Origin of the sequence: Acrocarpospora phusangensis (assembly GCF_016862995.1) — a bacterium.
Classification (GTDB): domain Bacteria; phylum Actinomycetota; class Actinomycetes; order Streptosporangiales; family Streptosporangiaceae; genus Acrocarpospora; species Acrocarpospora phusangensis.
Genome location: NZ_BOOA01000058.1, coordinates 1 through 56,014, shown reverse-complemented (window position 1 = coordinate 56,014; position 56,014 = coordinate 1). Strand labels below are relative to the sequence as shown.

The 56,014-nt window shown below is 70.5% G+C and carries 32 protein-coding genes and 1 pseudogene; 12 read left to right on the top strand and 21 right to left on the bottom strand.

Features of this window, described 5'->3' with window-relative positions; translation table 11 throughout:
* Nucleotides 1-6,031: non-ribosomal peptide synthetase (locus tag Aph01nite_RS29240; protein WP_204044240.1), on the bottom strand; the 6,031-nt coding region annotated here is incomplete at its 3' end.
* Nucleotides 6,032-6,231: 200 nt separating this feature from the next.
* Here Aph01nite_RS29240 and Aph01nite_RS29235 point away from each other — a divergent pair.
* Nucleotides 6,232-11,727 (top strand): non-ribosomal peptide synthetase/MFS transporter, encoded by a 5,496-nt coding sequence (locus Aph01nite_RS29235; RefSeq protein ID WP_307836810.1) that lies wholly within the window; start codon nucleotides 6,232-6,234, stop codon nucleotides 11,725-11,727.
* On the opposite strand, the gene Aph01nite_RS29230 is transcribed toward Aph01nite_RS29235, so the two are convergent.
* Together Aph01nite_RS29230 and Aph01nite_RS29225 are read right to left on the bottom strand one after the other, a co-directional pair.
* Entirely contained in the window at nucleotides 11,681-12,988 is a 1,308-nt protein-coding gene (locus tag Aph01nite_RS29230) for a sensor histidine kinase (protein ID WP_239162071.1), read from the bottom strand. The two genes, Aph01nite_RS29235 and Aph01nite_RS29230, sit on opposite strands and share 47 nt — an antisense overlap.
* Nucleotides 12,989-13,238: 250 nt before the next feature.
* Nucleotides 13,239-13,802 (bottom strand): toll/interleukin-1 receptor domain-containing protein, encoded by a 564-nt coding sequence (locus tag Aph01nite_RS29225; protein WP_204044238.1) that lies wholly within the window; start codon nucleotides 13,800-13,802, stop codon nucleotides 13,239-13,241.
* Between the two features lie 89 nt (nucleotides 13,803-13,891).
* Between Aph01nite_RS29225 and Aph01nite_RS29220 the strand changes: the two genes are divergently transcribed.
* Complete coding sequence (locus Aph01nite_RS29220) at nucleotides 13,892-18,148, top strand: tetratricopeptide repeat protein (protein WP_204044237.1); 4,257 nt, start codon at nucleotides 13,892-13,894, stop codon at nucleotides 18,146-18,148.
* A gap of 340 nt (nucleotides 18,149-18,488) precedes the next feature.
* Here Aph01nite_RS29220 and Aph01nite_RS42820 read toward each other — a convergent pair whose 3' ends face one another.
* From Aph01nite_RS42820 to pulA, 3 genes and pseudogenes are all read right to left on the bottom strand, one after another.
* Nucleotides 18,489-18,776 (bottom strand): carbohydrate-binding module family 20 domain-containing protein, encoded by a 288-nt coding sequence (locus Aph01nite_RS42820; RefSeq protein ID WP_507762537.1) that lies wholly within the window; start codon nucleotides 18,774-18,776, stop codon nucleotides 18,489-18,491.
* A pseudogene (locus Aph01nite_RS42815) lies at nucleotides 18,777-19,022 on the bottom strand (carbohydrate binding domain-containing protein); the annotation flags it as partial. It lies immediately after the preceding gene.
* 33 nt (nucleotides 19,023-19,055) lie between these two features.
* On the bottom strand, nucleotides 19,056-21,605 hold the full coding sequence (gene pulA / locus Aph01nite_RS29210; protein ID WP_239162070.1) for a pullulanase-type alpha-1,6-glucosidase: 2,550 nt from the start codon (nucleotides 21,603-21,605) through the stop codon (nucleotides 19,056-19,058).
* 301 nt (nucleotides 21,606-21,906) lie between these two features.
* Here pulA and Aph01nite_RS29205 point away from each other — a divergent pair, with 301 nt between their 5' ends.
* A complete protein-coding gene (locus tag Aph01nite_RS29205; protein WP_239162069.1) occupies nucleotides 21,907-22,533 on the top strand; it encodes an ACT domain-containing protein in 627 nt (208 codons plus the stop codon).
* A 5-nt stretch (nucleotides 22,534-22,538) separates the two neighbouring features.
* Here Aph01nite_RS29205 and Aph01nite_RS29200 read toward each other — a convergent pair whose 3' ends face one another.
* Nucleotides 22,539-23,837 carry an ABC transporter ATP-binding protein gene (locus Aph01nite_RS29200; protein WP_204044234.1) on the bottom strand — a complete coding sequence of 433 codons (1,299 nt, stop codon included), beginning with the start codon at nucleotides 23,835-23,837 and terminating at the stop codon, nucleotides 22,539-22,541.
* A 410-nt stretch (nucleotides 23,838-24,247) separates the two neighbouring features.
* Between Aph01nite_RS29200 and Aph01nite_RS29195 the strand changes: the two genes are divergently transcribed.
* Both Aph01nite_RS29195 and Aph01nite_RS29190 read left to right on the top strand, forming a co-directional pair.
* Nucleotides 24,248-25,864: a glycoside hydrolase family 13 protein gene (locus Aph01nite_RS29195; protein WP_204044233.1), complete on the top strand. Its 1,617-nt coding sequence runs from the start codon at nucleotides 24,248-24,250 to the stop codon at nucleotides 25,862-25,864.
* A gap of 10 nt (nucleotides 25,865-25,874) precedes the next feature.
* Nucleotides 25,875-26,897, top strand: coding sequence for a LacI family DNA-binding transcriptional regulator (locus tag Aph01nite_RS29190; RefSeq protein ID WP_204044232.1), 1,023 nt, complete (start codon nucleotides 25,875-25,877; stop codon nucleotides 26,895-26,897).
* Here the strand turns inward: Aph01nite_RS29190 and Aph01nite_RS29185 are convergent, their stop codons facing one another.
* The 4 genes from Aph01nite_RS29185 to edd form a co-directional block, all read right to left on the bottom strand.
* Entirely contained in the window at nucleotides 26,898-27,815 is a 918-nt protein-coding gene (locus tag Aph01nite_RS29185; protein WP_204044231.1) for a tachylectin-related carbohydrate-binding protein, read from the bottom strand.
* Between the two features lie 270 nt (nucleotides 27,816-28,085).
* Entirely contained in the window at nucleotides 28,086-28,730 is a 645-nt protein-coding gene (locus tag Aph01nite_RS29180; protein ID WP_204044230.1) for a bifunctional 4-hydroxy-2-oxoglutarate aldolase/2-dehydro-3-deoxy-phosphogluconate aldolase, read from the bottom strand.
* Nucleotides 28,727-29,686 carry a glucokinase gene (locus tag Aph01nite_RS29175; RefSeq protein ID WP_204044229.1) on the bottom strand — a complete coding sequence of 320 codons (960 nt, stop codon included), beginning with the start codon at nucleotides 29,684-29,686 and terminating at the stop codon, nucleotides 28,727-28,729. The genes Aph01nite_RS29180 and Aph01nite_RS29175 overlap by 4 nt, the downstream gene beginning before the upstream one ends.
* Nucleotides 29,687-31,507 (bottom strand): phosphogluconate dehydratase, encoded by a 1,821-nt coding sequence (gene edd / locus Aph01nite_RS29170; RefSeq protein WP_204044228.1) that lies wholly within the window; start codon nucleotides 31,505-31,507, stop codon nucleotides 29,687-29,689.
* A gap of 129 nt (nucleotides 31,508-31,636) precedes the next feature.
* Between edd and Aph01nite_RS29165 the strand changes: the two genes are divergently transcribed.
* On the top strand, nucleotides 31,637-32,773 hold the full coding sequence (locus tag Aph01nite_RS29165; protein ID WP_204044227.1) for an ROK family transcriptional regulator: 1,137 nt from the start codon (nucleotides 31,637-31,639) through the stop codon (nucleotides 32,771-32,773).
* Here Aph01nite_RS29165 and Aph01nite_RS29160 read toward each other — a convergent pair.
* Nucleotides 32,770-33,504: a hypothetical protein gene (locus tag Aph01nite_RS29160; protein WP_204044226.1), complete on the bottom strand. Its 735-nt coding sequence runs from the start codon at nucleotides 33,502-33,504 to the stop codon at nucleotides 32,770-32,772. The two genes, Aph01nite_RS29165 and Aph01nite_RS29160, sit on opposite strands and share 4 nt — an antisense overlap.
* Nucleotides 33,505-33,647: 143 nt before the next feature.
* Here Aph01nite_RS29160 and Aph01nite_RS29155 point away from each other — a divergent pair, with 143 nt between their 5' ends.
* Complete coding sequence (locus Aph01nite_RS29155; protein ID WP_204044225.1) at nucleotides 33,648-36,383, top strand: helix-turn-helix transcriptional regulator; 2,736 nt, start codon at nucleotides 33,648-33,650, stop codon at nucleotides 36,381-36,383.
* An 81-nt stretch (nucleotides 36,384-36,464) separates the two neighbouring features.
* The gene (locus tag Aph01nite_RS29150) at nucleotides 36,465-37,292 is read left to right on the top strand and encodes an alpha/beta fold hydrolase (protein ID WP_204044224.1); all 828 of its coding nucleotides are present in this window, start codon (nucleotides 36,465-36,467) and stop codon (nucleotides 37,290-37,292) included.
* A gap of 144 nt (nucleotides 37,293-37,436) precedes the next feature.
* On the opposite strand, the gene Aph01nite_RS29145 is transcribed toward Aph01nite_RS29150, so the two are convergent.
* The 3 genes from Aph01nite_RS29145 to Aph01nite_RS29135 all read right to left on the bottom strand — a co-directional run bounded on the left by Aph01nite_RS29145 (nucleotide 37,437) and on the right by Aph01nite_RS29135 (nucleotide 40,559).
* On the bottom strand, nucleotides 37,437-39,017 hold the full coding sequence (locus Aph01nite_RS29145) for a caspase family protein (protein ID WP_204044223.1): 1,581 nt from the start codon (nucleotides 39,015-39,017) through the stop codon (nucleotides 37,437-37,439).
* Nucleotides 39,018-39,151: 134 nt separating this feature from the next.
* Nucleotides 39,152-39,790: a hypothetical protein gene (locus Aph01nite_RS29140; protein ID WP_204044222.1), complete on the bottom strand. Its 639-nt coding sequence runs from the start codon at nucleotides 39,788-39,790 to the stop codon at nucleotides 39,152-39,154.
* A gap of 49 nt (nucleotides 39,791-39,839) precedes the next feature.
* On the bottom strand, nucleotides 39,840-40,559 hold the full coding sequence (locus Aph01nite_RS29135) for a DUF2470 domain-containing protein (protein WP_204044221.1): 720 nt from the start codon (nucleotides 40,557-40,559) through the stop codon (nucleotides 39,840-39,842).
* Between the two features lie 69 nt (nucleotides 40,560-40,628).
* Here Aph01nite_RS29135 and rpsD point away from each other — a divergent pair, with 69 nt between their 5' ends.
* Nucleotides 40,629-41,243 (top strand): 30S ribosomal protein S4, encoded by a 615-nt coding sequence (gene rpsD / locus Aph01nite_RS29130; protein ID WP_204044220.1) that lies wholly within the window; start codon nucleotides 40,629-40,631, stop codon nucleotides 41,241-41,243.
* Here the strand turns inward: rpsD and Aph01nite_RS29125 are convergent.
* The 4 genes from Aph01nite_RS29125 to Aph01nite_RS29110 form a co-directional block, all read right to left on the bottom strand.
* Nucleotides 41,231-41,797, bottom strand: a complete 567-nt coding sequence (locus Aph01nite_RS29125) for a P-loop nucleotide/nucleoside kinase family protein (protein ID WP_204044219.1) — start codon at nucleotides 41,795-41,797, stop codon at nucleotides 41,231-41,233. The two genes, rpsD and Aph01nite_RS29125, sit on opposite strands and share 13 nt — an antisense overlap.
* A complete protein-coding gene (locus Aph01nite_RS29120) occupies nucleotides 41,794-42,033 on the bottom strand; it encodes a hypothetical protein (RefSeq protein ID WP_204044218.1) in 240 nt (79 codons plus the stop codon). Before Aph01nite_RS29120 ends, Aph01nite_RS29125 begins: the two co-directional genes overlap by 4 nt.
* 4 nt (nucleotides 42,034-42,037) lie before the next feature.
* The gene (locus Aph01nite_RS29115; RefSeq protein ID WP_204044217.1) at nucleotides 42,038-43,396 is read right to left on the bottom strand and encodes a S8 family peptidase; all 1,359 of its coding nucleotides are present in this window, start codon (nucleotides 43,394-43,396) and stop codon (nucleotides 42,038-42,040) included.
* 257 nt (nucleotides 43,397-43,653) lie between these two features.
* Nucleotides 43,654-44,928: an ROK family transcriptional regulator gene (locus Aph01nite_RS29110; protein WP_239162068.1), complete on the bottom strand. Its 1,275-nt coding sequence runs from the start codon at nucleotides 44,926-44,928 to the stop codon at nucleotides 43,654-43,656.
* Nucleotides 44,929-45,332: 404 nt separating this feature from the next.
* Between Aph01nite_RS29110 and Aph01nite_RS29105 the strand changes: the two genes are divergently transcribed.
* The gene (locus Aph01nite_RS29105) at nucleotides 45,333-48,545 is read left to right on the top strand and encodes a carbohydrate-binding protein (protein WP_204044215.1); all 3,213 of its coding nucleotides are present in this window, start codon (nucleotides 45,333-45,335) and stop codon (nucleotides 48,543-48,545) included.
* A gap of 10 nt (nucleotides 48,546-48,555) precedes the next feature.
* Nucleotides 48,556-50,643: a ThuA domain-containing protein gene (locus tag Aph01nite_RS29100; RefSeq protein WP_204044214.1), complete on the top strand. Its 2,088-nt coding sequence runs from the start codon at nucleotides 48,556-48,558 to the stop codon at nucleotides 50,641-50,643.
* A gap of 165 nt (nucleotides 50,644-50,808) precedes the next feature.
* Here Aph01nite_RS29100 and Aph01nite_RS29095 read toward each other — a convergent pair whose 3' ends face one another.
* On the bottom strand, nucleotides 50,809-52,476 hold the full coding sequence (locus Aph01nite_RS29095) for an LCP family protein (RefSeq protein ID WP_239162067.1): 1,668 nt from the start codon (nucleotides 52,474-52,476) through the stop codon (nucleotides 50,809-50,811).
* Nucleotides 52,477-52,991: 515 nt separating this feature from the next.
* Nucleotides 52,992-53,942 carry a neutral zinc metallopeptidase gene (locus Aph01nite_RS29090; RefSeq protein ID WP_239162066.1) on the bottom strand — a complete coding sequence of 317 codons (951 nt, stop codon included), beginning with the start codon at nucleotides 53,940-53,942 and terminating at the stop codon, nucleotides 52,992-52,994.
* Between the two features lie 972 nt (nucleotides 53,943-54,914).
* Between Aph01nite_RS29090 and Aph01nite_RS29085 the strand changes: the two genes are divergently transcribed.
* Nucleotides 54,915-55,784 (top strand): LysR family transcriptional regulator, encoded by an 870-nt coding sequence (locus Aph01nite_RS29085; RefSeq protein ID WP_204044211.1) that lies wholly within the window; start codon nucleotides 54,915-54,917, stop codon nucleotides 55,782-55,784.
* Nucleotides 55,785-56,014 lie beyond the last annotated feature (230 nt).

Sequence of the window (56,014 nt, the reverse complement as noted above, 5' to 3'; positions counted from 1 at the left end):
CGGTGGATTGCCCCGTGGGGGATTTCGGGGAGCCACTATCCGGGAGGAGTGGTGTTTCGGGCTCGTGCAGTGGAACCGTGTTGGGTTCCCCATCGGATTGGCCTGTGGGGGATTTCGGGGAGTCGTCGCCCGAGGGTGTCGGGGTTGCGGGCTGGTTCGGCGGGGCCGGGTGCGTTTTGTCGAGGGGTTTCCCGGCTGGGGGGTTCGGGGTGTCTGGGATCAGGTCGGTGGCGGTGGCGATGATGGTTGTCTCGGTGGGGCCGTAGGTGTTGATCAGGCGGATGCGGTCGCCGAAGTGGGAGTGCCAGCGGGCGACTGCGGCGGCCTGGACCTCTTCGCCGCCCAGGATGACCAGGCGGAGGGAGGGTGGCCAGGCGATCTCGTCGATCTGGGCGACGAGGTGGTGCCAGTAGGCCGTCGGCAGGTCGAGGACCGTGACCTGGCGGCCGTTCGGTGTGGCGAGGACGTCGGGGAGGGTGATCGCGCCGTCGGGGAGGAGTTCCAGGGTGGCTCCGGCGGCGAGGGCGGGGAAGATCTCCTCGGCGTGGGTGTCGAAACTCAGCGCGGCGAACTGGACTATCCGGTCGCCTGGGCGGATCTCGTAGGCGGACACCATCCACGCGACCCGGGCCGCCAGCGCGGTGTGGTCGACGAGGACGCCCTTGGGGACTCCGGTGGAGCCCGAGGTGTAGAGCACGTAGGCGACGCCTTCAGCCGGTTCGGCTGCGGCTTCGGCGCGCATGAAGGCGATACGGTCCGGTGGCAAGGCCGGGTCGATGGGCATGTAGGCGGCACCCGACCGCCACGCCCTCAGCAACGCCGCCACACCCTCCGGCGACCGCTCCAGCGACACCTCCCGAATCCCCCCGCCACCACCACCGGAGGCCGCAGAATTCTCGACCGCGTCACCGACCGCGTCCCCGGTGCTTCTCTCGAAGGTGCTTTCGGGGGTGTCTCTGACGGTCTGCCCAGGGATGCCTGGGAGGGTGTTGTCGGTAGTGCCTGTGTTGTTTTCGGTGGCATCCCCGGCGTCTCCCTCGACGGCCCTTTCGAGGCTGCTCCCGACGGCCTGCCCCGCGATGCGTCGGAGGGTGTTGCCGATGGTGCCCACGGCGTTCTTGGTGGCCTCCCCGGCGGTTCCCTGGATGGTGTTCCTCGTTGGGCCTTCGGGGGTGTTCTCGATTATTTGGCCGAGTTCGCGATAGGTGACCTGGCGGTGGCCGCTGCTGATGGCGATCAAGTCTGGATATTTCTGGATCGCGTCGGTGATCAGGTCGAGGACGGGTTGAGGGGAGGGGAGGGGAGGGCCTTCGGAGACGGCGGTGAGGAAGGTTTCGTCGGCGTCGGTCAGGAGGGGGAGGGCGGAGAGGCGGCGGGTCGGGTCGGTAGTGATGGCGAGGAGGAGGCGTTCGAGGCGGGCGGCCATGGCTTCGGCGGTGGCGGGGTCGAAGAGGGCGGTGTCGTACTCGAGTTGGATGAGGAGGTCGGAGCCCTCGTCGTGCCAGGCTTCCAGCATGAGGTCGAATTTGGCCTGGGCGTGGCCGCCTGGGAAGCCTTCGGCGGTGAGGCCGGTGAAGGGGCGGGGTTCCCGGCCGGAGTCCTCGGTGTGCAGGATCGCCATGGTCTGGAAGACCGGGGTCCTGGTCAGGTCGCGTTCCAGTTTGAGGGTGGCGACCAGTTCCTCGAACGGGATGCCCTGGTGGGCGAAGGCGTCCAGCACGCTGGTCCGGGTCGCGGCCAGCAGGTCGGTGAAGCGCGGGTCGCCGGACAGGTCGCCGCGCAGGACCAGGATGTCGGTGAGGTAGCCGACCACGGATTCGAGGGCGAGCGTGTCCCGGCCCGCGTTGGACGTCCCGACCAGGATGTCGTCCCGCCCGCTGTGCCGGGCCAGCAGCACCTGGTAGGCCGCCAGCAACGTCATGAACAGCGTCACCCCGTGCCGCCGGCCCGTCGCGACCAGTGCCGCCGCGTCCGCGGGCCCGAGACGGAACTCCACGGTCGCACCTCGCCCAGCGCTGCCGGCGCTGCGGGGACGGTCGGCGGGCAGATCCAGCGGCGTCGGATCCACCAGCCGCTCCCGCCAGTACGCCAGCGCCTCCGCCGTATCCCGCCCCCGCTGCCACACCGCGACATCCCCGAACTGCAGCGGCACCGGGTCCAGCGCCCGCCCCGAGTACGCGTCGGCCAGCTCATCCAGCAGCAGGTTGAGCGACCACCCGTCCCCAAGGATGTGATGCGCCACCAGGCAGAGCACATGGTCGTCCACGCCCAGCCTGATCAAGGTCACCCGGATCGGCGCCCGCTCCGCCAGCGTGAACGGCGTGTTCACCCGCTCAGCCACCACGCGTTCCGCGTCGATCACCATCAGACCATCGGCCGTCTCCGCATGGATCGGGTCCGCGTCGATCGGCATCAGACCATGGGTCGGCTCCACATGGGTCGGCTCCGCGTCGATCGGCATCAGAGCATCAATCGGTTCCGCATAGGTCGGTTCCGCAGGGATCGGCTTGGCGTCGATCGGCTCTGCATTGAGCGGTTCCCCCAGGATGTATTCGACGGGGAACTCGCCCGGCGGTTCGATCACGACCACCGGTTCCCCGTCCACGTCAGGGAAGCGCGTGCGCAGGCTTTCGTGCCGCCCGGCCACCACGGCGAAGGCGTTCCGGAGTGCGTCCACCCTGAGCGGGCCGCGCAGCCGCCGCACCACCCACATATTGAACGCGGCGTCTGTTTCCGGATAGAGCCGGTTCAGGAACCAGAGCCGCTCCTGGCCGCTCGACAGTGGCGGTGTCATTCCGGCTGGCCTTGGCTCCGGCCCTTCCGGCCCCGTCACCCCGGGGGCCTTCAGCAGTTCCGCCAGCCCGGCGGCGGTCGGCCGGGCGAACACCTCCCGTACCGGAATCCGGACCGGCAGTCGCGCGATCACCATCGTGGCCAGTAGGGAGTGCCCGCCCAGCGCGAAGAAGTCGTCGAACGCCCCGATCTCACCCGGGTCCCGCCCGAGCACCTCCGCGAACACCCCGGCGACCAGACGCTCGGCATCCGTACGCGGCGGCGTTCTGTCCTCCCGTATGACCCGCACCCCCACCGGGAGGGCGGCCCGGTTCACCTTCCCGTTCGGCGTCGTCGGCATCTCATCCAGCACGACGAACTGCCGGGGCACCATGTACCCGGGCAGCACCCGCCCGGCGTGCGCCCGAACCTCGTCGGCGATCGAACCGTCCGTGACGCCCTCGGCCGTGACGCCCTCGGCCGTGATGAAGTCGGCCGTGATGAAGTCGTCTTGGGCGGCCTTGTTCGCGATTGCGCCGTTACGTGCCTGGCGGTCCTGGCCCCCGTCGGCATCCGCGCGAGCGCTGCCGGGTGCGGGCACGATGAAGGCGATCAAGGTGTCGTCGTGGACGGTGACGACGGCTTGGAGTACCGAGGGGTGGGAGTCGAGGACGGATTCGATTTCGCCTAGTTCGATGCGGTGGCCGCGGAGTTTGATCTGGTTGTCGGTACGGCCGAGGAATTCGATGGTCCCGTCAGGACGCCACCGGGCCAGGTCGCCGGTCCGGTAGAGGCGGGCGCCGGCGGGGCCGTACGGGGAGGGGATGAATTTCTCGGCGGTGAGGGCGGGACGGCCGAGGTAGCCGGTGGTGACGCCGTTGCCGCCGAGGACGAGTTCGCCGGGGACGCCGAGGGGGGGCAGGCCGGAGCGGCCGAGGATGTAGGCGGCGGTGCCGGCGACGGGGTGGCCGATGGTGATGTCGTCGGAGTCCACGTCCCAGGTGGAGGAGTAGATGGTGGTCTCGGTCGGGCCGTACCCGTTGATGAGGCGGGTGGTGCGGGCGCGCAGGTCGCGGGCGAGGCCCGGCGGCAGCGGCTCCCCGGCGGTGATCGCGGTGATCTCCGGGAAATCGCCGGTGAGCAGGATGCGCCACCCGGAGGGGGTCGCCTGGACGTGGGTCGCGCCGCTCCGCCGGATGAGGTCGGCCGCGGCCATGCCGTCCCTGGCGTGTTCGGCGGAGGCCGTCACCACCCGTCCGCCGGTGATCAGCGGCAGGTACAGCTCCACGGCGGAGATGTCGAACGCGGTGGACGTCAGCGCCAGCCACGCGTGCTCCGGCGTGGACCCGATCAGGTCGCGCATCGCGAGCAGCAGGTTGGCGAGGGCCGAGTGCGGCACCATCACACCCTTGGGCCGCCCGGTGGACCCGGACGTGTACAGGACATAAGCGGTGTCGTCCGGCCGGGGCAGCCACGAGGAGACGCCCGCGGCAGCTCCACCCGCACGTTGAACATGGTCACCCGGTGCCGGCATTCCGGGTTCGCCCGCGCGGGGCACGAGCTCAGGCCGCTCGGAGGCGGTCCCGAAGGCCATGGCGAGACCGGTCAGCTCGTCGTCGGTGAGCACGAGGTCGGCCCCGGAGTCCCGGAGCACGTAGTCCACCCGCGCCTCCGGATATTCCGGATCGACCGGCAGATAGGCCGCCCCCGCCAGCGTCACCCCGAGGAACGCCACCAGGATCCCGGGCCCGCGCGACACCCGGACCGCGACGAGCGACCCCCGCCCGACGCCCTTGTCCCGCAACCGCTCCGCCAGCCGGGCGGCCCGCCCCGCCAGCTCCGCGTAGGTGACGGCGTCCACGGCCACCGCGTCCGGAGTCGCCGCGGCCTGCGCCAGGAACAGATCGGCCAGCGTCACCGATGGAACCTCGGCGGACGTCCCCCTGCTCAGCAGCCAGTCCCGCTCCTCCGCCGGCAGCATCTCCAGATCGTGTACGCGCGTCTCCGGCGCCGCCACGATCGACCCCGCCAGCACCAGCAACCGTTCCGCCATCCGCCGCGCGGTCGCCTCCGCGAACACGTCCGCGCTGTAGATGAGCGACCCCACCAGCCCCCGGTTCGACGGCCACAGGTCCAGGGAGAGATCGGTCCGCGCCGCCATCCACCCGGGCGTGAACGGCGTCGCCTCCGTCCCGGGCGCCGGGCCCTCCGACACCTCCCCGCTCACCTGCGTGTGCAGCGCGAACATCGTCTGGAACAGCGGCGTCCTGCTCAGGTCCCGCTCGATCTCCAGCGCCCCGAGCAGCCGTTCCAGTGGCACGTCGGCGTGGCCGATGGCCTCGATCACCGTACGCCGGGTCCGCCGGACCGCCTCCAGGAACGTCGGATTCCCGCTCAGATCCGTACGCAGCACCAGTGTTCCGGACAGATGCCCGATCAGGGGCTCGACCTCGGTCCGGTCCCGGCGCGCCACCGGCGAGCCGACGCAGAAGTCGTCCTGCCCGCTGTGCCGGGCCAGCAGCACCTGGTACGCGGTCAGCCACACCATGAACGGCGTGCACCGGTGCTCCCGGGCCAGCTCCGCCACCCCGGCCACCAGCGCGGGATCGACCACGAACTCGACCTCGCCGCCGTCCCCGGTCCGCTGCGGCGGCCGGGGACGGTCGGCGGGCAGCTCCAGCACCGGCGTCCCGGCCAGGGCCTCCGCCCAGCGCCCGAGCCCCGCCTGGCCGGCCGCCCGTTCGGCGCGGGCGTAGTCGCCGTACTGCAGGGGGAGCGGCGGCAGCGGGGGACGTCCGGCGTAGTGGTGGGCGAGTTCGCCGCTGAGCAGGGACGTCGACATGCCGTCGGCGATGATGTGGTGCAGGGTGACGGCGAGGATGTGGTCGTCGGGCGCGAGCCGTACCAGGGTGACGCGGAGTGGGGGAGCGGCGGACAGGTCGAACGGCGCGTTGGCGGCGGCGGAGACGATCCGGCGGGCTTCGTCCACGTTCACGGCGTCGCGTACGGCGATCGCGACCGGGCCGGGCGGGCAGACGAGGGCGACGGGGGTGCCGTCCACCTCGTCGAAGCGGGTGCGCAGCGACTCCTGGCGGGCGGTCACCGCCGCGAAGGCCGCGGCCAGCCGGTCCAGGTCGAGCGGGCCGCGCAGCCGGTCGGCGTGGCAGGTGTTGTAGGAGTGGTCCCGGGGGTCGAGCCGATGCAGGAACCAGAGCCGTTCCTGCCCGTACGAGAGCGGCTGTGCCACAAAGACCGCCAAACTGAAAAGTTTGTTACTGGAAAGTTTGCTTACAGATCTGAAGTCGGCGTCAGTGAACCACGCTGCACGCGAGTGCGACAAGCCCTAGTTTTCCTGCCTTGCCCGTGGTTTGTGGACCGTGTCACACTGGCGATCATCCGCAAACTGTAAAGACTCTTTCCGGTAAGAATCTTTACAGATATCTGTCGTCGGAGGATGTCGTGAGCACACTGTCGGCCGACAAGAGGGCACTGCTGGCGCAACGGCTGCGCCGCCGCCAGGAGATCCGGGCCATCCCGCCCCGCGACCCCTCGGCCGAACTCGTGCTCTCCCCGGCCCAGGAGCGGCTCTGGTTCCTCGAGCAGTACCGGCCGGGCACGACCACGTACACCGTCCCCCTGACCGTACGCGTCGAGGGCGAACTGGACGGCGTGGCGGAGGCGCTCGACGAGATCGTCCGCCGGCACGAGGCGCTCCGGACCCGCTTCACGGCCACCGAGGACGGCGTCCCCGTGGTGACCCTCGACCCCGGCGCGCGGGCCGGGTTCCGCCTCGTCGGCGCGGCCTCGCCCGCCGAGGCCCGGCTCCTGATCGAGGCGGAACTCGCCCGCACCTTCGACCTCGCCACCGGCCCTCTCCTCAGAGCCCTCCTGGTACGGCTCGCGCCCCGCGACCACGTCCTCCTCCTCGCGGCCCACCACCTGGTGACCGACGGCCTCTCCTTCGACGTGATCCTCACGGAACTGCTCGCCCTCTGCCGGGGCGAGACCCCCGCGCCGCCGCCCGTCCAGTACGGCGACTACTCCCTCTGGCAGCGTGACCGGGATCTGACCAGGGAGACCGCGTACTGGCGGGACCGGCTCGCCGGGGTGCCGGTGCTGGAACTGCCTGCCGACCGGCCTCGGCCCGCCGAGATGAGCCACGCGGGAGCGGTGTACGACTTCCCGGTGCCCGTGGCGCTCGGGTCGCTGGCGGTGGGCGGGGTGACGCCGTACATGATCCTGCTGGCGGCGTTCCAGGTGCTGCTGGGGAGGTATTCGGGGCAGGGCGACTTCGCGGTCGCGACCCCGGTGGCCGGTCGCAGCCTGCCGGAGCTCGATCGGGTCGTCGGGATGTTCGTCAACACGCTGGCGATGCGGGCCGATCTCTCGGACGATCCCTCGTTCACGGAGTTCCTGGCGCGGACGCGGTCGCTGGCGCTGGACGCGTACGCGCATCAGGAGCTGCCGTTCGACCGGCTGGTGAGCGAGCTCAACGTGGAACGGGACGTCAGCCGGTCGCCGATCGCGCAGGTGACGCTGGCGTTGCAGAACTTCAGGACCGGGCTGGACGAGCACGGCCTGCGGCTGAGCGCGTTCCCGGTCGAGCCGGGGATCAGCCGGTTCGATCTGTCGCTGTACCTGTACGAGACGGGGGAAGGGTTCACCGGGCAGTTCGCGTACAACACGGACCTGTTCGACGAGACCACCGTCGCCCGGATGTCACGACATTTCACGAATCTTCTGCGGGAGGTCGTGGCTGATCCGGGGAGGCGGCTGTCGGAGCTGGCTCTCGTGGATCCGGCGGAGCGCGCCGAGGTGCTGGGCTTCGCCACGGGACCGGCCACGGTCCCGCTCCCCGCCGGGCCTTGGTCCCCTCCGGAATCCGGGCCTTGGTCCCCTCCGGAATCCGGGCCTTGGTCCCCTCCGGAATCCGGGCCCTTGTCCCTGCCGGAATCCGGGCTTGGTCCGATGCCGGTGCCTTCATCGGGTCCCGCGGAGGATTCGGAATCCCGCGCGGCGCCGGCGGCGCTCCTGCTCCATGAGGTCGTGGCGGGGCCGCCCTCGCGGGTGGCTGTCACGTGTGGCGGCGATTCACTGACCTATGCGGAACTGGGCGAACGGTCCGACGCGCTCGCCGGCCGGCTGGCCGAACTCGGCGCCGGACCGGACGTCCGGATCGGGGTTTGCCTGGAACAGTCGGTCGAGGTGGCCGTCGCCGTGCTGGCCGTGCTCAAGGCCGGCGCCGCCTACGTGCCGCTTGATCCGGCCCAGCCCGCCGCCCGCCTGGCGTACATGATCGAGGACGCCGGCATCCGGATCGCGATCACCACGACACCGCTGCCCGTGGAGCACGCCGTTCCGCCGGACGCGTCCGGATCGGGGGAGATCGTCCCGGCCCGGCCCGGCGACCTGGCCTACGTGATCTACACTTCCGGCACGACCGGACGCCCCAAAGGGGTCGCCGTCCAGCACCGCCAGGTCCTGGAGTACCTCGCCGGGGTGCGCGAGCGGCTGGCCGTGGAGCCCGGCGGGAGCTACGCGCTGCTGCAGTCCCTCTCCTTCGACTTCGGCATCACGGTCTTCTACCTGTCCCTGCTGACCGGCGGCACCCTGCACCTGCTCAACCCCCGGCTCCCCGCCGCCGAGCTGGCCGAGACCCTGCGCGCGACCGACTACCTGAAGATCACCCCCAGCCACCTGGCGTCCCTGCTCCAGGAAGCCGACGTGCTCCCGCGCAAGCTCCTGATCCTCGGCGGTGAGGCTTCCCAGGCCGGCTGGGCGGCCTCGCTCGTCCGCCCCGGCCTGCGCGTGGTCAACCACTACGGCCCGACCGAGGCCACCGTCGGCGTCACCACCCACGAGGTTGCCCCGGCTCCCGGCGATGACGGGATGGGCCTGGCCACCGACGACGGGATTCGTCCGGCCGGTGGGATGCTGCCGGTCGGTCGGCCACTTCCTGGCGCATGCGCGTACATTCTGGACGAACGCGGTGAACCCGCGCCCGTCGGGGTGGTCGGGGAGATCTGCCTCGGCGGCGACCGCCTGGCCCGCGGCTACCTCGGACGGCCGGGCCTCACGGCCGAGAAGTTCGTCCCCGACCCCTACGGCGAACCGGGCGCCCGCCTGTACCGCACGGGCGACCTCGGCCGATGGCTCCCCTCCGGCGACATTCAATTCCTCGGCCGCCGCGACCTCCAGGTCAAGGTCCGCGGCTACCGGGTGGAACTCCCCGAGATCGAAGCCGTCCTCACCGGCCACGACGCCGTCGCCCAGGCCGTCGCCGACTTCCGCCGCGACCGCCTGGTCGCCTACCTGGTCCCCCCAGGAAACCCTGCCGGCTCCGCCGGAAACGCCGTCGCCGATTCCGGGGACCGGCCGTCGTTACGCGGCTACCTGGCCGAGCGGCTGCCCGACTACATGATCCCCGCCCGCTATGTCTGGCTGGACGAACTCCCCCTGAAGGCCCACGGCAAGGTCGACAGGGACCGGCTCCCCGAGCCCTCCGGCGAGCGCGCCGCCGACGAGGAGTACAGCGCCCCCGCCACCCCGCTGGAGCAGGCCATCGCCGACGTCTGGGCGAAGGTCCTCGAACTCGACCGGGTCGGCGCCGAGGACGACTTCTTCGCGCTCGGCGGGCACTCCCTGCTCGCCGCCCAGGTCGTCGCCCGGCTGCGCAAGGTCACCGACCGGCCGGTCACGATCATGGACATCTTCCGGCACCGGACCGTACGCGCCCTCGCCTCCCGCGGCGACGACGGCCCCCGCCGCCTCCTCCACCGGCTCACCCCCGCCGGACCCGCCACCCGCACCCTCGTCTGCGTGCCGTACGGGGGCGGCAGCGCGGCCATCTACCAGCCGCTCGCCGACGCGATGCCCGCCGGGTGGGCGCTGTACTCGGTAGCCGTACCGGGCCAGGAATGGGGGCTCGACGAGGAGACGCGGCCGATCGCCGAGGTCGCCGACGGCTGCGTGCAGGAGATCCTCGCCACCGTGCGCGGCCCGCTCGCCCTGTACGGCCACTGCGGCCTCGGCGTCATGCTCGTCGTCGAGATCGCCCGCCGCCTCGAAGCCGCGGGACGCGCCGTGGACGCCATCCACGTCGGCGGCATCTTCCCGTTCGCCCGCCCGTCCGGCCTCGCCACACCCCTGCGCGACCTGGGCGAACGCCTGCGCAGCGACCGCGTCTGGGCCAACGCCCTCATCGCCGCCGGCCTCGACGTCGAAGAACTCGACGACGACCAGCTCAAGGCCATCATCCGCAACCGCCGCGAGGGCACCCGCGAAGCCGAGACCTACTTCACCCGCCTGTACGCCCACGACACCGCCGACCGCCTCACCGCCCCCATCATCTCCGTCGTCGGCGAACGCGACCCGGCCACCGAGTTCTACCAGGAACGATTCCGCGAGTGGCACCACCTCACCGACGCCGCCGCCCTGGTCGTGCTCGACGAGGCCGGCCACTTCTTCCTCAAGCACCGCGCCGGCGAACTGGCCGAGATCGTCACCGGCGTGCAGCCGGCCATCGCGGACGGCCGCACCGAACCGATCGAACGCGCCCCCGGCCGATCCTGGTGGCTGGCCGGGACGTCCACACCCGGCGACGTCCCGCCGCAGTCCACCCGCCCCAGCCTGAAACGTTTCGGCGTGGTCGCCGCCGGCCAGCTCGTCTCCATCGTCGGATCGGCCCTCACCGAGTTCGCCATCCCGCTCTGGATCTACGTCACCACCGGCTCGCTGGTCAGCTTCGCCCTCTTCTCGGTGATCGCCCTCGTGCCCGGCATGCTCGCCGCCCCCATCGCCGGCGTCATCGCCGACCGGTACGACCGCCGCCGCGTCATGCTCGCCGGAGACGTCGGCGCCGGCGGCACCCAGCTCGCCCTCGGCCTGCTGCTCTGGACCGGCAACCTGGAGATCTGGCACGTCTACCCGCTGCTCGCGCTCCTGTCCGTCGCGCTCACCTTCCAGCGCCTCGCGTACGGCGCCGCCATCCCGCAGCTCGTGCCCAAGCGCTACCTCGGCCACGCCAACGGGGTCGTGCAGATGGTCACCGGCACCGCCCAGCTGATCGTGCCGCTGGTCGCCGTCGGCCTCATGGCCGCCATCGGCCTGGAGGGCATCCTGGTACTGGACGTGATCAGCTACCTGTTCGCGTTCACCTCGGTGCTGCTGGTCCGCTTCCCGAAGACGATGGGCGCGCGCCGCCGCGAATCCCTGCTCACCGAGATGGCCGAAGGCTTCCGCTACACCTGGGGCAACCGCAACTTCCGCGCCATGCTGCTCTTCTTCGCCGCGCTCAACGTCTTCCTGTCCCCGCTGTTCCTGCTGCTCAGCCCCCTCGTCCTCGCCTTCGCCACCCTCGCCGACGTGGGCCGGGTCTCGTTCGCGGGCGGCGCGGGCGTGCTGCTCGGCGGCCTCGTCATGACCGTCTGGGGCGGCCCCCGCCGCCACCGCCTGCGCGGCGTGCTCCTCGCCACCCTCCTGCTGGCCGCCTTCTGCCTGATCGTCGGCGTACGGCAGGACCTGGTCGTGATCGCGGCGGGCGCGTTCGGCATGTCCCTCGCGCTCACCCTCGTCAACGGGATCTACGCCACGATCATCCAGGTCAAGGTCCCGCAGCGTTTCCACGGCCGGGTGATCGCGCTCAACACGCTCATCGCCTGGTCCACGCTGCCGTTCGCGTTCGGCCTCGTCGCCCCGTACGGCAGCGCGCTGTTCGAGCCGCTGCTGGCCGAGGGCGGCGCGCTGGCCGGCAGCGTGGGCGCGCTCATCGGCGTCGGCGCCGGCCGCGGCATCGGCTTCATGTACGTGCTCTTCGCCCTGGCCATCGCGGTGATCGCCGCCGTCTCCCTGCGCGTACGGAGGCTCGCCCGGTTCGACGCCGACGTGCCGGACGCGCCGCCGGACGACCTCATCGGCATCCAGGCCGTGGCGCGCCGGCGAGCGGAAGCCGCATGACGAACCGCACCCCGTGCGGCTCGGACTCGACCTTGACCGTGCCGCCGTGCGCATCCACCACCTCACGGGCGATCGCCAGGCCCAGCCCGGTGCCGCCCTTGCCGCGGCTGCGGGCCGTGTCCAGCCGGGTGAACCGTTCGAAGATGCGCTCCTGGTCGACGCTCGCGATCGGCTGCCCGTCGTTCCGTACGACCAATTCGGCCTCATCGCCGATCCGGCGCACGTCCACCGACACCTGCGTGGCGGCGTGCCGGTCGGCGTTGCTCAGCAGCTCGTCGACGGCCCTGGCCAGCTGCGCGTACACGGCCTCGACCCGGATGTCCGGATGCAGGTCCAGTTTGGCGGGCACCCGGGAGGCCCGGTTCGCGACATGGGCGGCGACCAGGTTGGCCAGGTCCACCTCCTCCCGGGCGGCCGCCTCGCTGGACCCCACCCGGGCCAGGAAGAGCAGGTCGGTGACGATGGCCTCCAGCCGGTCGGTGTCCCGCAGCGCCGCCTCGATCGCGTCCGGCATGTCGTCCGGATGGAGCCGGCCGCTCTCCAGCTGGGCCCTGATGCCCGCGATCGGGGTGCGCAGCTCGTGGGAGGCGTCGGCGGCGAACTGCCGCTGCTGCTGCACCGCCCGCTGGATCCGGTCCAGCGCCCGGTTCGCCGTCCGCGCCAGCCTGGCGATCTCGTCGTCCCCGGCCGGCTCCGGCACCCGCCGGCTCAGATTCCGCTCGGTCAGCTCGGCCAGCTCGGTCCGGATGTCCTCCACCGGCCGCATCGCCCGGCCCGCGATCCGCCATGCCACCCAGCCGATGAACGCGATCAGCAGGGCCAGCTGGATGATGATCGCCGTGGCCAGGACGCGGCTGCGGACCACCGCCGGGGTCTGCTTGCCCGCGTACACCACGGGCGAGTCCGGGGCGGGAGAGGCGCGGATCACGGTCACGTGCATGCACGGGCTGCGCGGCACCGGGCAGGACACCAGCTCCCTGATCCGGGTCTCCGGATCCGGCCACACCGGGCTCAACGCCGGAAGATCCCTCGCCGCGTTGCTGGTCGCCAGAATCCGCCCGCCCGGCGCGACCACCTGAATGAGATCGATCCCGTCATGCGGCGGGATCGGATTGATGATCACCTGTCCGTCCCGGATCCGCGTGGCCACCTGACTGGCCACGTCCCTCGCGTCCTCCCAGATGTTGTCGGCCACCGCCTTGCGGATCGTCACGTCGGCGCCGACTCCGACGGGGATGAGTACCATGGCCGCGACCGCCATCGCGCCGAGTGTCAGGCGCCCGCGAATAGACCGCGCTCGCAACCAGGGGAGGGACATCCCCCGAGGCTACTAACGGAGCGCCCAACATCTGTCCGTGACATCTTCAAGCGACCCCAAATTCCGGATCGCCGGAGCGTGCGTGAGACCCGGCCAGAAACGGCGATCCGGACAAAGTCGATCTTGAAGGTGCCGGGGTGGCATTTCGCTCAGAGCGAGGCCCGTGACCTGGGCCTCCGTACGAGAGTTCCCGTCACGTGGGTTTCCGGAGAGCCTGAGCGAGCTCCCGGACGCGGGATCCGTAGATCGCCGGGCTGACCGACCGGAGGTCGGTGAAGTAGCGGGCGCGGGCGAACTCGGGGACGTCGTCGAGCCGGATGTCTCCGATGAGGACCGGGGCGAATCGCCGGCGGTTCTCGATGGCCCGGCGCATGAGCACGGCGTATTCGTTGGCCACCCACTCGCTGGCCAGCGAGGCGGGGCTGTAGACGACCAGGCCGTGGATGGAATCCCGTAACGCCGCGTCGACCTTGTGGACGATCACGTCGGTGGGGCCCAGGAACAGCCGGTCCATCGCGACCCTGACTCCGTGGCCGCCGAGTTCGCCCGCCAGTTTCTCGACTTCGTCGGTGTCCGCGTGGCTGTAGGAGATGAAGACGTCGTAGTCGTCGCCGTCATTGTGCGGCGTGGGGGCGGCGGAAACGGTCGCGGGAGGCTTTTCCGAAGGCTTGCGGCGAATCTGTAGCCAGGCAAAATACGCGGCCACGATGCCGGCCAGAGTTCCCGCCAGCGCGATGGCCAGTTCCGCCACGTCCATGCCGTTCAGGTTAACTCTCGGGACGATTCCATGGTCGCCGGTCGTGAGAAGTGGTCAACTGTCCGTACATGCCTTGGGCGGGAGATCGTATGAGCGGAGTGGCCGGGGAGCGTTACGACGTCTTCATCGTGCACGCCCAAGCCGACCTGGAGTGGGCCCGCCGGCTTCAGGCGAGCCTGTCCCGGGATGGGTTCCGGGCTGCTCTGGAGCACTATCTCCCTGGTGACGTGGTCATCCGCCGGATCGAGGAGCTCATGCGGGCCTCGGCGGTCTGCGTGTTCGTCTACAGCCGGGCGATCGAAACCGACCCGATGATGGCCGGAAAGTACGAGGCTCTGATCACCGAAGCCGTGTGGGGGCGGCGGCGGTTCATTCCTGCGCTCCTGGAAGACGTGCCACTGGACCCATTCGCCGCCGCCCGGGTCCGCGTCGATTTCCGCGGGCCGGACCAGGAGAAACCGTATCGGGAACTCGTCACGGCTCTCGGGAGATACCGCGACGACGCCGGTACGCCGTTGCCCCGGTATCGCGATCACCGGCTGGAACAGCCACGTCAGGCGATTCTTCAAGTCGCCCGGGAAAAGGTGACCTTAGGCCGCGCATATCATGCGCCTCGCATGCCCGGGCAGGCGTTGAACGACGCGTTGTGGAAACTCGGCCGGGCCAGGAGCGGACGATATTCGACGAAATCGGCCGAGGCGGCCACGGGGAGCACGGTGGACTCACAGCTCCGGGAGGTCGGGAGAATTCTGGGCGACGGCTTCCTCACCGGTCCTGCCGGAGACGCGCTCGCCGCCGAACTGCGGCAGGCGGAGCGGGAGAACAGCACCCTGCGCCTCGGACTCCAGATCGGCGACGAACTCGCCGCACTGCCCTGGGAGACACTCGTCCCGCCCGGCGAGACACGGCCACTCGCCCTGCATCCGAACGTCGAGCTGTATCGCCACCTTCCCGCCACAGCGCCGACGGCGGCGATGGACATTCGCGCACCTTTGCGCATCCTGGCCGTGGTCGCCAGCCCCGAAGGCCCCGGCGGCGGCCCCCTCCTGGACCTCGAAGCGGAACTGAGCCGCATCCTCAACGCGGTCGAAGACGCCCGCCGCCACGCCGCCGCGCACGTCCGCATCCTCAACGAAGGCACCCTCGACGCGATCGAGACCGCCCTCAAGCAGGAACGTTTCCACGTCCTCCACATCTCCTGCCACGCCCGCCCCGGCGTTCTGCTCCTGGAGGACGAGAAGGGCGCCCCCGTCGACGTCTCAGCGGAACGACTCGCTGGCGTGATCCCCCGCGACCGCGGCGTCCCTTTGGTCGTACTGTCCGGCTGCTCGACCGCGCTCAGCGCCCGTGTCAGCGCCCGTGCCAGCGGCAACCGGAGGGGAGACGACAGCGTCGCGGAGGGAGAGGCGGTGCTCGGCGGGCTGGCGCAAGGGCTGTCGGAGAGCGGCGTTCCGGCTGTGCTGGCCATGACCGGGGCTGTCACCGACGTGTACGCGACCATGCTCACCGAAGCGGTCTATCGCGAACTCGCCGTGCGGCCGGCGCCGGACGTGCTGACCGCGCTGTCGGAGGCGCGGCGGGACCTGGAGCAGGCACGCCGTTCCGCGCCCGCCTCCAGCTTGGGGGCCGACCTGGCCGAGTGGGCCACGCCCGCGCTCTTTCTGCGTGGTCCCGTCCTTCCGCTCTACGACACGGACGACGGCGTGGACACGACGGTGACGGCGCCGCCCGCCATCAGACTTGATCCGGGTGTCGTGGTCCGGGCCGTCGGTGACTTCGTCGGGCGTCGTGCGGAGTTGCGTGTCCTGCGGGCGGCGCTCAGCAAGGCGCATCGGAGCGTGGTGGTGCACGGCATCGGCGGCGTCGGCAAGAGCAGCCTCGCGGCTGAGCTGATCGGACGCCTCGGGTCCGACGCCGGGCTCGTTGTTTCGGCCTTCGGCCGTACCAGCCCTGACCAGGTCCTGAGTGCGATCGCCGACAAGCTGCTCGCCGCCACCATGCGGGCCGGCGCGATCGCCGAACCGCTCCGGCACCTCGCCCAGGCCCTCCGCCGTCAGGACTATCCGTGGGCGCTGCGGCTCGACGCCCTTCACCAAGAACTCACGCAAGTCCCCTCGGCGCTCCAGCGTGACATCGGTCTCCCGCCGATCACCTTGCTCCTCGACAACTTCGAGGAGAACCTCGACCCCGCCGACCGATCGTCGCTGGTGGACCGGGAGCTGGCCGCCTTCCTCGCCGCCTGGGCAAGGCTCGCCCCCCGGGTCAGATCGCTGATAACGAGTCGCCATCCTTTCCAGCTGCCCGGCCAAGCGCACGACGCCGTCTACTTCCATCACCTGGGTCCGCTGTCCCTTGCCGAAGCACGGAAGCTGATGTGGCGGCTGGAAGGGCTGGCCGCGCTCGGTCCGCCCGATCAGGAGCGGGCGTGGCTGGATGTGGGGGGTCATCCGCGGACGCTGGAGTATCTGGACGCCTTGCTGCGCGGGGGGCGCGCGCGTTTTCCGGATGTACGGCAGCGGATGGAAGTCCTGCTGGAGCGGCGCGGGATCACCGACCCTGGCGCGTGGTGGAGTCCGGCGGGGGCGGGCCTGGATGTGGCCTTGGCCGAAGCGGTGACCTTGGCCGTGGACGACACCCTGCTGCGGGATCTGCTGGCCCTGGTGGATGAGTTCGCCCGGGCCCTTTTGGTGGGGGTGTCGGTGTTCCGCCGCCCGGTCGACTGGATCGGGATGGCGTGGCCGGTCAGCACCCCGGCACCCCTGGACCCTGAGCGGCTGGAGCGTCTGGAACGGCTCGGGGAGTTGCTGGATCAGGTTCGTGCGAGTGACCCGGGCGCGGGGCTCGAGGATTTGGGGCTGCCGGCCGAAGAGCTCGCTCGGGCGCATGAGGATGTGGCCGCCTACTATGCGCCGCCGATCCAGGTTCCCGAGGGGGTGGCGGAGGCGGTGGCGGTGCTGTCCCGGCTGGGGCTGCTGGTCCCCATGGAGAACGGCGACATCGAATGGGGAGGCGGCCGGACATACGGAGGTGAGTGGGGCGGGGACGGGCCGGCTGGTCTGTTCCTGGTCCACCGGTGGACGGCGGCAGGTCTGACTTCGGTGCACGTATCGGCTCCGGAGCAGGTGCGGGCGGCGCATCGGGCGGCCGCCGCGTACTGGATGTGGCGGGTCGCCACCGACGCGGAGGCCGCCGGGCAGGATCTGATCGCGATGATCGAGGCCCGTTTCCATTTCCACGCGGCCGGTCAGCGGGAGGAGGCCGCCGGCGCGACGGATTGGATCTGTGAGCGGTTGCATCAGGCCGGGGCCTGGGGCTGGGAGCAGCAGCTTTATGCCGAGGCGATGTCCTGGTTCCCGCCGGGCAGCCAGCAGCACGCGGCCAGCCTGCACCAACTCGGCATCATCGCCCGGGAGCGCGGAGACTATGAGCAGGCGCTGGACTGGTACCGGCAATCCCTGAGCATCGACGAGGAACTCGGCAACCGCGCCGGTGTGGCCACCAGCTACCACGAACTCGGCGCCGTCGCCCAGTTGCGTGGAGATTATGAGCAGGCGCTGGACTGGTACCGGCAGTCTCTGAGCATCAAAGAGGAAGTCGGCAACCGCGCCGGGATGGCCACCACCTACCATGCGCTCGGCATCATCGCCCGGCTGCGTGGAGACTATGAGCAGGCGCTGGACTGGCACCGGCAAGGTTTGCATATCGACGAGGAACTCGGCGACCGCACCGGCGTGGCCGCCACCTACCACTCACTCGGAATCATCGCCCAGGAACAGGAGGATCACGAGCAGGCGCTGGACTGGCACCGGCAAGGTCTGCACATCTACGAGGAACTCGGCAATCGCGTCGGCATGGCCGCCAGTTACCACTCGCTCGGCGTGATCGCCCAGGAACAGGGAGACTATGAGCGGGCGCTGAAATGGTACCGGCAGTCGCTCGCCATCAAAGAAGAACTCGGCAACCGCGCCGGCATCGCTGCCAGCTACCATCAATTCGGCATCATCGCCCAACTGGGACAGGACTATGAGCGGGCGCGCGAGTGGTACCGCCAATCTCTGACCATTCACGAGGAACTCGGCGACCGTGACGGCATGGCCGCCGGCTACGGCCAACTGGGGGCCTTTCACACCCAGGCAGGCGACCCGGCCGAGGGCCTCGCGTACTCGGTCCGCAGTCTGCTGATCTACGCGGAACTCGAGTCACCCCACACCGCTTTCGCACTGGGCTGGCTGGCCCGCCAGCGAGAGGTCCTCGGGGAAACCGACTTCCAGCGGCTGCTCGCCCACCACACGCCCGCGGACCTGATCGAAGAAATCAACCAAGCACTCGATGATCAACAAGAATGATCACCGACGGCTCGGACCTTCGAGCTTCATTTACGAAGCAGTTGCCAGACAATTCTCCGGCGACCGATTTGCCGGTGCTTCTAGAGATATGCGCCCAAACAATGGCTCCGTCGAGCCGAAGCCCGTGATGGCGCCTGATCACAGTCCGAGCACCGGCTCGAAGGGTGTCCGACCACCGGCTCAAAGGTGTCCGAGCGCCAGCTCAAAGGCGTCCGAGCGCCAGCTCAAATGGGGCGGCCGAGCGCCAGCCTAAGAGCGTCCGAGCGCCAGCTCGAATGGGGCGGCCGAGCGCCAGCTCAAAAAGGGTGGATGGGTGGGAGAACCACCTGGACCAGCGGCGTCAGCGCCAGGTGTCGGTTCGATTCACCTGCGGACCAAGAAGGGCACTGAAGGTGCGATTGGCTCCGGGTTCCCAGGTCACAGTGCCGTCACTGTTCTTCCTGAGGTACTTGTATTCGACTGTGGCTCCGGCGGGAAGGGTGAGGGTAGCCGACCAGGTCGGGTAGGCCGCCGCCGAGAGCGGGACCGCGTTGGCGGGGTTCCAGGCTCCGAGAGCGACCAGATTGCCGACCAGGAAGACGTTCTGTCCCCAGGTCGTGGCGACTGTGGCGCTGAATCTGGCGGACACCGTTCCATTGGATGCGTCGGGGTAGCCGGCCGTCAGGGTTTCGCCACCGCTGTCGTCCCAGGTTCCCGAACCGTTGTCGGACGCGGCCCGGGGGCCGGCCGCCGCTGCGAGGTCGATGGTCGTCTTCTTCCATCTGGTGCGGGCGGTCTCGTCCATGGCGACCCCGGGTACAGCCGTCCATGAGCCGCCCGACGGCTGATAGTGGATGTTCGCCGTGGTCCACGAGGTGGCGTACACGATGGTAGCGGTGTCGCCCCCGGTAGGGAGGGGAGAGGGGCATCAGGCCGGCCGCACGAATACCGCCACGGTCCGGGCGGGAACGGTGAACGTGCCGGTCGCTCCGTCGAAGGTTGACTGTCTGACGATCGGATCGGTGGAGGCGGCCTGGACGGGGTGGAGGGTCACGGTGGCTTCCGCGAGCGCGGCGACGGTCTGCCGGGCGGTCTGGGAGGTCGCGTTGAAGATGACAGTGATCGACTTCCAGCGGGGGTCGATGCCGGTGGCGTCCAGGTGCATGGTGATGACGCCGGGGACCCTCGTGGCGGGGAAGGTCAGGCGGTTCTGGATCTCGGAGAGGGAGCCGAGACCGAACACCGGGGACGAGGTGCGGACTCTGAGGAGGTCGCCGAAGCGGTCTCGGGCGGTGTTGATGGCTGCGCAGTCCGGCTTGAGGGCCGGGTCGGCCAGTAGCGGGCGGGCGTAGGGCCATTTGCTTTCGTTGTCCCGCCTGGGTGGGAGGCCCGCGCCGAAGCCGTTGCCCTGGGCGCAGTCCCAGAGCAGGCGGTTGAACCAGTCGCCGGAGTCGTAGGAGTTGCGGTCCAGTGACTTGGAGCGCAGGCGTTCGGTGCCCGCGTGCAGGAACGCGGTGCTCTGGGAGAGCATGACCGTGGCCAGCGAAAGCGCCTGCATTCTGACCCGGTCGGCCATCGGAGTGTCCCGGGGCAGTTTGTACGCGAGCGCGTCGTAGAGGGTCTCGTTGTCGTGCGCGTCCACGTAATTGACCGTCTCGCCTGGCGAATCGGCGTAGCCGGCGGGGGAACCGTTGTAAGAGATCTCCGAGCCTTTCTCGCCGGAAGGAAGCACGTAGTCCTTCAGGTTGCCGGTCAGCCCGAGCATGATCAGTTCTTCGCCGTCGGCCAGGCGAGCGCCAGGAGTGTCGGCCAGGCCGGAGCCGAAGCCGCGGATGCCGGGGTCGGCGTCGAAGGGCCCCCCGCCGCGTACGGCGTCGCGCAGGCGATCGTTGAACGTGCCGATCCCCGTCCCGGCCAGATTGCCCTGGGTGGCCTGGACGAATCGGGCATCGCAGGCGACCTCCCCGAAGTTCCAGCCCTCGCCGTACAGGAGAATGGTTTTCCCGTCGACGCCGTCCCTGGCCAGGGTCAACGCGTCCAGAGCCTGGCGCACCGCGAGCATGCCGGCCTTCGGATGGTGGCCCATCAGGTCGAAACGGAAACCGTCGATCTTGTACGCCTTCGCCCACGTCACGACCGAGTCCACGACGAGCCTGCCCATCATGGCGTGCTCGGGCGCGGTGTTCGCGCAGCAGGTGGAGTCGGCCACCGTGCCGTCGGCCAGCAGCCGGTGGTAGTAGCCCGGTACGACCCGGTCGAGCACGCTGCCCTCGCCCTGCCCGGCGGCGTGGGTGTGGTTGTACACCACATCCATGATCACCCGAAGTCCGGCCTTGTTGAGCGCCCGCACCATCGCCCGGAACTCCCGGATCCGGGCAGATCCCTCCGGATCGGTGGCGTAGGAGCCTTCCGGGACGGCGTAGTGCAGCGGGTCGTACCCCCAGTTGAAGGAGTCCGTGGCGGCGGTCGCGGCGACGCCTGCCTGCTGCTCCTCGGAGTCGGCGGGCATCGTCGCGAAGTCGTACGCCGGCTCAGCGCGGTCGGACCGCCGTTCGGGCACGGTGGCGAAGTCGAACACGGGCAGCAGGTGCACGTGGGTGAGGCCGTCGGCGGCGAGCCCGCGCAGCGCCTCCATGCCGGCGCCGTCGCCGGTGAACGCCTTGTACGTGCCGCGTTCCGCGGCGGGCACGCTGGAGTCCGAGGCGGAGAAGTCGCGGACGTGGAGTTCGTAGATGATCGCCCTGTCCTGGCGTACGGCGGCGGGTTTGGCCAGCTTGTCCCAGCCGGGCGGTTTGAGTGCCGAGGCATTCAGCCGGACCAGGTGGCTGCGCCGGCCACCGGCGGAGACCGACAGACTGTAAGGGTCGGGGACCTCGTTGGTCACCAGGACGCCGCCCGCGACGACCGTCACCAGGTAGGTGTAGTAGCGGCCGTACCAGGTGGGCGGGCCGGTGACCGACCAGACGCCGGTCGAGTCGTCGCGCCGCATCGGCAGGACGCGGTCGTTCAGCCTGAGTTCGACCTTCCGCGCAGTCGGGGCCCACACCGAGAGCCTCGGCAGCACGCGCCCGGCTGGGCCCAACTCGCTGGACAAAGCCGCTGCGTAGACGTCGTCCAGCACGCCGGGGAACTGCACGCCGGTCGCGGCCAGCAGTCCGCCGGACAGGTCCCACTCAGCCGCCACCAGTTGTGATCGCAGCGCGTCCTTGACGAGGCCGGCGTCCCTGGGGTCCACGATCAGCGCGCTGTAGTCCCTCAGATGCGGCCATGCAGCCCGCTGGGCGTCGGTGAGCGCGCCCGGCGAAAGCCGGATCAGGTGGATGTCGCCGGTCAGATCCCCAGTGTCGTCATACGCGATGTCCGCCTTGGGGGAGTACACGAGGGCATACCTCGACGAGGGGGACGTCTCTCCCCGCCAGGCCACCGTCGCGCGGTCGAGCCAGTGCGCGGTGGACTTGCTCAGATCCAGTGACAGCACGAATCCCCTCCCGCGACAGGATTCCCTCGTACGGTACGGCCGACCCCCGGCACCCCCCGATGGACCCCGTGCGATAATCCGGATAAATCGGATAAACAGGCGGATTATGGCCCGGTGGGCACAGGGTGACTCAGAAACCACTCCAGGCGCAGTCGAAGCGAACCGGACCCCGAGTGCATAGCCGCTTTATGCTGGACATCTCCCTGGAACACCGCCGAAACGCGGCTGCGGCACTGTGGGGGTGGCCAACGCACATCGCTGTGGGCCCTCTCGCTCACGTGATGCGGATGTGGAAGGAGAGGTGATCGACGTGCTGTTGCGGCTACGGGTGTCCCTGCCGGACCGGCCTGGCGTGCTCGGCCAGGTCGCGCGCGCGTTCGGCGTGATGGGCGCGGACATCCTCCAGGTCACCGTCCTGGAACGGGAATCCGGCCGGGCCGTCGACGACTTCACCGTCTCCTGGTCGGCCATCTTCAGCGCCGCCGAGCTGAGCGACCGCATCTCGGTCGTGCCCGGCGTACGGGTGGAGGCGGCGTGGCCGACCCGGGAGGTGCCCGGCGCGAACCCCGACTACGACCTGCTCGGCCATATCGCGACCGACCCGGGCCGAGCGGTGATCACCCTGGTGGACGCGGTGCCCGACCTGGTCAGCGCCGAGTGGGCGGTGGCGCTGGACGCGGCCACCGGCGACGTGATGCACGGCAGCTGGCAGGCGCCGGAGGAGGTGCCCGCCGCGAAGTTCACCGCGCTGCGGCCGACCGTGCACACCGAGGGCGCCCTGCATCTGGCCAGTGTGCCGGTCGAGGACGTGCACCTGGTGGTGGCGCGCCGCGACGGGCCCGCGTTCCACAAGGCGGAACTGGACCGTGTCGCCCGGCTGGTCGACGTGGTCGCGCTGCTCGCCCACGCCGGGGCGCAGCGGGCGTGACGGGATTACCGGCGGGGCGGGTCGATCCGCGCGCCGGACTGGGTGAAGAGCATCAGGCGGGAGACGTCCACCGCGACGCGGGCGTGCTCGCCGGCCTTCCAGAACGGGCGGGAGCCGAGGCGGACGATCAGGTCGGCCCGGCGGTGCGAGCCGCTGCCGAGCGCGGCGGCGGTGCCCGGCGCGGCCTCGGCCTGCGCGAACTCCTCGCCGGGGCCGAGCAGGCGGCGCATCATCGACCGCGCCTTCCCGACGCCGTTCCCGTTCCCGTTGGCGTGCCCGTTGCGGATCCGCGGGTCCGGCGGCTCCGGTACGGCCATAGCCGGAATGCCCGCCTCCACGTACGCCAGCCATTCGTGCCCGTGGTATTCCAGCGTCCGTACGCGGCCCATGAAGCAGGGGCCGTCCATCTTCTCGGGCATGGGCGCGAGGCCGTCCGGACGGATGCCGACGATGATCTGGCTGCCGGTGTGCTGTGACACAGCGTAAGCACGTGGATCGGTCCAGGGCATGGTGATCTGGTGCGTACCGAAATCCAGGAGTATGAACTGGTTCTGGGGTGTACGGACCGTAGCACCCAGCAGGTTGAGCTGCTGGGAGCTGAGGAAGGCGGCCGTGAACGCGGTGGCCGGGTCGTTGTAGACCTGGGCCGGGGTGCCGACGTCCTGCAGCACGCCCCGGTTCATGATGGCGATCCGGTCGGCCAGGGTGAGCGCCTCGACCTGGTCGTGCGTGACGTAGATGGTGGTGACGCCGAGGGCGCGCACCAGGGACGAGATCTCCATGCGTAATTCGGTGCGCATGCCCGCGTCCAGGTTGGACAGGGGCTCGTCCATCAGGAACAGGGACGGCTGGCGCACGATCGCCCGGCCCATCGCGACGCGCTGGCGCTGGCCGCCGGAGAGCGTTCCAGGCCGCCGGTCCAGGGTCTCGTCGATGTGCAGGGCCTTCGACAGTTCGACCACACGTTCCCGTACCACGGCCGGGTCCGCTTTGGCGATCTCCAGCGGGAAGGAGAGATTCCCGCGGACTGTGCGGTGCGGATACAAGGCGCCGTTCTGGAAGACCATCGCCACGTCCCGGTCGCGGGGGGCCAGATGGTTGGCGATCTTGCCGCCCAGCCAGAGGTCGCCGGCGGTGATCTCCTCAAGCCCGGCGACCATTCGCAAAAGTGTTGATTTGCCACATCCGGAAGGGCCGAGCAGGACCAGGAGCTCACCGTCTTCGGCTCGCAAGTTCATGCGATCGACCGCCAGGTATCCCCCGGGGTACACCTTGGTCACGTTGTCGAGGACGACCGTGCTCATGCCTGCTCCTCGCCTGGCGCCACGGATGTGCTCGTGCACTGTACGCGGGCCGTATTGCCTCGCGAGCGGCGCTCGATCATGGAAACTCGTTCCTCCCGGGCGCGCATGCCCGGATCCCGCCATGTCAGTTGTGATTGATGAGGTAGTACATCGTGTCGGCACGGTCCATGTCCATACATGCCATGAAAAATAGGGAACGCACCGGTTACTCACGTGTTGCGTGGTCTTGACAAGACTTTATGGACTCAACAGGCCTTTGATTGCTCCCGGCCAAAAAGACCCATCCATCATCCAGTGATGGGATGTCCCAATGTCACAGTGTCGCATCGTCACCTTGGCAGGGTTTGCGGCAAGTTTCTGTAAGGTCTTTCATGATGGAAAATGACCTTCGCGATTTCGGGGACCCGTATATGAGCGCACTCTCGCCTGACGTCCTGGCCGCCGGACCGGCCTCCGCGACCCGCTGGTGGCGGGACGCCGTGATCTACCAGGTGTACGTGCGGAGCTTCGCCGACGGCAACGGCGACGGCGTCGGCGACCTGCTCGGCGTGCGGAGCCGGCTGCGCTACCTGGCCGACCTCGGCGTGGACGCCGTCTGGCTGACCCCCTTCTACCCGTCCCCGATGGCCGACTTCGGGTACGACGTGGCCGACTACCGCGGCGTCGACCCCGTCTTCGGCACGCTGGAGGACGCCAGGGCCCTGATCGAGGACGCGCACCGGCTGGGATTGCGGATCATCGTGGACGTGGTGCCCAACCACACCTCGGACCGGCACGGCTGGTTCGCGGAGGCCGTGCAGGCGGGGCCGGGGTCGGCGGCGCGGGAGCGGTACATCTTCAGGGACGGGAAGGGGGACGCGCCGCCGAACGACTGGGAGTCGATCTTCGGAGGACCGGCCTGGACGCGGCTGCCGGACGGGCAGTGGTATCTGCACCTGTTCGCCCCGGAGCAGCCGGACCTCAACTGGGAGCACCCCGAGGTGCACGCCGAGTTCGCCGGCGTGCTCCGGTTCTGGCTGGACCTGGGCGTGGACGGGTTCCGGATCGACGTCGCGCACGGCATGGTCAAGGCCGAAGGGCTGCCCGACGTGGGCTACACCGGGCAGGCCAGGATGATCGGCACCCAGGTCGTGCCGTACTTCGACCAGGACGGGGTGCACGAGATCCACCGGGCCTGGCGGCGCATCCTGGACTCCTACCCGGGCGAGCGGATCGGCGTCGCCGAGGCGTGGGCGCCGACGCAGCGGCGGCTGGCCGACTACGTCCGCCCCGACGAACTGCACCAGGCGTTCAACTTCCACTTCCTGACCACTCCGTGGGAGGCGGGCCGGTTCCGGCAGGTCATCCAGGAGTCGCTGGAGACCTCCGCGCTGGTCGGCGCCCCGGCCACCTGGGTGCTCTCCAACCACGACGTCAAACGCCACGTCACCCGGTACGGCGGCGGCGCGGCCGGTCTCGCCAGGGCCAGGGCGGCGGCCCTGCTGATGCTGGCGCTGCCCGGCTCCAGCTACGTCTACCAGGGCGAGGAGCTCGGGCTGCCGGAGGTGCTCGACCTGCCGGAGGAGGCGCTGTGCGACCCGCAGCGGCTGCGCGACGCCGAGAGCGGCCGGGACGGCTGCCGTGTCCCGATCCCGTGGAGCCCCACCGAGGAGCCGCCGTTCGGCTTCTCCCCGCCGGGCATCACCGCGACCTGGCTGCCGGTGCCGCGGGACTGGCGCGACCTGTCCGTGGAGGCCCAGCTCGCCGATCCCGGCTCGACCCTCAGTCTGTACACGCGGGCGCTGGCCGTACGGAAGGCGCACCCGGCGCTCGGCGACGGGGACCTTTCCTGGAATCCGGCTCCGGACGGCGTTCTGGCCTTTGACCGGGGTGATTCGTTTAGGTGCCTGACGAATCTGACGAATGCCTGGATTGAGGTGAATCGTCCGGGCGAGTTGCTGCTCGCGAGCGCAGATCCGGCTATTTCCGGAAATGTTGTAAGGCTGGCTCCTGATTCGGCCACGTGGTGGACCGTGGAGCATGTCTAAAGTAACCGTCATGAACAACGCGCGGCTCTCCGACATCGCGGCCCAGGCAGGCGTCAGCGAAGCCACGGTGAGCCGTGTGCTCAACGGCAAGGCGGGGGTGTCGGCCGCCACCCGCCAGGCCGTGCTCACCGCGCTGGACCTGATGGGCTACGAACGGCCCCAGCGGCTGCGGCAGCGCAGCAACGGGCTGATCGGGCTGGTCACCCCGGAGCTCGACAACCCCATCTTCCCGGCGTTCGCGCAGGCCATCGAGAAGGCGCTCACCCAGCACGGGTACACGCCGATCCTGTGCACGCAGCTGCCCGGCGGCGCGCCCGAGGACGAGTTCACCGAGCTGCTGATCGACCGCGGCGTCAGCGGCATCGTCTTCGTCTCCGGGCTGCACGCCGACGTCACGGCCCGGATGGATCGTTACACCCGGCTGACCGACCGCGGCCTGCCGATCGTCCTGGTGGACGGCTACAACGAGAACATCCCGGCGCCGTTCATCTCGCCGGACGACCGGCTGGCCACCCGGCTGGCCGTGCAGCACCTGGTGGACCTCGGCCACGAGCGCATCGGCCTGGCCCTCGGCCAGCGCAGGTTCGTGCCGGTGATCAGGAAGATCGACGGGTTCCGGCAGGTGATGGCGCAGCTGCTCGGGGTCACCGACACCGCCGAGCTGGTCCAGCACTCGCTGTTCACCGTGGAGGGCGGGCAGGCCGCCGCCGGGGCGCTGTTCGACCGGGGCTGCACGGGTGTCTTCTGCGCCAGCGACCTGATGGCGCTCGGCGCGGTCCGGGCCGCCCGCGAGCGCGGCCTGTCGGTGCCCGGCGACGTCTCGGTGGTCGGGTTCGACGACTCGCCGCTGATCCCGTTCACCGACCCGCCGCTGACCACCGTGCGCAAGCCGATCGGCGCGATGGCCTCGGCCGCCGTGGAGACCCTGCTGGACGTGATCTCCGGCACGGCCGCCAAGAACCTGGAGCTGATGTTCCAGCCGGAGCTCGTGGTGCGGGGCTCCACGGGGTCGGGTCCGCTGGTCAACCGCTGATCAGCGGGTCATTCCCGTCGCGGGGAACTGCGGGCCGCCGCCTCGCCAGCCGGAGCCGCCGCGTTTGTACACCTGCGGGATGTCGTACCGGTACCAGCGCAGGGCGTAGTCCTGGTCGAGGGCGTAGACGACGCCGTTGAGCGAGGTCACGTCCAGGAAGCCGGACCAGCCCGTGGCGTTGGGGGCCAGGTGGTCGCCCTCCCAGGAGGATCCGCCGAGGGTGCTGTTCAGGTGCCGGAACCAGCGCAGGTCGCCCGCCGCGGTGACGGCGAACACGACGCCGTGACCGGTGGCGACCAGGCGGTCGTACCCGCGCATGCCGGTCTTCACGAGCGTGCAGTCGGGGCTGGTCCACTCGGCGCCGCCGAGATGCCGGAACCAGCAGATCCCGCCGTCCTCCCGCAGGCCGTAGAAGACGTCGTACGCCCCGGTGAAGCTCTTGAACTCCGGCAGTCCGGCTTTCACGAATTTGCCGTCGTCCGGATCCATTTCCTGGGATAAATCGTCGAAAAGGAACATTCGTCCTTCGGCGTCCACCGCGTACAGAGTGCCCGGGTTTCCGGAGACGAGCCAGACGTAACGTTGCCAGCCTTCGCCCACTTTCACCCCGGGCGGGGTGCTCCAGCGTTTTTCGCCGTTCTCATATCCGGTGTGCTGGAAACGGCGGAGCACGCCGTCCCGGTCCACCGCGAAGATCGTCCCGCGGCCGGTGTAGAGGATCTTCCGCTGGTCCTGGAAAAGCCCCGGCGGACGGGCCTGGTCCGTGCCGGAGGCGGACTGCAGGAAGGCGGGGATCCCGACGAGCAGAGGCGCCAGGACCGATCCGCAGGCCCAGAAGATGACCCTCCGTCTGCCGGATGCCGGAGCAGGGTTCGCCGCGGGAGGGGATCGGCGCTTCCGGCGTTTCTGTACTGGCATTCTCGCCTCGCTCGACGACGGCTTCGAAGCCAATGAAAGCCGAACACCGTGCGCCGCGCTGGCCGGAAAGGCAATTATTGATGATTGCGGGCTTCGCGAGAATTCGCCGGGAAATGAGGGGGCCCGTGACTTTTCCGGTTAGGAGTCACGGGCCCGATACCCATGATCGTGTTTCCGGGTTTCGGACACGAACATGGCCGCCGGCCCAGCCGAGGGAGGATGGCGTGGGCCGACGAGGTCTGGGGTGCTATGGGGTCGTTTTCTACGGTGTCATGAACGTCTGAGCGCCGAGGCTTCCCCCGCGAGCTTCTCGATCCGGGCATAGTCGCCGGTCGCGAGCGCGTCGGCCGGGGTCAGCCAGGTGCCGCCGACGCATCCTACGTTAGGAAGCCGGAGATAGTCGCACGCGGTCTCCAGCCTGATCCCGCCGGTCGGGCAGAACCGCGCCCCCGGCAGCGGCCCGGAGAGCGCCTTCAGGTACGGCACCCCGCCCGCGGGCTCGGCCGGGAAGAACTTCATCTCCCGCAGCCCCCGCTCGTACAGGCCGAGCACCTCCGACGCGGTCGCGACGCCCGGCAGGAACGGCACGCCCGTCCCGGCCATCGCGTCGATCAGCGACGGCGTCGACCCGGGGGAGACCAGGAACCGGGAACCCGCCTCGACCGCCCGCGCCGCGTCGCCCGGGGACAGGATCGTGCCCGCGCCGATCACCGCGTCCGGGACCTCGGCGGCGATCCGCCGGATCGACTCCAGCGCCGCCTCGGTGCGCAGGGTCACCTCGATGACCGGGAGGCCGCCCGCCACCAGCGCGTGCGCCAGAGGCACCGCGGTCTCGGCGTCCTCGATCACGACGACCGGGATGACGGGGGCGATGTCGAGAATGCTGTCCGGAATGCTGCCAGAAGTGCCGTTCATACGAGCTCCACGCTACCGGCCCGCTGGGCGAGCCACGCCGTCGCCCCCGTCAGTGCGGGCTGCTCGGCCACGATCAGCGAGGTCGCGATCGGGCCCAGGTAGTCGATCAGCGCCGGGCTGGTCTGCTCGAACCGGGCCCGGAACTCGCTGTCCCTGATCCGTCCCACGATCCTCGGCAGCACGCCGCCGCCCAGGTAGACGCCGCCGCGCGCGCCCAGCGTCAGCGCCACGTTCCCGGCGAACCCGCCCAGCAGGGCCAGGAACACCTCGACCGTCTCCACCGACAGCGCGTCCTCCGAGGCCACGATCTCCGAGGCCGTCTTGCGTCCCGTCTTGATGCCCCGCACCAGCGAGAGCCCCCGGTGGAGCCGCGGCAGCCCCGACCCGGACAGCAGGTGCTCCGCGTCCACGTACGGCAGGCCGTCCGCGCGCAGCGCCCGTACGACCTCGAACTCCAGGTCGGTGACGCACGGGACGGACACGTGCCCGCCCTCGCCCGGCACCGGCACCCAGCCGGAGCCGGCCGGGACCAGGCCGGCCACGCCGAGCCCCGTCCCCGGGCCGAGCACGGCCTTGACCATGCCCGCGGTCGGGGCGGGCCCGCCGAGCGGGGTGAGGTCGTCGCCGGCCAGATGCGGCAGCGAGACCGCCAGGGCCTCGAAGTCGTTCAGCAGTTCGACGTGCGGGATGCCCAGTTCGGCGACCGAGCCGGTCCAGCCCGCGTTGGTGAGGCGATAGGTGTCTCCTTTCACCGGTCCGGCGATCGCCAGGCACGCGGCCCCCGGCCGAACTCCGCCCGCATGGTCTGCGAGATAGGCGGCTACGGCATCGGCTAGGCCTTGTCGCTCGGCGACGTTCAGGACGGCCACCGATTCCGGCTGAGCGCCGGACTGGGTGACGATTCCGAAACGTGCGTTGGTGCCGCCGATGTCGGCGACGAGCCAGGGGTAGCTCACTTAGGACCCTCCGAAGATGCTGGCACCGCGTTCCGCGGGTCCAACCGTACGACGGAAGGCGGCAAAAAGCTCGCGCCCGGTTCCCACCCATTTGTCAGTCGAGGGCGGGGAACCTGCCGGAGCGCGCCCGGACAGATCGGTCAGCACGTCGAGAGTGCCGGTGACCGAGTCGAGACGGATGGGGTCACCGTCACGCAGGAGGGCCAGCGCGCCGCCGTCGGCGGCCTCGGGGGAGAGGTGGATCGCGGCCGGGACCTTGCCCGACGCGCCCGACATGCGGCCGTCGGTGACGATCGCGACCCGCTGCCCCCGGTCCAGCAGGACGGCCAGCGGCGGTGTGAGCTTGTGCAACTCCGGCATGCCGTTGGCGCTCGGGCCCTGGTAGCGGACGACCGCCACGAAGTCCTGGCCGTCCAGCTCGCCCCGCTCGAACGCGCCGAGCAGGTCCCGCTGGTCGTCGAAGACCTTCGCCGGGGCCTCGATGACGAGGTGCTCCGGCTTGACCGCCGACACCTTGCTCACCGCGCGTCCCAGATTGCCCGAGACCATGTGAATCCCCCCGTCGGGGGAGAAAGGTTCACTCGCGGGGCGAAGCACGTCTAGATCGCTGCTGCCCTCGGTCCGCTCGGTCCAGACGACCTGGCCTTCCTTCAGCTCGGGCGCGGCCCGGTAGGCGTCCAGGCCGCGGCCGGCCACGGTCAGCACGTCGTTCCAGAGCAGCCCCGCGTCCAGCAGCGTGCCGACGAACACGGCCATGCCGCCGGCCGCCTGGAAGTGGTTCACGTCGGCCTGCCCGTTCGGGTACATGCGCGCCACCGACGGCACGACCTTCGACAGGTCGGCCATGTCGTCCCAGGTGAGCTCGATCCCGGCGGCCGACGCCACCGCCACCAGGTGCATCGTGTGGTTGGTGGAGCCGCCGGAGGCCAGCAGCGCGACGACCGCGTTCACGATCGCCTTCTCGTCCACGACGTGCCCGATCGGCGTGTACTCGCCGCCGTGCGGGGTCAGCTCCACGATCCGCTTCCCGGCGGCCTCGGTGAGCGCCCGGCGCAGTTCGGTGCGCGGGTTGACGAACGTCGCGCCCGGCAGGTGCAGGCCCATGACCTCCACCAGCACCTGGTTGGAGTTGGCCGTGCCGTAGAACGTGCAGGTCCCCGGCGAGTGGTACGACGCCGCCTCCGCGTCCAGCATCTCGGCTCTGGAGATCTTGCCCTCGGCGAAGTTCTGCCGCGCCCGCGCCTTGATCTTGTTGGGCAGGCCGGAGGTCATCGGCCCGGCGGGCACGAACATGGCGGGCAGGTGCCCGAACCGGAGCGCTCCGGCGAGCAGCCCCGGCACGATCTTGTCGCAGACGCCGAGCAGCAGCGTGGCGTCGAACATGTCGTGCGACAGCGCGATGGCGGTGGACATGGCGATCACGTCGCGGCTGTAGAGCGACAGCTCCATGCCGGCCCGGCCCTGCGTGACCCCGTCGCACATGGCCGGCACGCCGCCCGCCACCTGCGCCACCCCGCCCGCCGCGCGGACGGCCCGCTTCAGCTCCTGCGGGTACGTCTCGTACGGCTGGTGCGCGGAGAGCATGTCGTTGTACGAGGTCACGATGGCGACGCCCGGCCGTACGGCGGCCCGCAGGGCGGGCTTGTCGCCCTCGGCGGCGGCGAAACCGTGCGCGAGGTTGGCGCAGGGCAGCCTGCCTCGCGCGGAGCCCGCGCTCCGGAGTTCGGCCGCGGCCTGGTCGACGAGGGCCAGGTACGCGGCGCGGCTCGCGCGGCTGCGACTCCTGATCCGCTCGGTGACCTCTTGGACGATCGGGTGCATCGGGGCTCCTGACATATGCGACAGGAGGGACAGTAGCGCGAAGTTATGTGTCCTTTCAAGCGAAGTTTTGTAACTCTGAATGAAAAAGTCGTTGAACTTTGGTTCGTTGATGTGCTTAGCTTCGGCGTGATGACACGTCTAGCCACGACCGGCGAGGTCCTCCAGCTCATCCGGAGCGGGGAGGCGGTGACCCGTGCCGACATCGGCCGGGTGACCGGCCTGTCCCGTCCCGCCGTCGTGCACCGGGTCACCGAGCTGCTCCAGCGCGGGCTCGTCGCCGAGGACGCGGAAGGGCCGTCCACCGGGGGGCGTCCGCCGGTGCGGCTGCGGTTCAACGCGCGCGGGGGGTTCGTGCCGGTGGCGTCGCTGGGCGCGAGCCGTACCCAGATCGCGGTCTGTGACCTGTCCGGGGCGATTCTGGACCGGACGGAAGTGGTCATCGACGTCGAGGAAGGCCCGGGGGTGGTGCTTCCGCTCGTCATGGACACCTGGGACAAGCTGCTCAACGGGCGCGCGCCGGTCGTGGGCATCGGCCTGGGCGTGCCCGCCACCGTCGAGTTCGCGGCCGGGCGCACCGAGTCGGCCCGGGTCATGGCCGGCTGGACCGGCGTGGAGATCCCGCCGCTGATCGCGGCCCGCTATCCCGTGCCCGTCCTGGTCGACAACGACGTCAACGTGATCGCCATGGGCGAGCACCGCGTCGCGTACGCCACCGAGCTCGACGATCTGCTGTTCGTGAAGGTCTCCACCCGGATCGGCGCCGGCGTCATCTCCGGCGGCTCCATCCTGCGCGGCGCCCTCGGCGCGGCCGGCGAGATCGGCCACATCCCCGTCCGCGACGGCGGCGGCGTGCTCTGCCGGTGCGGCAACATCGACTGCGTCGACTCCGTCGCCAGCGGCACGGCCATCCTCCGCGACCTGCGCGCCAACGGCCGCGACGTGCACAGCCTCGCCGACGTCACCGCCCTCGTCCGCGCCGGCGACGCCCAGACCATGGCCGTCGTCCGCCAGGCCGGCCGCTGGCTGGGCGAAGTCATCTCCGGCGCCGTCAACCTCCTCAACCCGTCCGTCGTCGTCCTCGGCGGCGACGTCGCCGAGGTCTTCCAGCCCCTCGTCTCCGGCGTCCGCGAAGTCGTCTACCGCCGCTCCACCCAGCTCGCCACCCGCACCCTCCGCATCGAACGCAGCCGCCTGGGCCCCGCCGCCGGTCTGACCGGCTCCGCCCTCCTCGTCACCGACCGCATCCTCGCCCCGGAGGCCATCTAGAGGCTGTCGCCGAAGAGCGGGTTCTCAACGGATCGCAGCTGGGCGGCGATCGCGAGCGACTCCGCCGAGGCGTCCGGGCCCGGATGGTGGATCCACCAGCCGGGGCCCCAGCGGAGCACCTTGCCGTAGAGGGTGAGGATCATGCCGTCCTCGAAGTCGTCGGCGGGGACGCGGACAAGGCGGATGAGCGGGTCGTCGTCGGACGTGAACCGGTACGCGCCGTTGTCGTAATACCTGGCGGTCGATTCCCAGGAGTCGAAGCTCGCCCACCCGCCCGACGCGGAGGCGTAGCAGAGGATGCGGCGGTCCACCACCATGCTGGGCGGGCCGTAGCGGGATTCGACCTCGCTGCGGCGCACGTCCTTGCTCTCGAACCGTCCGGGGATGTCGGCGAGGAGAGCCTGCCATTCGGATGCGCCGAGTTCGCGGTCGACTTCGAGGTAGCCGAGGCGGTGGAACTGCTCGCCGTAGACGGTGGCCACCTCGCCCGTGCATCGGTTCTCGCGCCCGAAGATCGCGGCGAAGGGGCCATGGACTCCGTACTTGCCGTACCGGCGGGAGAGCAGGTGCCTGATCGCTTCGAGTTCGTCGTCGCGCTCGTCGGCGAAACAGAGGTCCGCGAGGAGGTTCCCGGCGACGGATTCCATCTCCGGGCCGCTCCTGGCCATCATCCCGGACCGGGTCATCAGGTGGTGGGCGGCCTCCAGCCAGCGCCGGCGCAACTCGTCCATTGATCGCACGGGATGACACTATTGGGCTGTCGCGCTGTCAGGCCGTGGCCCGGGTGGCGGGGATACGATCGTTTCGGGGCTTTCGGGGGTGATCCCCGGGATGTTCATCTCCACCGGAAGGATCTGAGCTTAATGTCGTCTTCGTGATCGGGGATTCGGGGCTCTTCGGGCGTGATGACGAGCGGCGACGGCTGGGGGTGCTGCTCGGCTACGCGCGCAACGGCCGCGGCGGATCGATTCTGATCACGGGGGAGCCGGGGATCGGCAAGACGGCGTTGCTCGAATCCGTCACGGCCGCCGCGACCGGCTTCTCGACGCTGCGGCTGGACGGGTTCGAGTCGGAGATGACGCTTCCCTTCGCGGCCATCCAGCGGCTGACCATCCCGCTGAGCGCGTACCTGCCCGCCCTGACCGAGCGCCAGCAGCAGGCCATCCAGGTCGCCTCGGGCCTCGCCGAGGGCCCGCCGCCCGATCGTTTCCTGGTGGGACTGGGCGTGCTCGGGCTGCTCACCGCCGCCGCGGGCGGGACGCCGGTCGTGTGCGCCGTGGACGACGCGCACCTGCTGGATCAGGAGAGCCTGGACGTCATGGCCTTCGTGGCCCGGCGGCTCGCCGTCGAACCGGTCGCGATGCTGTTCGCCGCCCGCGACGAGGAAGGGTTCGCCGCGCGCATGGGCGGCGTGCCCGAACTCGTGCTCGCCGGGCTCGGCCAGGAGTCCGCCACCGCCCTGCTCAGGCGCTCGCTCGCCGCCCCCATCGACCCGGCCTCGGCCGCCGCGATCGCCCGGGCCACGGGAGGCAACCCGCTCGCCCTCATCGACCTCGCCGAGGACCTGTCCACACGGAAGATCGGCGGGCTCGGCCTCGGCGACGACCCCATCCCGGTCGGCCGCCGCCTGGAGGCCCACTACGCCCAGCGCGTACGGCAGGCGGACGCCCCGGTCCAGCAGTGGGTGCTCCTGGCCGCCGCCGACACCACCGGCAACCTCGACCTCATCACCGCGGCGGCCCGATCGCTGGACCTCGGGGACGACGTCGTCGACCGGGCCGAGACCGCCATGCTGGTGGAACTGCGCGACACGGTCAGGTTCCGCCACCCGCTGGTGCGCTCCGCGATCTACAACGCCTCCTCCGGCGGCGACCGCAGGCGGGCGCACCGGGCCCTGGCCGCCGCCGCGGACCGGCTCGGCATGATCGAGCTGGAGGCCTGGCACGCCGCGAAGGCCACGCTGGGCACGGACGCGCCCGTGGCCGACCGGCTGGAGCACGCCGCGGACCTCGCCGCCCGCCGGGGCGGTTTCGCGTCCCGGGCGAGCATCCTCACCCGGGCCGCGGAGCTGACCCCGCCCGGCCGGGTCAAGGACTCGCGCCTGGTGGGCGCGGCCGAGGCCGCGCTCGCGATGGGCGCCGTCCAGGTCGCCCACGAACTGCTCGAACGGATCGACGAGGACGCCGCCGACCGCGTCAACCGCGGGCGCGTGATCGTCGTCCGCTGCGGGGTCGGCATGTTCAAGGCGGACCCGGAGCTGCTGCTGCCCGCGGCGGCCGAACTCGTCCGCGCCGCCGACGAGTTCCGCGGCCTCGACACCGAGCGCGAACAGCGCACCCTCCTCAAAGCCTACGAGTGCTGCATGACCGCCGACCGGCTCACCCGGGGCGTGACGCGGCACGACCTGGGCCGGCGCATCGCGGCCTCGTCGTCGGGCGGCGGACTGGACGCGACCATCCTGGCCGGACTCGGGGCCCTCATCCTGCGGCCGTACGCGGAGGCCGTGCCCCGGGCCAGGGCGGCGTTCGAGGCGATCCTGGAGCTGCCGGACCGCGAGATGATGCACATGGGCACGGCGATCGCGGCGCTGGGCACCTTCCTGTGGGACGATGCCGGGCGCAGGGCCGGCCTCGCCAGGGCCGCCGCGGCGGCCCGTGACGCCGGAGCGCTCCAGGCGCTCGACTCGCTGCTGTGGATCATCTCGCTCGCCGAGCTGACCGGCGGCACCGTACGGCGGGCCGAAGACTCGATGGAGGAGGTCCGGGCGGTACGGCTCGCGATGGGCTACGACGCGGAGAACGTGATCAACGCCGCCCTGATGGCCTGGACCGGCGCGCCGCGCCATCTCGTGCTGGCCATCGCGGACGGGGCGAACGCGGTCGGTTTCGGGGGCGTCGGCGCCTCCGCGAGCGCGGCCGTCGGCCTCCGCGACCTCGCCGAGGGCAACTACCGCGACGCCTACGACCGCCTCAAGCCGCTCATCCGGGACCCGTTCCTCCAGGTGACGCCCACCCAGTACGCCGACTTCGCGGAGGCCGCGGTCCGGAGCGGGCACGCCCGGGAGGCCGAGCCGTACGCCGACTCGCTGGTGGACCTGGCGGCGGCGAACGGCTCCCTGTGGTGCCGTGGGGTCGCCGCCCGCGCCCAGGCGCTGACCAGCGCTGACTCGGTGGCGGAAGCGCACTTCGCCGCAGCGGTGGAGACACTCCGGCGGACCGGCGCGGAGATCGAGCTCGCCCGCGCCCATCTGCTCTACGGCGAGTGGCTGCGCCGGACGCGACGCCGCCGGGACGCGGGCGAGCAGCTCCAGCTGGCGATCCACCATTTCGAACGCAGCGGCGCCGGGATGTTCCTGCCGCGGACCCGCGCCGAACTGGAGGCCGCCGGATTGAAACCGGCCGCCCGCAACGCCACCGGCGCGCCCGATCTGACCACGCAGGAGCTGACCGTCGCCCGGATGGCGGCGACCGGGCACACGAACCCGGAGATCGCGGCCAACCTCTTCATCAGCGCCAACACGGTCGACTACCACCTGCGCAAGGTGTTCCAGAAGTTCGGCATCTCCTCACGCCGCCAGCTGGCCGACAAGCTGAGGGCGGAGGACGACTGAGCGACCACGCGATTCACGTGGTCCGCCGGACCGGCGCCGGGAGCAGGCTCGACCCACTCGATCGAGCCGAAGGAGGCCACGGTGCCCTACGTCACCGCCGATGACGGTGCCCGGATCTTCTACAAGGACTGGGGGAACGACGACGGTTCCCCGGTGCTGCTCAGCCACGGCTGGCCGCTCAACTCCGACGCCTGGGAGGCGGCCGCCCTCTTCCTGGCGCGGCACGGGCACCGCGCCGTCGCCCACGACCGGCGTGGCCACGGCCGCTCGTCCCAGACCTGGCACGGCAACGAGATGGACACCTACGCCGACGACCTGGCCTGCCTGATCGACCACCTCGACCTGCGGGACCTCACCCTGGTCGGGCACTCGACCGGCGGCGGCGAGGTCGTCCGCTACCTCGGCCGGTACGGCAGCGGCCGGGTCGCCAGGCTCGTCCTCGTGAGCGCCGTGCCGCCGCTGATGCTGCGGACCGGCGACAACCCCGAGGGCCTGCCGATCGAGGTCTTCGACGGGATCCGGGCGGGCGAGGCCGCGAACCGGTCCCAGCTCTACCGCGATCTGGCCGACGGCCCGTTCTTCGGGCACAACCGCGGGCAGGGCGTCGCCCAGGGCTTCCGGGACGCGTTCTGGGCGCAGGGCATGGCGTGCGGGCACCGGGGGGCGTACGAGTGCGTCGCGGCGTTCTCGGCCACCGACTTCCGGCCGGACCTGGCCAGGATCGACGTCCCCACCCTGGTCATCCACGGCGACGACGACCAGATCGTGCCGTTCGAGGTCGGCGGGAAACGTTCGGCCGCGATGATCGGCGGCGCCGTCCTGAAGGTCTACGAGGGCAGCGGCCACGCCCTCCCCGACACCGACCGCGCCCGCCTCCACGCCGACCTCCTCGAATTCGTCGACGCCTGACGCTTCCCGGCGCACGGGACACGCGCCGCCGGACGGGCCGGCGCGTGTTCCGGTCCGGGCGCCGTCCGGAACTCCGTGGAACGCCCTACGGCTAAACCGAGACGAACCGGGGCGAACAGATGAAGAAGTGTATTGAGCGGCGGGTCAGGGCATGTGGTGCCGGAACGCGGTGAGGATGCGGTCGTGCCGGCCGCGCAGGGGATCGAATCCGTTCAGGACGAGAGCCTGCAGATCCGCGTTCCACAACTGCGCCTCCCGGGACTCCGGGGATGGAGGGCCGCCGGACAGCCGTACGACGAGGGACAGGCTCGACCCCACCAGGCTGAGATCGACATCGCGGACGCCACTCCAAGGGATGGTGATCCAGCCGCTCCGAATCGTGACCGCCGTCACTCCCTTCGCGTCGACGATGAGCCGGGGCAGGCCGCGGACGTACTCCGCCAGGCCGTTCCACCCGTTCGCCGACATTCCGATCAGCCACATCGGAACGAGGAGATGGGTGAAATGGAAGGAGTACTGGTCCAGCCCCCCGGTCTGCAGGCCCACGATGAGCGCTCCGGCGATGATGACCGCGATGAGCGCGCCGCCCGCGAGCGCCGCGGCGCCGCCGGCCAGGCGCGACCGGTAGGCGGGACGGAACCCGGCCGGCGCGGCGGGACGCCAGGCGGCGCCGTACGCGAGCATCGCCGCACCGCAGCCGATCATGATCACGGAGGCGAACGTCCAGATGGCTGTCGCGAGCGTGTTCTCCGATTCCGGCGATCCCGGGACGATGGAACGCCAGAACTGGACCGACTCGAAGACCCCGAAGGCCGCGCCCAGGCCGCCGGTGACCAGGCCCGCACCGATCCAGCTTTCGTATTTGCCCGCGGCGGCCGCGTTATCCGGAGCCCTCTGGTGGTACTCGACGACAGGTGGCACGGACCGTCGCGGAGGAAGCGGGAGCCGGCCATGTGCCGAAGGCGGGCCGGTACGGCCGGAGGCCGCGTTGCGGGTGAAGGCGAAGCCGTGGGCGGTGTCCGTGCCGCGCTGATTCGGCGCGGGCAGTTCGCGGGCGCGCAGGCGGCGGCGGAGATCCAGGTACAGGCCGCCCAGCGTGAGCGGGTCGCCCTGGCCGGGGATGCCGGTCCGGATGAGGTCGACCAGTTCGCCGGTGAAGGAGGTGCAGGCGTGCGACTGCTCCCCGGGAGGCGGGACGTGAGCGGCCAGATCGCTGGCGGTCAGGGTGTAGACGCCCCGGATGTCCGTGTGGTCGGCCACGACGTCGGCTTCGCCGGCGAGGGTCTCGATGGCGCGGCCGGAGTAGCAGCAGTCCAGGATGGCGGCTTTGACCTGGGCCGGGCTGTCGTGGAAGGCCGCACGCACCCGGGCGTACTCGACACCGGTGAGGTCGGGGGCTTCGGCGTCGGTGTCGGCGACGGTCAGGCAGAGTTCACCGCCGGGGGTGATGGCGCCGTGCCCGACGTAGTACAGGAGCAGCACGCCGGTGGTGTCCTGGGCCAGCCGCCGGATCCGTACGGCCACGGCCCGGCTGTCGGACGGATCGGCCAGGACGGTGACCTGGTCGGCGGGCCAGCCGCACAACCGCGGATCGGTCAGCACCGCCTCCAGTTGCCTGAGGCTGTTGGCCGCGGCGGGGATGTCCGGTAAGTGCCGATCCTGGTAGGTGGAGACGCCGATCAGGATCGCGTGCGACCCGGGTAGCCCGGCCGGGTCAACGGTCATCGCCGGCGATCCGTGGTTCGGCATCCATACCGTCTCCCATCGGGCAGGCGCGCGCCCTTGCCCGCCGGGCGCGATGTCAACGGCACGGGCCCCGGCGGCCCCCCTGAATTCTCTCAGGAATCGTCTGGTTCGTCTTATGCGCTCCGCGTGGAATCAGGCCAGTAGGGAATCGAGTGCTGGGCGGCGGACACGATGGCTGTGCCGTCCACATCGGTGAGGGTCAGGTTGATACCGCTCGCGGGCCATTCCACGGCGAGTTCGAAGGTTTCGGGGGGTGGTAGCGGCCAGAGCCATAGGCCCATGGTGATGAGGCCCACGTCGTCGCCGCTGCGCATCGAGGAACCGCCCAGCAGCCAGGAAAGCCGGGGGCCCGGCGGGGGGTCCTGGGGGAGGTCCGCTCTGTCGAAACGCTGGCCGACGGTGGTGGTCTTGGTGCCGTCGGCGAAGCGGGTGCCGAAACGCAGGAGGTTGTCCGGCAGGTGATCGGCGGTCACGCCGGTGACCATATGGGGATACACGGACAGCATGAGCGCCTGGAAGTCGCCGGGGGAGAGGGTTCGCCGCCTCATGACGAGGTCCACGTTCATCAGGCAGCCGGTGCTGAACGCCTGGATCGCCGGCAGGGCGATGGCGATGTCCGGGGTGCGGGCCAGTATGAGACCGCCGGCGATCACCGCGCCCATTTCCTCGGCCGGCGGGGCGTACCAGGAGGGAAGGCCTGGTTTGGGTGGGCGTGCCGATTCTTCCTGTGCCGGTGGGGGCTCGAAGAACATGATTCAACCCTATGGAAATATCCGATCGCCGCGCGGCCTCCTCAGCTGACTAGTGCGCGCAGACGAGGCACGCCAGCGCCTGCTCCAGTTCCGTGGCGGAGGTGACGGGGTCCGGCCAGGGGAGGCGGATCAGGTGGTCCGGGGCGGTGCGGACGGTGGCGCCGAAGCGGTCGAGTTCCCAGAGCCAGGCGTGCGGGGCGGGCCCGCCGAGGAGTTTGGCTACGGCCAGGACGAGCTGGGCGCGGTGGGCGGAGTTGACGTGATGGAGCATGCGTTCCGCGGCGTCGAGGAGGGGGTGGGGGGTGGCGGCCAGGTACTCCTCGGCGTCGAGGACGCCGGATTCCTGCCCGGTCAGGTAGACGACCTGGGCGACGTCGACGCGGATGAGCCGGGGGCCGCGGGATTCGAGGGCGGCGAAGAGGTCTTCGTCGGGGCAGCGCTCGGCGATGGCGATCGCGGCGGCGCGGAGGTCTTCGCCGGGGACGGGCTGGGCCCAGCCGCGCACTTTGAGCATGCCGCGAGCGCGGTCGGTTGCGTCGATGGTTCTGGTGGCCACCAGGTCGACGGTGACGACGATCTCGTCGGCCAGGTCGTACAGGGGTTCGCCGGGTTTGACGAGGAGGACGGGGCGTCCCTGGGCGTCGACGCCGCCGCGTACGGCCGAGGCGGGCAGGACCGAACCCGGCACCGAGACGTGCGTGGGGGCCGCGCCCGCGGCGAGGGTGCGGACGCGTTCCGGGATGGGGGCTGCCGTGACCGGGTGCTGCATGACGCTCCTTCAGCGGTGCTAAGGTTAGTCTTACCTAACTAAGGCTTACCTAACCACAAAGGAGTGAGCGTGCGCTACACCGGTCCCAAGGTGCGGCTGTCCCGGCGGGCGGGAGTCCCGCTGACCCGGAAGGCGGTGAAGTACTTCGAGCAGCGGCCGTACCCGCCCGGTGAGCACGGGCGCAAGACCAACCGCAGGAACACGGGCGACTACGGCGTGCGGCTGCTGGAGAAGCAGAAGCTGCGCTGGTACTACGACGTCTCGGAACGCCAGCTGCGGCGGTACTGGGATCTCGCGCTGCGCCGCCCCGGCCGGTCGGGCGAGGAACTCGTGTCGATCCTGGAGACCCGGCTCGCGTCCCTGGTGCTGCGGGCGGGCCTCGCCCCGTCGATCTACGCCGCCCGGCAGTACGTCAACCACGGCCACATCACCGTGGACGGCCGCAAGGTGGACATCCCCAGCTACCTGGTCAAGCCGGGCCAGACCATCGGCGTACGCGCCAGGTCCCGTCCGATGCAGCCGTTCGTGGCCGCCGCCGAGGGCGTCTACGCGGACGACCGCATCGCGGCCTACCTGTCGGTGGACCACCAGAACCTCACCGCCACGCTGCTGACCCGCCCGGTCCGCGAGCAGATCGCCGTCCCCGTGGACGAGCAGCTGGTCGTGGAGCACTACTCCCGCTGAGCCGCCAGGTACGCCGCGAGCTGCTCGTCCACCGCCCGCGCCCCACGCCGGTTGTCGACCTCCAGGTACGGCACGGCGGGCGGCTCGTCCACCCGTATCGCCTCCAGGAACGCCGGGAAGTCCGCGAGCTTGCCGGCGTCCCGGGGCGAGCCGCGCGCGACCAGGCGCTCCCGCAGGGTCACGGCGTCGGAGCGTACCCACAGGAGGTGGACGGGCGGCCCGCCCAGCTCCTTCACCCAGAGCCGCCACCGTTCCGCGTCGTGCACCTGCCCGGTGAACGGCCCGCTGAGCAGGACGGGGCAGCCGTGCGAGCGGATCTCCCGCGCGGCCGCGGTCAGGCCCGCGTATTCGTGGCGCTTGATGTGCTCGTCGTACCAGGGGCCCTCGCGCTCGCCCGGCGGCCGGTCGTGGGCCGCCAAGGTGGCCGCGACGAAGTCGCCGTAGAGGGTGTCCTTGTCCAGCAGGGCCGGGACCGGGCGCAGCAGCGCCAGCAGGCGCGCGCACACGGTCGACTTGCCGGACCCGGGCGGGCCCGAGACCACCCAGACCGTCAACGCGGCGGGCCGAACGGCTCGATCCGGGGGTCGGACCACGGGCCGTCGAAGTCGTGGCCGCCCTCGGTCAGCCGCTGGGCGGCCTGCGGGGTGACCCGCATGCCGAAGACGCCCTTGTCCGGGTCCAGCGGGACCAGGCCGTAGCCGGTGTCGACGTCCTCCTTGGTCAGGGCGAGCCTGCGCAGCGCCGTCTCCATGGTCGCGCTCCGCGGGAGCCGTACGGTGATGAGAACCATGACGTCATGCCGCTCTGTCCGCCCTGCTCCGCAGGGCTCCGATGATGCCGGCCACGTCCACGATGCCGTAGCCGTAGTCATAGTCATACCCGAGCTCGCCACGATCATCGGCGCTGCGGCGGAGCAGTGTGCGGAGCTGGCCGGGGGACAGGCGGGAGGCGGGCCACTGGGTGCGGATGGCGGCGACCAGACCGGCCGCGACCGGGCAGGCGGCGGAGGTCCCCGAGTCCGGCGAGTCCGCGCCGAACGCGCACGACCCCGCGAAATGCGTGTACGCGCAGATGTCCGGCTTGCGCGCGGTCAGCCGTCCGGGGCCCTGGGAGGAGTAGCCGACCCGGTGCCCGTTCACGTCCACCCCGCCGACGGACAGGACCTTGGCGTGCGAGTTGGCGCCGGTGATCGGCCGGTCCGGGTAGGCGCAGCGGCCGTCCGGGCAGTCCCGGCCGCAGTTGCCCGCCGCGAACAGCAGGTCGGCCCCGGCCTCGGCGAGGCTGCCGACGATCAGGTTGAACGGGTGCGCCGGGTTGTCGCTGTAGTTGCCGGGATGCCCCGGCGGGAAGTCCCAGCGCGGCGAGAAGGAGCCCCAGCTGTTGGACACGACCAGCGAGCGGGTCGCGGCCGGCTGCGCGTCCAGCACGGTACGCAGATGCGCGAACGCCGCCACCGCGTCCGAGAGCAGCCCGTCCAGCGCGGACCCGCCCGGGCGCTCCGACAGCAGCACCGGGATGTCGATCAGCGACGCCCGCGGCGCGGCGATCAGCGCGTCGAAGGCGCACATGGTGCCGTGGTCCACCGCGAACTCGCCCGGCTGGCCGGGCACGCCGTCCGGAGACCAGCTGCGGTCCCGGTCCACGGTCGTGGCCCGGCCGAGCTGCCGCGCGACGTGGGCGGCGTTGATGCCGGTGTCGGTCACGGCCAGGGTCACGCCCGAGCCGTCCAGGCCCTCGGCCCGCAGCTCGGCCACCCGCATCAGCCGCTCGACGTCGCGCCAGTCGCCCACCGGCGGGTCGCCGCCGCAGGTGAGCGAGGTCTCGATGACCGGGTCGGCGTAGACGGCCACCACGTCGCGCCGGCCGGGCAGCAGCGACATGCGCACGTTCACCTCGTCGTCGGACACCTCGCCGCGCAGCACCACCGACGCCTGGTCCGGCGCCATCGAGTAGACGAGCGGCTGGTTCAGCGACAGCGGGTCGCCGGTGGGCGAGGCGGGCACCGGCCGGGGCACCGCCACCGGGGTGAAGGATTGGTCCAGCACGACGCCGGGCAGGCCGTCGGACACGTCGGAGGTCGTGGCCGTCATGGACGGGTCGGCCACGGCGGCCACGAGGTCGGGAGAGGGACGGAGCTGGATCAGGACACGCATGCGTTCTCACTCCGGGGGAGGGCTTGCCGGACCTGACCACCCTCGTACATCACCCGTGAAGCGTCCACCCGCATATAAGCCGCCATACATGCCTTGACCGGACGATGCGCCACGAAATTCGAGTTATTCGAGTTAAAGGAAAGGCCCGTCCGTCTGGCCGGACCGGGTGGCACCCTCGCCGGGGCGCCGAGGTCGGCGTGAACGGCGTCGCGGCGGGACCGGCCGGCCGGACGGACGGGAGTCGGGGGGTGGCGGGGTCAGGACCCGCTGAGCGTGGACATCTCGGGTGGCAGGATCTCGATCGCGGTCGGGTCGGCCAGGACCCGGTCCACGACCACGCCGGCCGCTCCCCGGGACGCGGCGCCGAAGCCGAGGTCGGAGGCGACGAATGTGCAGTGCGCGACCGTCCCGGTGACGCCGAGCCGGGTCAGTTCGGCCTGGGCGCGGGGGAGCAGGTGCTCGGCCAGGCGGGCGAAGTAGCCGCCCACGACGATCACGCGGGGGTTGAACAGGCGGACCAGGGTGGCCGAGCCGAGGCCCAGCCAGCGGCCGACTTCGGCCAGCGCCGCCGCGACCTGCGGGTCGCCGTCGGCCTGGCGGCGTTCGATCTCGGCGAGCCGTTCCTCGGGGTCGCGGACGATCCCGTCCGGTACGCCGTAGGCGTGGTCGGGGGTGACCATGCGGACCAGGGCGGCGAGGCCGACCTTGGTCTCCCAGCAGCCGGTGCGGCCGCAGCCGCACTTGTCGCCCGCGGAGTCCACCATGACGTGGCCGACCTCGCCGGCGAAACCGTCGGCGCCGCCGAGCAGCCGGCCGCCGGCGATGATGCCGCCTCCGACGCCGACCTCTCCGGTGAGGTAGACCAGGTCGGTGGTGCCGGCCGCGACGCCGCTGGTGTATTCGGCCAGGGCGGCGAGGTTGGCGTCGTTGACGACGGTGACGGGGATGGTGGGGGCTACGTCCCAGGAGAGGCGTTCGGCGACGGGCACGCCGTACCAGCCGAGGTTGGGGGCGACGTGGACGACGCCGTTGGCGCCGTCGATGAGGCCGGGCACGGCCACGGTGATGCCGGCCACGTGGATGCCGAGCAGGCCGAGTTCGGCCAGGGCCTCGCGGGCGACGGTGGCCAGTTCGTCCAGGGAGCGTTCGGGGTCGCAGCCCATGGCGTCGAAGCCGACGCGGCGGTCGATGAGGACGCGGCCGCCCAGGTCGGTGGCGAAGGCGGCGATGTAGTCGACGTTGATCTCCAGGCCGAGCGCGCCGACGCGGGTGCCGTCGAGGGTGAGGGCCAGGCCGGGGCGGCCCACCGAGCCGGCGTGCTGGGGGCCGTTCTCCCTGATCAGGCCGCGGGCGCGGAGTTCGCCGACCAGGCTGGTGACGGTGGTCTTGTTGAGGCCGGTGGCGGCGGCGACGGCGGATCTGGACTGCGGCCCGTGCTCGCGCAGGTGGCGGAGCACCAGCGAGAGGTTGGACCTCCGGACGGTGGCCTGGTCGGCCGGGATGTCCGCGAGCCCGTAGTGAACCGGCCGCACGCGCGTCCTCCAGGGGGTCATGTTGCGGGATCCGCTCAGGAAGTCGACCCTCCGAGCGGATTAATTTGCATGGCGCGCCGAATTAAATGACGTTCTTGCGTACCCACGCAAGCGTTGAAACGATTCGCCGAGGTAACACTTCCGTAACACACCGGGTTTTCCGGACGTTTCGACACGGGGGGTATACAGGGTGATGGCTGGTGTGTTAGAAAGCGGTAAATTCTTCCCTGTGCTCGCAAAAAATCGACTGAAAGACGCATGCTACAGACGCAGCACCCGTCTATGTCTTTCAGTCGGTTCCGCTCCACCGCTCCACAACGCCACACTGCACCCAGCACAACGGCAACCAGCGCGGCGGCGCGCGCCTTGCCTGACTGATTCCATGGTCAGGAAGGAAACATCCTATGTCACGACCCCATCCGAGGCTGTGGACCCGGCTGGCCGTGGCGGCCGTCCTGGTCGTCGCCGGCAGTGTCGTCACCACCGGCCCGGCGCGAGCGGCGGACCTGCCCGCCTCCGACTACCAGCAGATCTCCCTCGCCTCCGGCGCGAACGAGCTCGGCGAGCCGATGTCCCTCGCGGTCATGCCGAACCGCTCCGTGATCCACACCGCCCGCGGCGGCCAGGTGCGCATCACCGACGTCAACGGCAACACCTCCCTCGCGGGCACGCTCAACGTGTACACCCACGACGAGGAGGGCCTGCAGGGCGTCGCCGTGGACCCCGGCTTCGCCACGAACCGGCACATCTGGCTCTACTACTCGCCCCGGCTCTCCACCCCCAACGGGGACGCGCCGACCACCGGCACCCAGACGGACTGGAACACCTGGAAGGGCCAGTTCTACCTGTCCCGGTTCACCCTGACCACGTCGAACACGCTCGACCTGGCCAGCGAGAAGATCGTGCTCAGGGTCGACAACGACCGCGGCCAGTGCTGCCACGCGGGCGGCGACATCGACTTCGACGCCCAGGGCAACCTGTGGCTGACCACCGGTGACGACACCAACCCGTTCGAGTCCAACTCGTACACCCCGATCGACGAGCGCACCAACCGCAACCCGCAGTTCGACGCGCAGCGCTCCTCCGCCAACACCAACGACCTGCGCGGCAAGCTGATCCGCATCAAGCCGGCCGCGGACGGCAACTCCTACTCCATCCCGGCCGGGAACATGTTCCCGGCGGGCACCGCGAACACCCGTCCCGAGATCTACGCGATGGGCTTCCGCAACCCGTTCCGGATGAGCGTGGACAAGGCCACCGGCATCGTCTACCTGGGCGACTACGGCCCGGACGCGGGCGCGACCGACCCGAACCGCGGGCCCGGCGGGCAGGTCGAGTTCAACCGCATCACCTCGCCCGGCTTCTACGGCTGGCCGTACTGCACCGGCAACAACACCACCGCCGAGACCTACAACGAGTACACCTTCCCCAGCGGCCCGTCCCAGGCCAAGTACAACTGCGCCGGCGGCCCGGCCAACAACTCCTTCCGCAACACCGGCCTGACCACCCTCCCGGCCGCCAAGCCGGCCTGGATCCGGTACGGCGGGGACGCCGGCTCCCCGCCCGAGTTCGGCGGCGGCTCAGAATCCCCCATGGGCGGCCCGGTCTACCGCTACGACGCCGCCTCCACCTCCACGGTCAAGTTCCCGCAGTCCCTCGACGGCCGCTACTTCGCCGGCGAGTACGGCCGCCGCTGGATCAAGGCCATCGCGGTCACCTCCTCCGGCGGGTACGGCGAGATCTCCGGCCTGCCGTGGACCGGCACCCAGGTCATGGACATGGCCTTCGGCCCCGACGGCGCCCTCTACGTGCTCGACTACGGCACCGGCTCGGGCAACCAGGCCCTCTGGCGGGTGGAGTACATCGGCGGCACCAACCGCAACCCGATCGCCAAGGCGGCGGGCACCCCGACCTCCGGCGTCGCGCCGCTGACCGTCGCGTTCTCCTCGGCGGGCAGCTCCGACCCCGAGGGCGGCGCGCTCACCTACTCGTGGAACTGGGGCGACGGCACCGCCAACTCCACGGCCGCCAACCCGAGCCACACCTACACCGCCAACGGCACCTACAACGTGACCCTGACCGTACGGGACCCGCAGGGCCTGACCGGCACCGCCAACGTGACGATCACGGTCGGCAACACGGCGCCGACGGTCACCCTGAACCTGCCCGGCAACGGCCAGCTGTTCAACTTCGGCGACAGCGTGCCGTTCTCGGTCACCGTCACCGACCCGCAGGACGGGACGATCACCTGCTCCCGCGTCAAGGTCACCTACTTCCTCGGCCATGACAGCCACAGCCACCAGATCACCTCGCAGAACGGCTGCTCGGGCACGCTGACCGTGCCGTCGGACGGCGAGCACGACGCCGCCGCCAACATCTACGGGGTCTTCGACGCCGAGTACACCGACAACGGCGGCCTCACCACCCACAGCATCCGCACCACCCAGCCGAAGCACCGGCAGGCCGAGCACTTCGGCGCCCAGAACGGCATCCAGCCGGCCACCCACGGCACGGCCGAAGGCGGCACCACGGTCGGCTTCGTCGACAACGGCGACTGGATCTCGTTCACGCCGTACAACATCTCCAACGCCACCAGCATCACCGCCCGGGTCTCCTCCGGCGGCGTCGGCGGCACCCTGGAGGTCCGCTCCGGCTCGGCCACCGGCACCCTGCACGGCACCGCGACCGTGGCGCCCACCGGCGGCTGGGACACCTTCGTCAACGTCAACGCCAACCTGAGCAACCTGCCCTCCGGGACCACCACGCTGTTCCTGGTCTTCAAGGGCGTGACCGGGCAGGGCAACCTGTTCGACCTGGACGCCTTCACCTTCAACACCGGCACCACCCCACCGGCCGGCACCATCGAGGGCGAGGCGTTCACCTCGCAGTCCGGCGTGCAGACGGCCGGGCACGCGGGCGCCAGCGGCGGCCAGACCGTCGGCTACATCGACAACGGCGACTGGGCCGGCTACTCCAACGTGACCACCGTGGGCGGCACCGGCTTCACCGCCAGGATCTCCTCCGGCGGCCCCGGCGGCACGATCACCATCCGCTCCGGCTCGCAGACCGGGCCGGTCCTGGGCAGCGTGGCCGTGCCGAACACCGGCAGCTTCGACACCTTCGCCAACGTGTCCACCACGCTCAACGGCGCGGGCACCGGGCCGCTCTTCCTCACCTTCTCCGGCGGATCCGGCGCGCTGTTCGACATCGACACCTTCTCGATCGCCCGGGGCGGCAGCACCACGATCGAGGGTGAGGCGTGGAGCGCCCAGAGCGGCGTCATCAACGCCACCCACCCGCCGGCCAGCGGCGGCCTCACCGCCGGGCACATCGAGAACGGCGACTGGGCGGCCTACTCCCAGATGAACACCTCGGGGGCCAAGACGGCCGCCGTGCGGTTCTCCTCGGCCGGCTCCGGCGGCACCGTGCAGATCCGGTCGGGCTCGCAGACCGGCACCCTGCTGGGCTCGATCACGCTGCCCAACACGGGCGGCTGGGAGACCTTCCAGAACGCGTCCACCACCCTCACGGGCAACGTGTCGGGGACGCTCTACCTGGTCTTCGTGGGCGGCTCCGGGAACCTGTTCGACATCGACACCGTCACCATCACCAAGTAGGAGGCACGTGATGAAACGGCTCAGCTTAGCCGTGGCCACGTTCGTCGCGGCCGCCACGGTCCTGGCCGTGCCGACCGCGGCGCACGCGGCCGACCCGGCGTACCAGGTCCTGGTCTTCTCCAAGACCGCCGGGTTCCGGCACGACTCCATCCTGCAGGGCATCCAGCTGGTACGCGACCTCGGGGCGGCCAACAACTTCACCGTCACCGCCACCGAGGACGCCAACGCCTTCACCGCGGCCAACCTGGCCAACTTCAAGGCCGTCGTCTTCATGAGCACCACCGGCGACGTGCTGAACGCCACCCAGCAGACCGCCTTCGAGAACTACGTCAACGGCGGCGGCGGGTACGTGGGCGTGCACGCCGCCGCCGACACCGAGTACGACTGGTCGTTCTACGGCAACCTGGTCGGCGCGTACTTCAACAGCCACCCCGCCATCCAGACCGCCACCGTACGGACCGAGGACCGCGCGCACGCCGCCACCGCCCACCTCGGCCCGACCTGGTCCCGATCCGACGAGTGGTACAACTACCGCACCAACCCCCGCGGCACGGCCAAGATCCTTCAGAACCTGGACGAGGGCAGCTACAGCGGCGGCGGCATGGGCGCCGACCACCCGATCACCTGGTGCAAGACCGTAAGCAACGGCCGCGCGTTCTACACCGGGCTCGGCCACACCCAGGCCACGTACGCCGAGACGGCGTTCCGCACCCTGCTGCTCGGCGGCATCCGGTACGCCGCCGGATGGGCCAAGCAGGACTGCCGCGCGGAGACCGGCTACACCACCCTCTACAACGGCTCCACCACCGGCTGGACCCAGAACGGGCCCGGCAGCTTCACCAACGGCAACAACACGCTGACCTCGGTCGGCGGCATGGGCATGCTCTGGTACTCGGCCAAGCAGTACGGCTCGTACTCGCTGAAGCTGGACTGGACGATGCCCGGCGACGACAACTCGGGCATCCTGCTCGGCTTCCCGACGCCCACCGACCCGCAGTCGGCGATCAACCAGGGCCACGAGGTCCAGATCGACGCCACCGACACCGCGGACCGGACCACGGGCTCCATCTACGGCTTCAAGTCGGCCGACATCGCCGCCAGGGACGCCGCGCTCAACCCGCCCGGGGCCTGGAACACCTACGAGATCCTGGTCGAGGGCGAGCGGGTCCGCGTCTACCTGAACGGCCGGCAGATCAACGACTTCACCAACACCGACCCCGCGCGTTCGCTGACCTCCGGCTACATCGGCATCCAGAACCACGGGACCGGCGACGACGTGTCGTTCCGCAACATCCGGATCAAGGAGCTGGGCGGCCCGCCGCCCACCCAGAACACGGTGGAGGGCGAGGCGTTCACCTCGCAGTCCGGCGTGCAGACGGCCGGGCACGCGGCGGCCAGCGGCGGCCTCACCGTCGGCTACATCGACAGCGGCGACTGGGCGGGCTACTCGACGCTCAGCACCGTGAACGCCACCGGTTTCACCGCCAGGATCTCCTCCGGCGGCCCCGGCGGCACGATCACCGTCCGCTCCGGCTCCCAGACCGGCCCGGTGCTGGGTACGGTCGCCGTGCCGAACACGGGCAGCTGGGACACCTTCCAGACCGTCACCACGACACTGAACGGCTCCGGGACCGGGCCGCTGTTCGTCACCTTCTCCGGCGGCTCCGGGGCGCTGTTCGACATCGACACGATCACGCTCACCCGGTCGACCGTCACCACCCAGACCGTGGAGGGCGAGAACTGGACCGCGCAGTCCGGCGTCCAGGTGGCCAACCACACGCCGGCCAGCGGCGGGCGCACGGCCGGCTACATCGAGAACGGCGACTGGACGGCGTACTCCACGGTCAACACCTCGGGAGCCAAGACGGCCGGCGTGCGGTTCTCGTCCGGCGGGTCGGGCGGCACCGTGCAGATCCGGTCGGGTTCGCAGACCGGCACCCTGCTGGGGTCGATCACGCTCCCGAACACCGGTAGCTGGGACACCTTCCAGACCGCGTCCACCAACCTGACCGGCAACGTGCCGGGGACGCTCTACCTGGTGTTCGTGGGCGGCTCGGGCAACCTGTTCGACATCGACACCGTGACCATCACCAAGTAACCCCTCGATCCGAAGGGCCGGTCCTGCGCCGAGGACCGGCCCTTCTCTTTCGTCCTGTACGGCTGTCTTGTACGGCCTCTATCTGGCTTTCGGTGCGAACGCCAAGAGCCCGCCCTTGGCCTCCGCGCTTGCGAAGAGGACGAGGACGGGCTCGGGACGGGTCCGTCAGAAGCCGCAGAGCTCCGACAGGGTCTGGTCGGCGGTGTTCTTGTTCGGGGTCGGGGTGGCCAGTCCTCCGGAGGAGGTGGGCGTGGCCGACGGGGTCGGGGTGGCCGTGGGAGTCGAGCCGCCCGGCGCGGACGCCGACGGGCTGGCCGTGGCGACGACCGGGGTGGTGCCCACCGACTTGCGGATGGCCGTCAGCGTCATCTTCTTGATCTTCTCCCAGTCGGGACTGCCCGGCCAGATCTGCGGCGGCACGAACTGGGTACTGGTGATCTTCGCGCCCTTGACCTTCAGGCCCAGGTCCACCAGGTGCTCCAGGAGGCCGCGCGGGATGTCGGTCCGGAACAGCCGCTTCGCCGCCTGGATGATCTTCGTGAAGTTGGCGAGCACCACGGCCGGGCTGGCCTGCTGGGCGAGCGCGCCGATGACGCAGCGCTGCCGGGCCATGCGGCTGAAGTCGTCGCTGTCCACGCGGGAGCGGCCGTACCAGAGGACCTGCTCGCCGTTGAGGCGGCGGTAGCCGGCCCTGATGGTGCCGGCGGTGCCGAACTTGCCGCCGTACTTCACGTCCTGGGCGACGCGGATCTTGAGGCCGCCGATGGCGTCGATGAGGGCCGCGAAGCCGAACATGTCCACCATGGCGTAGTAGTCGATGTGCATGCCGAGCGTGGTGCCGATGGCGTCCTTGAGCGCCTCCGGGCCGCGTACGCCCAGGTTGGGGTAGTCCTCGGCGTACTGCCAGACCTCGTTGAGCAGGCCGCCGTTGGGCAGTTCGCGGTGGAAGCCCTCCGGGAACTGCTTGTGCAGCGGGCTGCGCGCCGAGAAGTGCACGTGCTGCAGGTTGCGCGGCAGGCTGAACAGCACCGTGTTGCCGGTGGCGATGTTGACGCTGGCCACCGTCATCGAGTCGGTCCGCACGCCGGTCCTGTTGCCGGCCGCGTCGCCGCCGATGAGCAGGAAGTTGATCCGCTTGCGGCCGTTGAACGGGTCCTCGGCCTTGACCGGGACCGCGGTCGGGTTCTCGTGCTCGGACGGGAACGCGTCCAGGAAGTCCTGGGTGCTGTTGACCGTGGTCGCGGTGAGCGCGAACGGCGCCATCACCGTCACGCACAGCACGCCCACGACGATGCCGGAGATGATCTGGCCGGACTGCGGGAGCCGGTCGGGGCCCAGCGTGATGTACGACAGCAGCACCAGCACGAACCAGGCCAGCGCCAGCACGATGGCGGCGACGGTGACCGTGATGAGGGTGCTCTCCCGGATGGCCGCGCCCACGTTGCCGATGAACTGCATGCCGTACAGGACGGCGGCGATCAGGATCACCCCGAACGCGCCGAGCAGGATGAAGCCGCCGCGCCGTTTGCCCGCGCGGAGGTGGGCCGCGCCGGGGATGAACGCGGAGAGGGCCGTCCAGCCGATGATCGCGCCGGTCGACATGGGGGCGAAACGGGGATTCGGGCGTCCCTTGGAGCGCCGGGGAGGCTCGGGGCTCTCCTGCCAGGCGGCTTCCTCGGCGACGGTCTGCACATTCGTACGGCCGTGGGTGTGCTCCTCGGCGGGCCTGCTCGCGGCGCCGCGGCGGCGGGACTGCCCGGGACGGGCGGGTTGCGTGTCCGTCGTCCGCAACGGCTGCTGCTGCGGCGGCGGGCCGGCGGACGGGCCGTGCACGGGCTGCTGATCACGAGGGACGGGTCGCCTGCGAGTCCGACGCGGACGGCCCTCGTCGTCTGCGGCTCCCCCTCGTGGCATGGCAGACCGCTCCCATCTGTTTGCTAATGCCAAGGCAATGACCAGGGATTCTAGCTCCCATAACTGGACAAGACTGACACAAGACTAAGAACCGGTGCTTGAAATCCGCTGTAAGGGGACTATCCGCTGATCAAGTCACATCCCGGGGTAAGGGCCCGTCGGGAGAGGACAGAGTTGGGGGGAGCGCCCGCCGTTCCGAGGGGCTCACCGGATCAGGACACCGTTCTGGGGAGTGCCGCCGGGTCGGGACATTGTTCGGGGGAGCGCCCGCCGAGCCGGGCACCGATCCGAGGGCCTACCGGAGCAGGACACCGTTCCGGGGAGTGCCTGCCGGGTCGGGACACCGTTCCGGAGGAACGCCTGCCGGGTCAGGACACCGTTCCGGAGGAACGCCCGCCGGGTCAGGACACCGTTCCGGAGGAACGCCCGCCGGGTCAGGACACCGTGGAGGAGCCGACGGCCCAGGTGTTGCACTGGTGGGCCTGCTGGCGTTGCCATCCCTGGCGGAACCAGGCGCCGCTGTTGGCCGGGGTACCGTGGTCGCGCGGGTAGCCCGGCCAGTCGCCGACGTTGGAGAAGAAGTAGAACAGGTTCTGGCGGCGGCTCGCCGGGATCGGGTACGTGCCGGCGACCGAGCGCATGAACATGCCGCTCAGGCAGTTGGCCTGTAGCTCGAACCGGCGGCTGATCGCCAGGCGGCGGCTCTCCGACACGCCCTGGCTCTCCTCCCAGCGGGTCTGCGAGAGGCCGCTGAGGTACTGCACGTGGTGGCCGTACTCGTGGGCCATCATGCCGATGACGCCGCCGTGCCAGCTGACCAGGGCGCCGTACCCCTGCTGGCCGTTCCGGCCGCTGGCCATGGCGGAGGTGGAGGCGTAGATCGTCGTGTTGGAGGGGCAGTAGTAGGGGACGACGCTGTTGCGCATGGGGAAGTCGCCGCAGGCGCCCCGGCCGGAGCGGGCGACGATCGCGTACCTCGGGGGGTAGAACGTGATACCGGCCTTCTCCAGGCGGGGTTTCCAGGACTTGCTCATGCAGGCGCCGGTCTTGAGGATGAGCGCCTTCAGCTGGCGGTGGTTGTAGATGCTGGCGTTGCCCGCCGGGCATCGAGTTCGCGGCAGGGCCCCGACCTGGTAGAGCGTGTTCGTCTTGAGTGAGCGGTCCAGCCGGACCGGGCGAGGGTTGGGGTTCTCCGTTGGGTCGGCGGTCGGGTTCGCGTCTCCGTTCGAGCGCGGGCGGTCCGGGTCGGTGCCGTCCGGGCGGGTGGTGGGGAACGCGGACCGGGGGAGCGTGCCGTCCTCCCTTGAGCCGTTCGACAAGGCTGATCCCACGATCAGAATCGCGAACAAGAACGCGCCGAGGCCGAGCAGCCCGGCGACGATCACTCCGGCGCTCGATTTGCGCCGGGGTGGCCGCCAGTGCGGCGGAATGTGCCGTGGCGGCCCGTAGGGGCCTTGCGGGGCCGGTCGCGCGCCCTGAGGGAACAGCGGCCCCTGAGGGGTTCCCGGCGGGAAGAACGGCCCCGCCTGCCGTCCGGGCGGGGGTGTATGGCGCCCGGGAGGGGGCACATGGCCGCCCGGCCGAGCCGGATGCGTTCCGGGTGCTTGCCCCGTCCCGGGCTGTCCCGGCGGCTGCGCGGTTCCTCCCCGGCCCTGCGGCATACCGGTGGGCGTGGTCCTTGGCTGGTCGGAATGCATCCCGGAGGGCGTGGTCCCTGGTTGGGCTGGATGCATGCCGGGGGGCGGTGGGGTACCTGTCCAGCCTCGGGGTCCTTGGTGTGCTTGTGCCGCTTCTGGCCCGGTTGCTGGCGTTGCGGGCGGCTGGGTGGTTCCTGGGTGGGCTGGATGCATGCCGGGGGGCGGTGAGGTGCCTGCCCGGCCCCGGGGTCCTTGGTGTGTTTGCGCGGCTTCTGGCCCGGTTGGCGGCGTTGCGGGCGGCTGCGTGGTTCCTGGGTGGCCCGAGGACAATCCGGGCGGAGGTAAGGTTCCTCCGGGCTCGCCCGGCGGGTGCGGCGGGGTTCCCGTCAGTGTCTCTGGTGGGGGTCCCGGGTGGGTTCCCGGCGGGAAGGAACGGGTGTTCTCCTGGGCCGGGTTCGGGAGTTCCTGCGTGGGCCGGGTGTCGCCGGAGGGCGGATTCGGACGGGCCTGCGGGGGTGGTTGGCCGTATGGATGGCCGCCCGAAGGCGGTTGAGGGTTATGCGGCCCCACGGTCTACCCCTTTGCGCGAGATTGGGCAGAACAATACTGATTTAACACCCGTCACGGATGTAGCAGCAGTCGAGCACAATCCGTAATCAGACGAGGTGATCTCTGCGATGTTCCGGAATCACCGGCCTGCTCTGCCCTAGCGTTTTTGGCATGAATCTGCAGCAGCTCCGTTACGTGGTAGCCACCGCGGAGCACCGCACCATGACCGACGCGGCCAGATCCCTCTACATCGCCCAGCCCGCTCTCTCCCGTGCCATCCGGGATCTTGAGCGGGAGCTGGGGATGACGCTGTTCGCGCGGTCCGGTCGTGGCGTGGTCGTCACCGCTCAAGGGCGGCGAGTCGTCAAACTCGCCCGGGAGGCGCTCGACGCCGTCCGGGAGATCGAGGCACTCGCCACCCACTCGCACACCACGGGCGCCGAACTCCGGATCGCCTCCACCCCCAGCCTGGAGCCGGGGCTCGCCGGCCGCCTGCTGCCCGCCTACGTGGCGGAGCATCCGGGCATCCGCGTGCACATCGTCCGCTGCGACGGCCGCGAAAGCGTGGTCAGCGCCGTCCGCGAGCAGCGAGCCGACCTCGGGCTGACCGACCTGCCGGTGCCCACCGACCTGATCAGCCATCCCCTGGAGCGCCAGGAGATCGTCCTGATCTCGCCGCCGGGCCTCGACCTCCCCGACCCCATCCCGATGAACCGGCTCAACGGCATGCGCCTGGTCCTGCCCTCACCCGGCAGCCCCCGCCGCAAGGAGTTCGACGCGATCTTCGCGACGTACGGCGTGCGCCCCATCCCCGCCATCGAGTCCGACGAGCGAGCCCGCTGGCTCCCCGCCGTACGGGACGGGAAGGCGTCCCTGCTCTGGTACCGGGGCATGGCCGAGCAGGCCACCCGCGCCGGCCTGGTCGTCCGCTCCCTGGACCCCTCGGTACGGAAGATCATCGCCATCGTCCACGCCCGCAAGCGCCTCCCCGCCATGGCGCAGGACTTCCTCACCCTCGCCGAGGGCGGCTCCGCCGCCTAATAGCCTGGACCGTTCCAATCCCACCCCAGGGACGAAATATCAGCAAGAACGGTGAAACTTCTGGATCGGCCATTTCCCGAAGCATCACCGCACCAACCCAGGCCGGGCTGTCACCCCCACGACGCCCCGGCCTGGCCCTTTCCCACCCCACCAGAAGCCCCCACCAGAAGCCCCCACCAGAAGCCCCCACCAGAAGCCCCCACCAGAAGCCCCCACCAGAAGCCCCCACC

Coding starts and splice junctions, on each gene's coding strand:
- Aph01nite_RS29220 (WP_204044237.1), top strand. CDS start 13,892: ATGAGCGGAGTGGCCGGGGAGCGTTACGACGTCTTCATCGTGCACGCC.
- Aph01nite_RS29100 (WP_204044214.1), top strand. CDS start 48,556: ATGAAACGGCTCAGCTTAGCCGTGGCCACGTTCGTCGCGGCCGCCACG.
- Aph01nite_RS29180 (WP_204044230.1), bottom strand. CDS start 28,730: ATGAACGGCACTTCTGGCAGCATTCCGGACAGCATTCTCGACATCGCC.
- Aph01nite_RS29160 (WP_204044226.1), bottom strand. CDS start 33,504: ATGGACGAGTTGCGCCGGCGCTGGCTGGAGGCCGCCCACCACCTGATG.
- Aph01nite_RS29085 (WP_204044211.1), top strand. CDS start 54,915: ATGAATCTGCAGCAGCTCCGTTACGTGGTAGCCACCGCGGAGCACCGC.
- Aph01nite_RS29200 (WP_204044234.1), bottom strand. CDS start 23,837: ATGAGCACGGTCGTCCTCGACAACGTGACCAAGGTGTACCCCGGGGGA.
- Aph01nite_RS29195 (WP_204044233.1), top strand. CDS start 24,248: ATGAGCGCACTCTCGCCTGACGTCCTGGCCGCCGGACCGGCCTCCGCG.
- Aph01nite_RS29185 (WP_204044231.1), bottom strand. CDS start 27,815: ATGCCAGTACAGAAACGCCGGAAGCGCCGATCCCCTCCCGCGGCGAAC.
- Aph01nite_RS29145 (WP_204044223.1), bottom strand. CDS start 39,017: ATGACCGTTGACCCGGCCGGGCTACCCGGGTCGCACGCGATCCTGATC.
- Aph01nite_RS29135 (WP_204044221.1), bottom strand. CDS start 40,559: ATGCAGCACCCGGTCACGGCAGCCCCCATCCCGGAACGCGTCCGCACC.
- Aph01nite_RS29140 (WP_204044222.1), bottom strand. CDS start 39,790: ATGTTCTTCGAGCCCCCACCGGCACAGGAAGAATCGGCACGCCCACCC.
- Aph01nite_RS29115 (WP_204044217.1), bottom strand. CDS start 43,396: ATGCGTGTCCTGATCCAGCTCCGTCCCTCTCCCGACCTCGTGGCCGCC.
- Aph01nite_RS29225 (WP_204044238.1), bottom strand. CDS start 13,802: ATGGACGTGGCGGAACTGGCCATCGCGCTGGCGGGAACTCTGGCCGGC.
- Aph01nite_RS29165 (WP_204044227.1), top strand. CDS start 31,637: ATGACACGTCTAGCCACGACCGGCGAGGTCCTCCAGCTCATCCGGAGC.
- Aph01nite_RS29190 (WP_204044232.1), top strand. CDS start 25,875: ATGAACAACGCGCGGCTCTCCGACATCGCGGCCCAGGCAGGCGTCAGC.
- edd (WP_204044228.1), bottom strand. CDS start 31,507: ATGCACCCGATCGTCCAAGAGGTCACCGAGCGGATCAGGAGTCGCAGC.
- Aph01nite_RS29230 (WP_239162071.1), bottom strand. CDS start 12,988: ATGGCGGTCGCGGCCATGGTACTCATCCCCGTCGGAGTCGGCGCCGAC.
- Aph01nite_RS29105 (WP_204044215.1), top strand. CDS start 45,333: ATGTCACGACCCCATCCGAGGCTGTGGACCCGGCTGGCCGTGGCGGCC.
- Aph01nite_RS29120 (WP_204044218.1), bottom strand. CDS start 42,033: ATGGTTCTCATCACCGTACGGCTCCCGCGGAGCGCGACCATGGAGACG.